The organism is Mordavella massiliensis (assembly GCF_016901695.1).
Lineage (GTDB): Bacteria > Bacillota > Clostridia > Lachnospirales > Lachnospiraceae > Claveliimonas > Claveliimonas massiliensis_A.
The window spans coordinates 1-57,097 of sequence record NZ_JACJKS010000002.1; the positions used below are offsets into that span (position 1 = coordinate 1).

Genomic DNA, 57,097 nt, shown 5'->3' on the forward strand with positions numbered 1-57,097 from the left:
TGGCGGGGGCGGTGATCCTTGCGGAGGGGGATCCCATCCTGTATGTCAATGACTCAAAGAAGCTCTCCGAGAAAAAGAGAGAGGCTCTCTATGAGGAGATCATGGGGCGGGCCCGGGCGGTCGGCGTAGGCATCGTCGGTCCGGAGCGGATCGACGAGATCAATATCCTGAACGCCACCTACGAGGCCATGCGCATGGCGGTGGAGCAGCTTGGGGTGCAGCCGGCGGTGCTTTTGAACGATGCGGTGACGATACCGGGGCTTTCCGTGCACCAGGTCCCCATCATCAAGGGAGACGCCAAAAGCGTGTCCATCGCGGCGGCCAGCATCATCGCCAAGGTGACGAGGGACAGGCTCATGCGGGAGTACGCGCAGATCTTTCCTGCCTATGACTTTGCCTCCAATAAAGGATACGGCACAAAGGCACATATAGAAGCGCTCAGGGAACTGGGACCGACGCCCATCCACAGGAGGAGTTTTATCGGCCATTTTGTCAGCCTGTGAGGAGGCTGGCGCCGGGAACGGCCTGCCGCGGGAAGAGACGGAAATGAATAAAAGGAGCACCGGTGCGGTCTATGAGAGAAAGGCGGGAGAGTACCTGCGCAGGCAGGGGTACACGATCCTGCAGTATAATTACAGATGCCGGGCGGGCGAGATCGATATCGTAGCCCGGGACGGGGAGATCATCGTCTTCTGCGAGGTGAAATACAGAGGGACCGTCTGCCGGGGCGGCGCCCTGGAGGCGGTGACGCCCGGAAAGCAGCGGACGCTGTCCCGGTGCGCCCTGTTCTATCTGGCGGAGCACCGCCTGACAGACGCGCCCTGCCGCTTCGACGTGGCGGGGATCGAGGGCGAAGCAGGGCGGGTCATCCATGTAAAAGACGCATTTGCGTACAGGGAGTGAAGGGATATGAGTATCGGACTGAAGTACAAGAGCAAGGCCCACATCTTTGACGAGAGGGAGAAGGACGGGGTGCCCTATCTGTCTTTTCCCATTCTTGAGGATACGGGGATCGTGGACCACGGGTTCTCCACCAGGCTTGGAGGCGTCAGCACAGGCGGCTGCGCTTCGATGAATATCAGCATCCACCGGGGGGACGACCCGGCCGCCGTGGAGGAGAACCGGCGCCGGATCGCAGCCGCCATTGGCGTGAAGCCGGAGAAGATGGTCTACAGTAATCAGACCCACACCGTCAATGTGGCCCGGGTCACAGCCGGTGACGTGGGGCAGAGCCTGCCGGAGACGGACGGCATGATCACCGACGAGCCGGGGCTGTGCCTCGTCACCTTCTATGCGGACTGCGTGCCCCTCTACTTTGTGGATCCGGTGCACAGGGCCATCGGCCTGTCCCACTCCGGATGGCGGGGGACCGTGAACAAGATGGCCAACGTGACCGTGCGGAAGATGCAGGAGGCCTTCGGCAGCCGGCCGGAGGACATCGTCGCCGCCGTGGGGCCTTCCATCTGCAGAGACTGCTACGAAGTGAGCGGGGACGTGGCCGCACAGTTTAAGGAGAACTATGATCCGTCCTGCTGGGACAGCCTGTTCAGCCAGAAGGAAGGACAGAAGGAGAGGGACAAGTACCAGCTCGACCTGTGGAAGGCCAATGAGATCAACCTGCTGGAGGCAGGGCTCCTCCCGGAGCATATCGCAGTGACGAACCTGTGCACCTGCTGCAATCCGGACCTTCTCTTTTCCCACAGGGTGCTGGGCTGGAACAGGGGAAACTTAAGCGCGTTTCTGGCGCTGAAGGAACAGATGGAATAAAGAGAGGAGGAGACGCGGTGGAGAGCGGAACATGGCTTCTTACTTTTGCCCGGGAGCGCATCCCGGATCTTATCAGCTTCGGACTGAAGATTCTGGCGGCTGTCGTTTTGGTGATCGCGGGGAAATATATCATACGGGGCGCGCGCAATCTGGCGGCCAAAGCGTTTGAGCGGGCCGGCGCGGACGCGGGGGTGAGCCAGTTTACGGACTCCCTCATCAAGTACGGCCTGTACACCGTGCTCTTCATTCTCGTGCTCACAGGATTCGGCGTCAACCTGACTTCCATCACCGCCATCCTGGCTGCTGCGGGCGTGGCTGTCAGCCTGGCGCTGCAGGATGTGATCGCCAACTTTGCAGGCGGGGTGCTGATCCTGACGCTGAAGCCCTTTGCGGTGGGCGACTACATCATAGAGGACAACAACAGGAACGAGGGGACGGTCAAGGAGATCCAGCTTTTCCACACCAAGCTGACGACCGTGGACAACAGGACCATCGTCATTCCCAACGGCATGCTGACCAACAACAGCCTGACCAATGTGACGGAGAAGGACGAGCGGCAGCTTGACCTGCGGATCGATATCGCCTATGAGTCAGACCTGCGGGAGGCGAAGCGGATCCTTACGGAGCTGCTTCAGGGGACGCCCGGCATCCTGAAAGAGAAGGAGATGTCCGTCTTTGTGGACAGCCTGGGGACGAGCAGCGTTGTCCTGGGCGTGCGCGCCTGGACCCGCATGGATGAGTACTGGAAGGTGCGCTGGCAGCTTCTGGAAGATATCAAGCTGACATTTGACAGGGAGGGGATCCGCATCCCCTACACCCAGATCACAGTGCACAGAGAGGAAACGTAAGATGCCCGGAAGAAAAGAGATGAAACGCAGAGCCAGGAGGGCTCTGAAACGACACTATATCCTGTATGTGGCCCTGTTCCTGATCGCCGCCTACATCGGCGCGGAGTTCAGCTCCTCGCTGGAAGTGCTGGATGTGACGCCCGCCCCTGGCTATGAGGCACAGGAGCGGCTGGAGCGGCCGTCGGATCTGAACGGCGGCATTACCGGCGTCATGCGGGACATTTTTGCGGGAGACGAGGAGGCGGCCGGCGAGCTGGCCTATGAGAATGAGGAGGCGCAGATCGCCAGGGCGGTGCAGGAAAGTCCGGCGCTTGGCCGGACCAGGGGCGTGCTTGCCCGGATGGTCAACAGCGTGTCGTCTGGGTCGTTTGTGGTGAGCCTGCTGGCGGCCCTCCATTCCCTGGTGGGGTCGGAGAACGCGGCGATCCTGCTCCTGATCCTTCTTGGCACCGCCGTCCTCTTTGCGGTCTGGTTCTTCTTTATCAATGTATTTACCGTGATCACGAGGCGGGTGCTGCTGGAGGGCCGCACCTATGAGAAGGTTCCCTTCCAGCGCATCCTCTTCCTCTTGCGGGTGCGGAAGTGGACGAAGGTGTGCTGCACCATGTTCCTTGTGTCCTTTTATCAGATGCTCTGGAACTTTACGATCATCGGCGGCATCATCAAACACTATTCCTATTACCTGGTCCCCTACATTGCGGCGGAGAATCCGGATATCGCGCCGGGCGAGGCGATCCGGCTGTCCCGGCGACTGATGAAGGGGCACAAGTGGGAGTGCTTTGTCTTCGGACTGTCCTTCCTGCCCTGGGCGCTGCTGGGGGGCCTGACGGCAGGGCTCTCGGAACTTCTGTACTCCAATGCCTACCGGGCCGCTGCCTTCACCGAGTACTACGCGGGGATCCGGGAGGCGGCCAAAAGGGAGCACGTGAAGGGAAGCGAGCTGATGAACGACACCTATCTCTTTGAGATGCCGGAGGACGAGCTGATCTACCTGGCCTATGAGGATGTGATCTCGGCCCTTGTGCGGCCATCCAGGGATGTGCTGCAGCTTAAGGGCGTCCGCAAGTTTTTTGCGGACTGGTTCGGCGTGCTGCTGACCAACACGAAGAAGGAGCGGGAGTATGAGAAGATGCAGGCCTGCCGGGTCAAGATGGAGCTTCTCAAGGGCGCCGTGGACAGGAAGACATATCCGAGCCGCCTGTCCGCCGTCCCGGAGGTGCAGAAGCGGAGCCGCATCGAGACGATCCACTACCTGCGGCACTACTCGGTGTGGTCTGTCATCCTTCTTTTCTTCATCTTTTCCTTCGCGGGATGGATGTGGGAGGTGAGCATCCATCTTGTGACAGACGGCGAGTTTGTGAACCGGGGCGTGCTCCACGGCCCCTGGCTTCCCATCTACGGGGGCGGAGGGGTGCTCATCCTCTTGCTCCTCAATAAACTGAGGAAGCGCCCGGTGCTGGAGTTTGTGGGCATTGTCATCCTGTGCGGGTGCGTGGAGTACACCACATCCGTCGTGCTGGAGATCCTGCACAACGGGGAGAGGTGGTGGGATTACAGCGGCTACTTCCTGAACCTGAACGGGCGGATCTGCGCGGAGGGCCTGTTTGTCTTCGGGATCGGCGGCATTGCCATCGTCTACATGCTGGCGCCCCTTCTGGACAACCAGATCCAGCGGCTTCACCCGGCTGTCCTGATCCCGCTGTGCCTGCTGCTTATCACGGGTTTTGCCGTGGACAACGTCTATTCCGCTGAACATCCGAACAGCGGCAGAGGAATTACGGATTACGAGGAGAGAACCGCATGCTTGCAGTCTACCTGTCCCCCTTATACATACTTGTAAATGTCTATATTGTCCGGAGGCTTCTTGGCTGGATGGGCGCCTGCTGCGGCGCCTCTCCCCGTTGCTTTCTCCGCCTTGCGGCCGCGCTTGCCTATACGTGCGTTGCCCTGACGCCCCTCATCGGCTTTCTTCTGCCGGCGGGGCAGGGGAAGCGGTTTTTCACATCCTTCGGCTACTACTGGATGGGCGTGCTCCTCTACGGGATCCTGTTTCTGGCAGCCCTGGAGCTCGTCCGCCTCATCCGGTATCTGGCCGGAAAAAGGCAGCCCCCCTGCCGGCGGCTGAAAGTCCTGGCCGGGGCGGCGGTGCTGTCCCTGACTGCCGCCGTGTCCCTGTGGGGCATTGTGAACGCCCGGATCATCCACACCACAGACTATGCGGTGACCGTGGACAAAGAGGCGGGAGCGCTGCAGGATCTGAAGATCGTGCTGACGGCGGACCTGCATCTGGGTTACAACATCGGCAGCAGCCAGATGGAGCAGATGGTGGAGAAGATCAACCGGGAGGAGCCGGACCTGGTGGTCATTGCCGGGGATATCTTTGACAATGAATATGAAGCCCTTAAGGACCCGGAGGAGCTGATCCGGATCCTTAAGGGAATCTCTTCCCGGTATGGTGTCTATGCCTGCTACGGGAACCATGACATCGATGAAAAGATCCTGTCCGGCTTCACCTTTGACCGCAGCGGGGACCGGAAGGAGAGCGACCCGCGGATGGACGCCTTCCTGGAAGAAGCCGGGATCATCCTCCTGCACGACGAGGGCGTGCTCATAGACGACAGCTTCTATCTCTTTGGCCGGGCGGATGCTGGCAAGCCGGGAAGGGGCATTGAGAAGCGCCTTTCGCCGGAGGAGATCACGGAGGGGCTGGATCCTGACAAACCGCTGATCGTGCTGGACCACGAGCCCTCCCAGCTCTCAGAGCTGGCGGCGGCAGGGGTGGATGTGGATCTGGGCGGACACACCCACGACGGCCAGGTGTTTCCGGTGGATATCGTGATGGAGTTTCTCTGGGAAAATCCGTGCGGGTACCTGAAGAAGGGACAGATGCACAGCATCGTCACCTCCGGCGCCGGTCTGTTCGGGCCCAACATGCGGGTGGGGACGAAGGCGGAGATCTGCGTGGTGGATGTGCAGTTCGCACCCTGACAAGACCGGGCGCACATTTATAGAAAAAACTTCTTGCATTTTCGGAAAAATACGGTATAATAATTGTTGTGGCTTTTGAAAAAAGCTGCTAAGCCGGAATAGCTCAGTCGGTAGAGCACTTCACTCGTAATGAAGGGGTCGTCAGTTCGAGTCTGATTTCCGGCTTTTTGAAGGCGCTTCACAGGAGATGGTGAAGCGCCTTTTATAAAAGACAGGAGATAAGAGAGATGAAACTTACGATATTGGGAACAGGAAACGCAGCGGTCACAGAAGTCTATAACACATGTTTCGCATTTTCAGACGGGGACAGGCACTTCCTGGTGGACGCAGGAGGCGGCAACCAGATCCTGAAGAGACTGAAGGATGCAGGCATCCCGCTTCAGGATATCCATGATATCTTTCTGACGCACGAGCACATCGACCACCTGCTGGGACTGATCTGGCTTGTGCGCATGATCGGTCAGAATATGAACAAGGGGAAATACGAGGGGGATCTGCGCATCTACTGTCACAGCGATCTGATCCCGGTCATCCGGACCATCACGGACCTCACCATCCAGAAGAAAGTGACGAAGCATATCGGGGAGCGGATCCTCCTGATCCCGGTGGGACACGGCGAGACAAAGGAGATCCTGGACTGTCCGGTGACCTTTTTTGATATTTTCTCTACAAAAGCGAAGCAGTATGGCTTTACCATGCGGCTGCCGGGCGGCGCGAAGTTCACCTGCGCGGGGGATGAGCCCTACAATGAGCAGGACCGTCCCTTTGTGGAGGGAAGCGACTGGCTCATGCACGAGGCGTTCTGCCTGTACGCGGAGGCGGATGTGTTCGGCCCCTACGAGAAGCACCACAGCACGGTGAAGGAGGCCTGCCAGACGGCGGAGGAGCTGGGGATCCCGAACCTGATCCTCTACCACACGGAGGATAAGAACATTGCCCGCCGCAAGGAACTCTACACCGGCGAGGGACAGGCGTTCTACCACGGGAACCTGTATGTGCCGGATGACATGGAGACATTTGAGATCTAGGGAGGAGTGGCCGGATGGCTGTTACGAGACAGATGATCTTTCCCCTGGCATTCTACAAAAAGTCCAAGTTCAACGGAAGCAAGGGGAAGCTGAATTACCGGATCGAGAAGGTGTCGGAAGGAGAGGGGGAAGAGAAGGAGGAATTCTTTCTCCTGTCCGTGTGGAAGGGTCCCTTCTGCTATGACGCCACGAAGGAGCAAAAGACCACGCGCCGCTATCCTTTCAGCGAGGAGGGGCTTGACGCGGTCGTGGAGGAACTGAACAGGATGTAAGACGGATATGTAGGGCAGCCTGCGCGTATGCGGGCTGCTCTTTTGCTATCTTCTGCGCAGGCAGATCCGCTCCGCCAGACCGATCACGGCGTACAGGAGAAGGGCCATGATGCACAGAAGGAGGATGGACATGATGAGCCAGTCGAGCTTGAACGTCTGACTGGCGTAGATGATGAGATATCCCAGTCCTTCCCGGGCTGCCAGGAACTCCCCGATGACCACGCCCACCAGGCAGAGGCCGATGTTGACCTTCATGGTGCTGACAAGGGCCGGGATGGAGCTGGGGATCACGGCCTTAGTCAGAGCCTGGATCCTTGTGCCCCGCAGGGTGCGGATGAGCTTCAGCTTCTCCGGGTCCACGCCGCAGAAGGCGGTGTAGAGGGTGAGGATGCTCCCGAAGACGGCCACGGACATGCCGGCCACGATGATGGTCCTTGTGCGGGCTCCCAGCCAGACGATGAGGAGAGGGGCCAGGGCGGATTTGGGCAGGCTGTTGAGGACCACCATGTAGGGGTCCAGCACCTCCGAGAGGCGCGGGCAAAGCCAGAGGATGACCGCCGCCAGCATGCTGACGGCGGTGACCAGGAGGAAGCTTGTGACTGTCTCCAGGAGCGTCACCCACATATGGCGGAAGATGCTGCCGTCCCGGGCCATACCGGCAAAGCAGAGGGCGATCTTCGAGGGGCTGCTGAAGATGAAGGAGTCGATGATCCCCCTGCCGGCGCAGTACTCCCACAGGGACAGGAAACCGGCCAGGAGGAGGATCCTGGCCGCCAGGACGGCGGCGCGGCGCGCCCTCTGCCGCCGCAGGTAGAGAAGCTGGGCTTTGGATATGCTGCTATTCATTGCTGTTCAGTTCCTTCCAGATGAGATTGAAATAGGTCTTGAATTCCGGCGCGTCCCGCCGCCCAAGAGGTGTGTCCGCCCCGGCGCCGAAGATGAGGGGCACTGTCTGGATGATGGAAGCGGGCCGCGGTCCCAGGATGATGACCCGGTCCGCCAGGGAGACGGCCTCTGAAAGGTCGTGGGTCACCAGGATGGCGGTCTTTTTCTCGCGGCGGATGATCTGCCCGATATCGTCCCCCACCCGCAGGCGGGTCTGGTAGTCCAGGGCGGAGAAGGGCTCGTCGAGGAGCAGAAGGTCCGGTTCCAGGACCAGGGTGCGCACGAGGGCGGCCCGCTGGCGCATGCCGCCGGAGAGCTGGGAGGGCCTGGCGTTCTCAAACTGGGCCAGGCCGTACGTGTCCAGCAGTTCATGGGCTTTCTGCCGGGCCTTCGCGGTGAGCATGTGCTGGACCTCAAGGCCCAGGATCACATTGTTGTAGATGGTGCGCCACTCGAAGAGCTGATCGTGCTGGAGCATGTAGCCGATATTGGTGGCGCTCTCCTTGCTGTCCCGCCCCCGGATCCGGATCTGTCCCGCCGCGGGCTCAAGGAGCCCGCTGATCAGTGACAGGAGCGTGGATTTGCCGCAGCCGGAAGGGCCGACGACAGCCACGAACTCGCCCTCCTTCATGGAAAACGAGATGTCGGCAAGGGCCGGCGTCTCCCCGTCCATTGTGTGATAAGAGTAGGAAATATGTCTCAGTTCTAGGATTTCTTCCATGGGAACCTCCCGGGCCTCGCCGCTGTATATAGGTAGTGTATGCCGGGCAGCGGGATGGCGTGCTTGCATCCGCCGGGGAAATGCCCTATACTAGGTAGCAGGTTGAACGCGGGAGGAGTCATGTCATGAACTACCAGAGAGAGCTGGACCAGCTGCTCGCCAGGCTGGAAGAGGAGGAAAAAGTTCCCAGGCTTCTGCTCCACAGCTGCTGCGCCCCCTGCAGCAGCTATGTGCTGGAGTACTTAAGCGCATATTTTGAGATCACGGTCTTTTACTACAATCCGAATATTTACCCTGAGAGCGAGTACACGAAGCGGATCCTGGAGCAGCAGACGCTGATCGGTGAGATGAAGACGAAGCATCCGGTGTCTTTTGTGGCGGGTGTGTACGAGAAAGAGAAGTTCTACGAGATGGCGGCGGGACTGGAGCATGTCCGGGAGGGGGGAGAGCGCTGCATGCGCTGCTATGAGCTGCGCCTGCGGGAGGCGGCGCGGCTGGCAGAGGAAGGCGGCTACGACTACTTTACCACGACCCTGAGCATCAGTCCCATGAAGAACGCGGCAAAGCTGGGGGAGATCGGGCAGAGGCTGGCGGGGGAATACGGGGTGAAGTACCTCCCCTCGGACTTCAAAAAGAAGAACGGCTACAAGCGGTCCATCGAGCTGTCCAGGATCTACGGCCTGTACAGGCAGGATTACTGCGGCTGCGAATTTTCCCTCCGGGACGCGCAGGCGCGCAGGAAAGATCCGGAAAAACAGGAAAATTAAGCTGTGCTTTTTGAAAAAAGTATGGTACACTATGAAAATGAATAATTATACAATGATACAAAAGAAAGGGGATGACGCGGGATGGCGCAGTTATGGGGCGGCCGTTTCACAAAAGAGACGGATCAGCTTGTATATAATTTCAATGCATCCATTTCCTTTGACAGGAGGCTGTACGCCCAGGATATCAGGGGAAGCATTGCCCATGTGATGATGCTGGCAAAGCAGGGCATCCTCACGGACGCGGATAAAGAGAAGATCATAGAGGGACTGGAGGGCATCCTGTCCGATCTTGAGAAGGGGAAGATTGAGATCCCGGATACTTATGAGGACATCCACAGTTTTGTGGAGGCGGTGCTCACCGAGCGGATCGGGGAGCCCGGCAAGAAACTTCACACGGGGCGCAGCCGGAACGACCAGGTGGCGCTGGATATGAAACTTTATACAAGGGATGAGGTGCACCTCATTGACAACCTTTTAAAGGAGCTGCTGTATGCGGTCCTGACCATCATGGAGGAGGGGCTTGACGTGATCATGCCGGGCTTCACGCACCTGCAGAAGGCCCAGCCCATCACCCTGGCTCACCACATGGGAGCCTACTTTGAGATGTTCAAAAGGGACCACGAGAGGATGCGGGACATTTACTGCAGGATGAACACCTGTCCTCTAGGATCCGGCGCCCTGGCCGGCACCACCTATCCCCTGGACCGGGACTACACGGCCAAGCTGCTCGGATTCGACGGACCGACGCTGAACAGTATGGACGGCGTGTCGGACCGGGATTACCTCATCGAGCTGCTGGCGGCCCTGTCCACGGTGATGATGCATCTGAGCCGGTTCAGTGAGGAGATCATCATCTGGAACTCCAACGAGTACCAGTTCGTGGAGATCGACGATGCCTACAGCACAGGCAGCAGCATCATGCCCCAGAAGAAGAACCCGGACATTGCGGAGCTTGTCCGGGGCAAGACAGGCCGGGTGTACGGCGCGCTCATGTCGCTCCTCACCACCATGAAGGGGATCCCCCTGGCCTACAACAAGGATATGCAGGAGGACAAGGAGCTGAGCTTTGACGCCATCGACACGGCGAAGGGGTGCATCGCCCTCTTTACCGGCATGCTGCGCACCATGCGGTTCAACCGGAAGCGGATGGAGGACAGCGCAAGGCACGGCTTCACCAACGCCACGGACGCGGCCGACTATCTGGTGGGAAAAGGAGTACCGTTCCGCGATGCCCACGGGATCGTGGGGAGACTGGTCCTTCACTGTATTGAAAAAGGGATCGCCCTGGACGATATGACGCTGGAGGAGTACCGGGAGATCTCGCCGGTGTTTGACGAGGACATCTACGACGCCATCGCAGTCGGCAACTGCGTCAACCGGCGTCTGACGACAGGGGCCCCGGGCAGGAAGGCCATGGAGGAAGCGGTCGGCATCTACAAAAAGTATCTGCGGGAATATGCATCTTAGACAGACAGGGAGGAGAAAAAAGACATGGAAAAGAAATTACGAGTTGGGATCTTAGGCGCGACAGGTATGGTGGGGCAGCGGTTCATCGCCCTTCTGGAGGACCATCCCTGGTTTGAGGTGGTGACGGTGGCTGCCAGCCCCCGGTCCGCCGGCAAGACATACGAGGAGGCCGTGGGCGGCCGCTGGAAGATGGATACGCCCATGCCGGAGGGTGTGAAGAACCTGATCGTCCACAATGTAAACGAGGTGGAGGACGTGGCCGCCACCGTAGATTTTGTGTTCAGCGCGGTGGATATGACCAAGGATGAGATCCGGGCCATCGAGGAGGCCTACGCGAAGACGGAGACGCCGGTCGTCTCCAACAACAGCGCCCACCGCTGGACGCCGGACGTTCCCATGGTGGTGCCGGAGATCAACGCGGACCACTTTGAGGTGATCAAAGACCAGAAGAAGCGGCTTGGCACAGAGCGCGGCTTCATCGCGGTCAAGCCGAACTGCTCGATCCAGAGCTACGCCCCCTGCCTGGCTGCGTGGAAGGAGTTTGAGCCTGTGCAGCTTGTGGTGACGACCTACCAGGCAATCTCCGGCGCGGGCAAGACATTTAAGGACTGGCCGGAGATGGTGGGCAATATCATCCCCTACATCGGCGGCGAGGAGGAGAAGAGTGAAAAGGAGCCCCTGCGCGTCCTGGGACATGTGGAGAACGGGCAGATCGTCATGGCGGACGCCCCGAAGATCACCTGCCAGTGCGTGCGCGTGCCGGTCCTCAACGGCCACACGGCTGCCGTGTTCATCAATTTCGCGAAAAAGCCTTCCAGGGAGGAGCTGATCGAGAAGCTGGTGACCTTCAAAGGCTTCCCCCAGGAGGCGGGTCTTCCCAGCGCGCCGAAGCAGTTCATCCAGTATCTGGAGGAGGACAACCGTCCCCAGGTGACGATGGATGTGGACTACGAGCGGGGGATGGGCGTGTCCATCGGACGTCTCCGGGAGGATACGGTCTACGACTACAAGTTCATCGGCCTGTCCCACAACACGGTCCGCGGCGCGGCCGGCGGCGCGGTGCTCTGTGCGGAGGCCCTGACGGCCAAGGGGTATATCCAGGCAAAATAGTGTACACAAAAAGAGCTTCCTTTTGGAAGCTCTTTTCCTGTTACTGGTCCAGGATCTTCCCGTCGATGGAGAGCGTCACCACCTGCCAGGGGATGAATCTGCCGCTGGCCTTAAGCGCCTCCCTTGCCGCGTGCTCGATGCCGCCGCAGCAGGGCACCTCCATGCGGACGATGGTAAGCTCCCGGATGTCGTTCCCGGAAAGGATCTGCGTCAGCTTTTCCGTGTAGTCCACACTGTCCAGCTTGGGGCAGCCGATGAGCGTCACCCTGCCCCGGATGAAATCCTCGTGGAAGCCGGCGTAGGCGTAGGCGGTGCAGTCGGCGGCGATGAGGAGCTTTGCCCCGTCAAAACAGGGCGCGTTCACAGGCGCCAGCTTGATCTGCACCGGCCACTGGCGCAGCTGGGAGGGCCGAAAGAGCGGCTCTGCCTTCTCTGCCGCGGCAGGTCCGGCTTCGGATATGTGCTTTTTAACTGCTTCCGCATCGTAGGCGGCAGCCTCCCGCTCCGTGAAGGAGATGGCGTCTGTGGGGCAGACGGGCAGGCAGTCCCCCAGGCCGTCGCAGTAGTCGTCGCGCAGCAGGCGGGCTTTGCCGTCCACCATGCCGATGGCTCCCTCGTGGCATGCGTCCGCGCACAGACCGCAGCCGATGCATTTTTCTTCGTCAATATGAATGATCTTCCGTATCATGGATGAATTCCTCCTTGCTGTTCTTTTTACAACCAGAGTATAGCACAGGAACAGACCTGTGTCTGTTGCTTTTGCAACGCAAAAGAGACTGGATATATTTCCGGTTTACATGTATAATCTTTAACAGATATATATGAAAGGAAGGGGCGGAAGATGAAGGAAGATATTTTGCAGTACACCCAGAACAGGGAACTGTCCTGGCTGAAGTTTAACCAGCGCGTGCTGGAGGAGGCGCAGGACCCGTCCGTGCCTCTTCTGGAGAGGATGAAGTTTGTCGCGATCTTCACCAGCAATCTGGATGAGTTCTTTATGATCCGGGTGGGAAGCCTTTTTGATATGGCGCAGACAGATCCGAAGGCAGTGGACGCCAGATCCGGCATGACGCCGTCCCAGCAGCTGGACAATATATATGAGGCGGTGGCGCCTCTGTACAAGGAGCGGGACAAGACCTACGCGGAGATCAAGAAGCAGCTCCACCCGTACGGTGTCTGCGGCCTGGATTACAAGGAGCTGGAGCAGAGCGAGAAAAAGTATGTGAAGAAGTATTTTAAGGAGCAGGTGCTCCCCATCCTGTCGCCGCAGATCGTGGATGCGGGCCATCCGTTTCCCCACCTGCTCAACAAGGAGCTGTATGTGACCGCCATGCTGAAGGCGGGCAGCAGGACGATGATGGGGATCGTGCCGGTGCCCAATTTCGTGTCGGACATCCTCTATCTGCCGGGGCATGACATCCGCTACATCCGGATGGAGAAGGTGATCATGGAGCATCTGGATCTGGTGTTCGGCCAGTACGAGGTGTCGGACCGGAACTACATCTGCGTCACCCGGAACGCGGACATCGCGCCGGATGATGAGCTCCTGGAAGTCAACGATGATTTCCGGTACCTGATGAAGCAGACGCTCCACAAGCGCCGCAGGATGGCGGTGGTGCGCCTGGAGATCGCGGAGAAGCTGAACCAGGATATGGAGAAGTATTTCTGCGAGAAATTCAACATCACAAAGAAGCAGATCTTCCGCACCAAGATGCCCATGAAGCTGGACTACATGTTTGCCATCAGCGGGAACCTGCCGGATCCCATGAAGCGCTCCCTGATCTATCCGCCGTTTACGCCCCAGCCGGGCAGGCAGGTGGAGGAGGGCAGCATGATGCGCCAGATCCGCAGGCACGACCTGCTTCTGTTCTACCCCTATGAGAGCATGGATCCCTTCCTGCAGCTGATCAGGGAGGCGGCCTATGATCCCTCTGTCATGACGATCAAGATCACCATCTACCGGCTGGCAAAGAAGGCAAGGCTGGTGGAATACCTGTGCGCCGCCGCGGAGAACGGCAAGGAAGTGACGGTTCTCATCGAGCTTAGGGCCCGGTTTGACGAGCAGAACAACATTGACTGGTCCGAGAGGCTGGAGGATGCCGGCTGCCGCGTCCTCTACGGGTTCGAGGGGTACAAGGTCCATTCCAAGATCTGCCTGATCACCTGCAGGAACCGGAACGAGATCCAGTATATCACGCAGATCGGGACCGGCAACTACAATGAGAAGACGGCCGCCCAGTACACGGATCTCTCGCTGATGACAGCGGACCGGGAGATCGGGGAGGACGCGGCCCTCTTTTTCCAGAATATGTCCATCGGCAATCTGGACGGCGTATACCGCCATCTCATCGTGTCCCCCACCTCCCTGAAGCAGACGGTGCTCCGGCTCATGGATGAGGAGATCCGGAAGGGGGAGAGGGGCCGCATTGTCATGAAGATGAACTCGGTGACGGATGTGGACTTTATCGCCAAAGTGGCGGAGGCGTCCCGGGCCGGCGTGAAGGTGGACCTCAATGTGCGGGGCATCTGCTGCATCCTGCCGGGCATCCCGGGCTATACGGACAATCTGACGGTCACCAGTATCGTGGGCAGATTCCTGGAGCATCCGAGGATCTTCTGCTTCGGCACGGGAGCGGACCAGAAGATCTATATCGGCTCCGCGGACATGATGACGCGCAACACGGAGAAGCGTGTGGAGGTGGCCTGTCCGGTTCTGGACGATGCCCTGAAGCGGCAGATCAGTTACTATATGAAGGTCATGCTGGAGGACAACGTGAAGGCGAGAGTCCTGCAGCCGGACGGCACATATAAGAAAAAGCCGATCACGGAGCACCGGGTCGACGCCCAGGACCGCTTTATGAAGGAGGCCGTCCATGCGGCCAGGAGTGCGGGGACGACCCCGAAGAAGGAGAGTCTGAAAGACAGGATCCTGCGTATGCTGAAGAAGTAGGAATACAAAAAGGACAGGAGAGTATGCAGCATCTATGGGAAAAGCATTATACATAGCAGAGAAGCCGAGCGTGGCCCAGGAGTTTGCGAAGGCGCTCCATCTGCGCGCGGGAAGGCATGACGGCTACCTGGAATCGGACGACGCGGTGGTGACCTGGTGCGTGGGGCACCTTGTCACCATGAGTTATCCGGAGGCCTACGACGAAAAGTACAAGCGGTGGAGTCTGGAGGCTCTGCCGTTTTTACCGGAGGAGTTCAGGTATGAGGTCATCCCGGCCGTGGCGAAGCAGTTTCGGATCGTCTCCTCCCTTCTTCACAGGGAGGACGTGGAGAGGATCTATGTCTGTACCGACTCCGGGCGGGAGGGGGAATATATCTACCGCCTCGTGGAGCAGATGGCGGGCGTGAAGGGCAAGGAGAGACGGCGGGTGTGGATCGATTCCCAGACGGAGGAGGAGATCCTGCGCGGCATCCGGGAGGCGAAGGATCTGTCGGCCTACGACAACCTGTCAGCCTCCGCCTATCTGCGGGCCAAGGAAGATTACCTGATGGGGATCAATTTCTCCCGCCTTCTCACGCTGAAGTACGGGAACAGCATCTCCGGATACCTGAAGACAAAGTACGCGGTCATTTCCGTGGGCCGGGTGATGACCTGCGTGCAGGGTATGGTGGTGCGCCGGGAGCGGGAGATCCGGGAGTTTGTGGAGACGCCGTTTTACCGGGTCGTCGCCTGCATACAGGCAGAAGCCCCGGAGGGGGCGGCCGCCTTCGAGGGGGAGTGGCGCGCGGCGCCGGAGTCCCGGTATTTCGCCTCCCCGCATTTATACAAGGAGAATGGGTTTAAAGAGGAGGAAAAGGCCCGGGAGCTGATCCGGTACCTGAAAGAGGAGACGCCGGAGCTGACCTGCCGGATCCTCTCCGTCGAGAAGAAGAAGGAGAAGAAGAACCCGCCCCTCCTCTATAATCTGGCGGAGCTGCAGAACGAGTGCTCCAGGAGGTTCAAGATCAGCCCGGATGAGACGCTGCGCATCGTGCAGGAGCTCTACGAGAAAAAGCTGGTCACCTACCCGAGGACTGACGCCAGGGTCCTCTCCACCGCGGTGGCAAAGGAGATCCACAAGAACTTAAACGGGCTGATGAAGTATGAGCCGGCCGTCCCGTACCTGCAGGAGATCGCGGCCATGGGAAGCCACAAGGGGCTGGCCAGGACGAGGTACGTCAATGACAAGCAGATCACGGACCACTATGCCATCATCCCGACCGGCCAGGGGCTTTTGGCATTAAATAGTGTGGCGCACACGGCGAAATCGGTGTATGATATAATCGTGCGCAGATTTCTGAGTATTTTTTACCCGGCAGCCGTATACCAGAAAGTGTCTGTCACCGCAGGCATGAAGACAGAGCAGTTTTTTGCGGGCCTGCGGGTGCTCGCCGAGGAGGGGTACCTGAAAGTGGCCGGCGTCCCGGAACAGAAGAAGGAGGAGCCGGCGGGGCTTATGGAGGCGGTCGCAGGGCTGAAGAAAGGGATGACGCTCCCTGTGTCCGCCCTGGAGATCCGGGAGGGGAAAACATCCCCGCCCAAGCGGTACAGTTCCGGCTCCCTCATCCTTGCCATGGAGAACGCGGGACAGCTCATCGAGGACGAGGAGCTGCGGGAGCAGATCAAGGGCTGCGGCATCGGCACCAGCGCCACCAGGGGCGAGATCCTGAAAAAGCTGTTCAACAACAAGTATCTAGCCCTCAACAAGAAGACTCAGATCGTCACGCCCACCCTGCAGGGGGAGATGATCTACGATGTGGTGGACCATTCCATCCGCTCCCTTTTGAACCCGGAGCTCACAGCAAGCTGGGAGAAGGGGCTTGGGTACGTGGCGGACGGGCAGATCACCTCAGATGAGTACATGGAGAAGCTGGAGCATTTCATACGGGCAAGGACCAGCGGCGTGCTGGGCCTCAACAACCAGTATCAGCTAAGGAGCTGCTATGATAAAGCGGCAGCTTTCTATAAAACCAAATCAAAAAATAAAAAGCCGGAAGGCGGAAATGGAGTGAAGAAAAAATGAAAGAACTGACGATCCGGGAACTCTACACACTGGATGAGACGATCGCAAAGGATCTCTTTGAGGGGCTGACCTACCCGTGGGAGGCGCTCCCGAAGATTAAGGATTTTATCCTGAAGCTGGGCGAGACGCTGCCGGAAGAGGAATATGAAAAGGTGGGGGAGGATGTGTGGATCGCCAGGTCTGCCACCGTATTCCCGTCCGCCTACATCCACGGGCCGGCTATCATCGGTAAAAATGCAGAGGTGCGCCACTGCGCCTTTATCCGCGGCAATGCCATCGTGGGGGAGGGAGCCGTGGTGGGCAATTCCACAGAGCTCAAAAACGTGGTCCTTTTTAACAAGGTGCAGGTGCCCCACTACAACTACGTGGGCGATTCCATCCTGGGATACAAGGCGCACATGGGCGCAGGTTCCATCACATCCAATGTGAAATCCGACAAAAAGCTGGTTGTTGTCAAGACGCTGGAGGAGAACATGGAGACAGGCCTTAAAAAGTTCGGCGCCATGCTGGGCGACGAGGTGGAAGTCGGATGCGGCACGGTGCTCAATCCGGGCAGCGTGGTGGGAAGCCACACGAACATTTACCCCCTTTCCTCTGTCAGAGGGTATGTGCCGGCGGACAGCATTTACAAGCGGCAGGGAGAGGTCGTAAAGAAGCAGTAAGCGCAGAGGGCGTATTGCAAACATCCCCGGAACTTGGTATGATTAGGGGGAAGCGGGCCAGGGCCTGTACGAAAGAATTTTGGAGGTACCAGAATGAGAGTTGCGATCATTACAGCCAATACGGCAGTTTACAGAGAAAAAGAGGAGGACGCTGCGGGAAAGGTGATCCGGAAGCTGATCGAGCAGGAGGGGCATACGATCGTCTTCCAGAAGGCGCTCCCCTGTGACAGGACCGTCCTTTCCACGGTGATGCAGCGGATGGCGGACGGGCATCTGACGGATCTGATCCTGACGACAGGAGGAGCCGGGTGCAATGCGGGAGACATCACGCCGGAGGCCACCATGGATGTGGTGGAGCGGCCGGTGCCCGGTATTCCCGAGGCGATGCGGGCGCACACGATGAAGCTGACAAAGCGGTCCATGCTTAACCGGAGCGCCGCCGGCATCCGGGGAGACGTCCTCATTGTCAACCTGCCGGGCAAAGCCGGTGCGGTGAAGCAGTGCCTGGAGTATCTGCTGCCTGAGATCACCCATGCAGTGGAAGTGATCCAGAAGGCGCCCAGACAGTAGGAGCGGTATCGCATCTGCTATGAAGATCACGTATATACAGCACAGCGGGTTTGCCGTGGAGCTGGATGACAGGGTGCTGATCTTTGATTATTACCGGGGAGCGCTCCCGGAATTTGACCGCGAAAAGGAGGTGTGGGTGTTCGCAAGCCACGCCCACTACGATCATTTTCAGCCGTGCATCTTTGCATGGGCGGAGCGTTTTCCCCGCATTTTCTATGTCCTTTCCAGTGATATCCGCATCCCGGAGCGGGATGTCTTCCGGATGCGGCCGGGGCAGCAGATCTGCGCCGGGACGGACGGGGGCCGGATCCGGGTGGAGGCGCTTCGCTCCACAGACGAGGGGGTGGCTTTCCTCGTGCGGACAAAGGAGCGGACCATATATCACGCAGGCGACCTGAACTGGTGGCACTGGGAGGAGGAGTCAGACCGGTACAACGCCCTGATGGAGAAGGCCTATAAGAAGGAGATCGGAAAGCTGGCCGGCGTGCATATAGACGCGGCTTTTGTCCCGGTGGATCCAAGACTTGGGGCGCAGTACCACTGGGGACTGGACTGGTTTATGCGTCAGACGGACACGGATCTTGTGTTCCCCATGCACATGCAGGGACGGTATGATCTCTATGACCGGCTGATGGAGGAGCCAGTGGCAGCCGGCTACCGCGGTAAGATAGCGCACATCACCGGGGAAGGGCAGGTGTTTGCGGTCTGAGCGCCGCAGCAGACAGGAGACAGTTTTTATGCAGGTAAAGATCTATACAGACGGGGCGGCGAGAGGCAATCCGGACGGGCCGGGCGGCTACGGGGCCGTCCTTGAATATGTGGACACAAAGGGGCAGCTCCACACAAAGGAGTTGTCCTGCGGATACAGGAAAACGACCAACAACCGGATGGAGCTGATGGCTGTCATCGCCGCGCTGGAGGCGCTGAACAGGCCGTGCAGCGTGGAAGTCTATTCCGATTCCAAATATGTGGTGGACGCCTTCAACCAGAACTGGATCGGAGGCTGGATCCGCAAGGGGTGGAAGAGAGGAAAGAACGAGCCGGTGAAGAATGTGGACCTCTGGCAGCGGCTCCTGCAGGCAAAGGAACCCCATCAGGTCCGGTTTATCTGGGTGAAGGGCCACGACGGGCATCCCCAGAACGAGCGGTGCGACGAGCTGGCAACATCAGCGGCCGACGGGGATGATCTCATCGAGGATGCAGGGCTTGCGCAGGGATAGAAAGTGTGGTACAATCAGTCACCGTGAGACCAGGTATGACAGGTGATCGCGGCTGCAGACGCCGAAAGGCAGCAGGTGAGGAAAGTCCGGGCTTCACAGGGCAGGATGCCGGATAACGTCCGGTGGAGGCGACTCCAAGGCCAGTGCAACAGAAATGTACCGCCGGGGATCTCCCCGGTAAGGGTGGAAAGGCAGTGTAAGAGACTACCGCCCTCCTGGTAACAGGAGGGGCACATGTAAACCCCATCCGAAGCAAGACCGGATAGAGACAATGCGGCGGCCCGCCGCGTCTCAGGTTGGTCGCTCGAGCCTGCCGGCGACGGCAGGCCTAGATAGATGATCACCCAACGACATAACCCGGCTTATCGTCATGCCTGGTTTTGTTTAATTCCGGACGTAACACTTTTAAAAAGTGTTACGTCCGGAATTAATATAACTGGTGTGTAATTGTGTATGTTTATGCGAAAAAAGACTGTATTTGCAGTCTTTTTTTTGTTAGGCCAAGGGCCTGTTTTCTGGCCTGGAGTTTTTCGGGTTCCGAAAAATGGAGGGGCAGAAAACCAAAAAACCACTTGCTATGCAAGTGGATAAGGATGCTTCAGCTTACAGAAAAACCTCCAATGTTATAATTAATGCAGGTTCGCCAACCGCATTAAAAACAAAGGAGGTATCCATATGGATAGTAATAGTTTATCACATACCCGATGGAATTGTAAGTATCATATAGTTTTTGCACCGAAGTATAGAAGAAAAGTAGCATATGGAAAAATAAAACAGGATATAGCCAATATCCTAAGTATGTTATGCAAGAGGAAAGGTGTAAAAATCATAGAAGCAGAGATATGTCCAGATCACGTTCATATGCTGATAGAAATTCCGCCAAGCATGAGTGTATCGTATTTTATAGGGTATCTGAAAGGGAAAAGTACACTAATGATATTCGAACGGCATGCCAATTTGAAATACAAATATGGGAACCGACATTTCTGGTGTAGAGGATACTACGTAGATACGGTAGGGAAAAATGCGAAGAAAATAGAGGAATATATAGCCAATCAGCTACAGGAAGATCTGGAATACGATCAAATGACACTGAAAGAGTATATAGACCCGTTCACGGGTGAGCCAGTAAAGCAAAACAGATAAGGAGAGCCCTTTAGGGCTCAAGTAAGGAAATGATGTTGCGATTGGCGAACCAAATCGATGAGTCTTTAGACTCCAGTGCCGGTAAAAGACCCTTATAGGGTCAAAGCAAGCCACCGGCTAAGCCGGTGGTCTTGACTTGCATAAAAGAACTGTCATGGTGCAGATTGCACAAAATCGGGGTGAGGAATATGGTAGAGGTGTCAATTGACAAAAAAATAACGATAAGATATATTAAAATCAATAGTTAGACTATAGTTCAAACGATAGTTTATAGTGCGCGTGTGGAAACAGCGGGGTGAGTGAATGTGATGAAGAATATAACAAACATACAGAAGTTTTCTGTTCATGATGGCGATGGGATACGTACAACCGTGTTTTTTAAAGGATGTCCCCTGAAGTGCGAGTGGTGTCATAATCCGGAGACTCAGAGATTTGAAAAAGAGATGCAGGTAGACCGTGAAAAATGTACCGGCTGCGGGACCTGTCAGGCGGTCTGCCCGTCAGGCGCGCTCCATATAGAGGACGGCCAGCCTGTTCTGGACACGGGCGCATGCGTGCTCTGCGGGAAATGCGTGAATTTCTGTCCGGCAGGGGTCCGGGAGATCGTGGGGCAGGAGTATTCAGTCAAAGAACTGAGCCGGGAACTGATGAAGGACCAGATGTTCTATGAGGAGTCCGGCGGCGGGGTGACTTTTTCCGGCGGCGAAGTGATGGCTATGGATATGGAATTTATCCTTGCTGCGGCCAGAGAACTGAAGAAGCAGGATGTGACACTCACGATAGACACATGCGGCTACGTGCCTTACGAGCGGTTTCAGGAGCTCCTCCCCTATGTGGACACCTTTCTCTATGATGTGAAGGTGATGGACCCGGAGCTTCACAAGAAATACATCGGGACAGACAACCGGCTGATCCTTGAGAATCTGGTCCGCCTTGCGCGGGACGGGGCAAGGATCTACATCCGGATCCCCACGGTGAAGGAAGTCAACGGAAACGCCGGGAATATGCGGGAAACCATCGCGTTTCTCCAGGAGCATGATATCCATCCGGCACAGATCAACCTGCTGCCCTACCACGATACAGGGAGCGGGAAGTATCGCAAGCTGGATATGGAATATAAAGGCACAGACCTGCACGCGCCGGACAGAGAAGAGATGGAGGCGCTTGCCGCTCTTTTCGTGGAGGCAGGTTTCAAAAACACCAAAATAGGAGGGTAAAAAGATGGCAAAACTGCGGGGCATGAATGAAAGGATCCAGAAGCTCAGAGAGATCAGCGTGAACACACCTGTTCATATTGATCTGGAGAGGGCGAAGATCGAGACAGACTTCTACAAAGCGAACGATGGGAAATATTCCATTCCGGTCATGAGGGCCATGACGCTGAAAGAATATTTTTCAAAAAAGACATTGTATCTCGGAGACGGGGAGCTGATCGTCGGTGAGAAGGGAAAAGATCCCCAGGCTTCCCCCACATTCCCGGAGCTGTGCTGCCACAGTGAGGAGGACATGATCGTCATGAGCGAGAGGGAACTGGTGTCTTTCAAGACGACAGAGGAGGACCGGAAGCTCCAGAGAGAAGAGATCATCCCCTACTGGACCGGGCGCAGCATGCGTGAAAAGCTTCTTTCCCGGATGACCCAGGAGTGGCATGACTGTTACGAGGCCGGCATGTTTACCGAGTTCATGGAACAGAGAGGACCGGGCCACACATGCGGCGGCGAGCAGGTGTTTACGACCGGATACATGGAGTACAAAGAGAAGATCAAAAAGACCATGGACGCCCTGGACTACATGAACGATCCGGACGCTGTCGATAAATGCGAGGAGCTCAAAGCCATGGATATCGCCTGCGATGCGGTGATCATCCTGGGCGAGCGCTATCACAAACTGGCCCTTGAGATGGCGGAAAAGGAGACAGATGAGACGAGGAAGGCCGAGCTTTTGCAGATTGCTGCGAACCTGGAAGTAGTTCCGGCCCACAAGCCTCAGACATACTGGCAGGCGATCCAGCTCTACTGGTTTACCCACCTTGCGGTCACCACAGAGCTCAATCCATGGGATGCTTTCAGTCCGGGCAGACTGGACCAGCATCTGTATCCGTACTATGAAAGAGATGTGGAGGCGGGCATCCTGGACGATGAGAAAGCCCTTGAGCTGCTGGAGTGCCTGTGGGTGAAATTCTACAACCAGCCGGCGCCCGTAAAGGTTGGCATCACGCTGAAGGAGAGCGCCACCTACACGGATTTTGCGAACATCAATACAGGCGGCGTGACGCCGGACGGGCGCAACGGAGTCAACAATGTCAGCTATCTGATCCTGGACTGCATGGATGAGATGAAGCTGGTACAGCCAAACTCAAACGTGACCATCAGCAAGAAGACGCCCGCCAAATTCCTGAAGAGAGCCTGTGAGATTTCAAGAAAAGGCTGGGGGCAGCCTGCATTTTACAATACAGAAGCCCAGATCATGGAGCTTGTCAATGCGGGGAAGAAGCTGGAGGACGCCCGCCGCGGCGGCTCATCCGGCTGTGTGGAGACAGGCGCATGGGGAAGCGAGGCCTATATCCTGACCGGCTACCTGAATATCCCAAAGGTATTCCAGCTCACACTGTTTAACGGATTCGACCAGTACAGCGGAAAGCAGATCGGCCTGAAACTTGGCTATGCGAAAGACTTTAAGACTTATGACGAGCTCTGGACAGCCTTTAAGAAGCAGCTGGAGCACATTGTGGACGTGAAGATCCGCGGCAACAATGTGATCGAGGAGCTGTACGCCCGGGAGATGCCGGCTCCCTGCCTGTCCGTCGTGACAAACGACTGTATCTCCAACGCAAAGGACTACAACGCGGGAGGCGCAAGATACAACACGAACTACATCCAGGGTGTGGGGATCGGCACCGTGACTGACTGTCTCGCAGCTGTGAAATACAATGTCTACGACAAGAAAAACTTTACCATGGAAGAGCTGATCGAGGCCATGGAGCATGACTATGAAGGATATGATTCCATTTACCGCATGGTACATGACAGAACGCCCAAATACGGCAATGACGACGACTATGCTGACAGCATCATGCAGGATGTGTTTGAACTTTACAGAAGCACCATCACGGGACGCCCGAACATGAAGGGCGGAAAGTATGGCGTGGATATGCTGCCTACCACATGTCATGTGTACTTCGGCGATGTGATCCTGGCCACACCGAACGGAAGAAAGGCTCACAAGCCGGTGTCAGAAGGTATTTCCCCGGAGAAATCCGCAGACACGAACGGCCCCACAGCCGTGATCAAGTCCTGTTCCAAGATGGATCACCTGGCAACTGCCGGCACACTCCTGAACCAGAAGTTTACGCCGGATGTGGTGGCAGGCGAGGAGGGGCTGAACAATATGTCCAGCCTGATCCGTTCCTACTTTGCCATGGACGGGCATCATATCCAGTTTAACGTTGTGGACCGCCAGACTTTGATCAATGCCCAGAAGCATCCGGACGACTACAAGGATCTGATCGTCCGCGTAGCAGGGTACAGTGACTTCTTCCGCAACCTGGACAAACCGCTTCAGGACGAGATCATCAACCGGACAGAGCAGTCTTTCAATTAAGGAGGAGAAGATGATGAAACTTGGATTTATCGGGACAGGGAACATGGCTGCAGCCATGATGGGCGGCATCATCAAAAACAGGATCGCCGCGCCGGAGGAGATCATCGGATCCGACCCCTTTGCGCCCGGCCGGGAGAGAGTAAAAGAAAAGTACGGTATCCGGGTGACCGGGGACAACAGGGAAGTTGTGAGAGATGCCGATGTTGTCATTCTCTCTGTGAAACCGCAGTTCTATGCGGATGTGATCGCCGGGATCCGGGACGATGTGACGGACAGCCATCTCATCATCACCATCGCGCCAGGCAAGACGCTGGCCTGGCTGGAGGAGCAGTTTGGGAAACCGGTGAAGATCGTGCGCACCATGCCGAATACGCCGGCCATGGTGGGAGAGGGCATGACCGGAGCCTGCAGAAATGCCTGTGTGACGGACGGGGAGATGGAGAAGGCGCTGGCCATCTTAAATGGATTTGGGAAGGCGGAAGTGATCCCGGAGCGCATGATGGATGCGGTTGTGGCTGTCAGCGGCAGTTCCCCGGCCTATGTCTTCATGCTGATCGAGGCCATGGCGGACGCGGCTGTATCCGGCGGCATGCCCCGCAGTCAGGCATATAAATTCGCCGCCCAGGCAGTGCTCGGGAGTGCGAAGATGGTGCTTGAGACCGGAAAACATCCGGGGGAGCTCAAAGACATGGTATGCTCCCCGGCCGGGACAACCATAGAGGCTGTCCGGGTACTGGAGGAAAGAGGCTTCCGAAGCGCCATTTTCGAGGCCATGAAAGCGTGCGAGGAGATATCAAAGAGCCTGTAAAAAGAAAACAGATGACATGCGGGACAGAGGTTTTCATTTTCCTCTGTCCCGTTTTGTGTTAAAATGGAGAAAGTATAGTAAGGAAAAAAGGTGGAAGGGACGGGACTATGGAGAAGACAGAGGAAAAGAGAAGCGTGAAGAGCAGGATCATCGCAGCTGCCTGGGAACTGTTCCGGGACAAGGGATTTGCAGGGACGACGGTGGATGATATCATAGAAAAGTCCGGCACGTCCAAGGGATCCTTTTACTACTACTTCAGCGCTAAAGACGAGCTTTTGAATACTTTGGCGGATATGCTGGACGACTACTACGGGGAGCTGGAGAAGAAACTGGACCCCGGCACGGACTGTTTTGAGAAGCTTCTTTACCTGAACCGGGAAATGCACGACATGATGGAGAAGAATGTCAGCATGGAACTTTTGGCCTCCCTCTACTCCACCCAGCTGGCAGCGCAGGGTGCGAGCCGGCTTCTCAACGAGAACCGCAAGTACTACAAGCTGCTGTCCGGGATCGTGGAGGAAGGGCAGAAGCGGGGGGAGATCCGCGCAGATGTGCCGATCCGCGCGGTTGTAAAGTATTACTCCATGTGCGAGAGGGCGCTCGTGACGGAATGGTGTCTCGGAAAAGGGAGCGATTCGCTGGGAGAGTACAGCAGGGAGTACTTTCCTGTGATGATGGAGCATTTCAGGGGCAGGAAATAAAAAGGGGACAGAAGCAGCTTTTGCCGCGTCTGTCCCTCTTTTGTCTGAAGGCCTCCTATCTTGGCCTTCTCTCGTACTTCTCCTCGCAGTACATGCAGCGGTACACCTCGTTCTCCGGGTCGGTGAGCACGAACACGTGGTCCAGCTCCTGTTCGACGGAGGTGATGCACCGGGGATTCTTGCATTTGATGACGTTCCTGATCTTCCTGGGAAGATGGAGCGTCTTTTTCTCGATGATCTCCTCATCCTTGATGATATTGATGGTGATGTTGTGATCGATAAAGCCGAGGATGTCGAGATCGATGAAATCGATGGGGCACTCGATCTTCATGATATCCTTCTTCCCCATCTTGTTGCTTCTTGCATTTTTGATGATGGCTACGCAGCAGTCAAGCTGATCCAGGTGAAGATATTTGTAGATATCCATGCTGCGGCCGGCCTGGATGTGATCCAGCACAAAGCCCTCGGCGATGCGCCCGACGTTCAGTCTGTTTTCAACCATGTCCTTCCCCTCCTATACTTCGATCTCAAGCAGTGTCAAAATGAGCGCCATGCGTACATAGACGCCGTACTGCATCTGTTTAAAGTAAGCTGCCCGCGGGTCGTCGTCCACCTCCGTGGAGATCTCGTTGACGCGCGGCAGGGGATGGAGCACATACATGTCATCCTTGGCCAGCTTCATCTTCTTTGCATCCAGGATATAGAAATCCTTCATCCGCACATAGTCTTCCTCATTGAAGAAACGCTCCTTCTGTACCCGTGTCATGTAGAGGAGGTCCAGATCCGGAAGCGCATCCTCCAGCCGCACCACTTCCTCGTAGGGCACGTGGTTCTTCTCCAGGACATCATGCCGGATGTAGCCGGGAAGCCGCAGCTCCTCCGGGGAGATGAGCACGAACTTCATGCCCGGATAGCGGACGAGCGCATTGATGAGGGAGTGGACCGTGCGCCCGAACTTCAGATCGCCGCACAGGCCGATGGTCATGTTGCCCAGATGCCCTTTCAGTGAGCGGATCGTCATCAGATCTGTCAGGGTCTGGGTCGGGTGCTGGTGTCCCCCGTCGCCGGCGTTGATGACCGGGATGGAAGAGTGCTGGCAGGCCACCATGGGGGCGCCTTCCTTTGGATGGCGCATGGCGCAGATGTCCGCGTAGCAGGAGATGGTGCGGATCGTATCTGATACGCTCTCCCCTTTTGCCGCGGAACTGGATTCTGCGGAAGAGAAGCCCATGATGCTGCCCCCGAGGTTCAGCATGGCTGCCTCGTGGCTGAGGCGCGTCCGGGTGCTGGGCTCATAGAAGAGGGTGGCCAGCTTCTTCCCGTCGCAGGCGTGGGCGTACTTCTTCGGGTTCGCCTCGATGTCTGACGCCAGGTCAAGGAGCTTGTCCAGCTCTTCCACGGAAAAATCAAGTGGACTCATTAAATGTCTCATAAAAACCTCCATAACAGCGTAAATGATGCATCCTGCCGGAAGCGTTTCAAAGATCGGTGCATTCCGGCGCTATGTACATCATATAATAAATATCCTTCTTTTTCAATGTCTGCCGTGGATTTTGAAGGGGAGATGTATTATAATACCTTTTGATATGTGCAAAAAGGAGAAAGAGCTAAATGGAAGAATTAGAGAGACTGCGGGAGGATCTGGCCGGGATAGACGACCAGATCGCCGAACTATATAAGAAGCGGGTCGGGATCTGCGAGAAGATCGGCGATGTGAAGATTGAAGCCGGAAGAAAAGTGTTTGACAAAAAGCGGGAGAAGGATCAGCTCGCGCGGGTGACAAGGAATGTGGATGACGCCTTCCTGAAGCTGGGGCTGACGGAGCTCTTTGAGCAGCTCATGTCGCAGAGCAGGAAGATGCAGTACCAGATGCTGACAAAGAGAGGCGCCCTGGGACGCCTGCCGTTCATCGGCGTGGACAGGCTTGACTACGAGCATTCCCGGATCGTGTTTCAGGGAACGGACGGGGCCTATTCCCAGGCGGCCATGCACGCGTATTTCGGGAAAGATGTAAACAGTTTCCACGTGCGGACATTCCGGGACGCCATGGAGGCCATCGAGGAGGGCTCGGCGGACTTCGCCGTCCTTCCTATTGAGAATTCATCGGCCGGCGTGGTGAGCGAGGTCTACGACCTGCTGGTGGAATTTGAAAACTACATCGTGGGCGAGATCATCCTGCCCATCGACCATGCCCTTGCCGGCGTGGAGGGTTCCTCGCTGGAGACGATCCGGACCGTCTACTCCCATCCCCAGGCGCTGATGCAGAGCGCGAAATACCTGGATGACCAGCCTGGCTGGCAGCGGATCAGTGTGACCAACACGGCAGTGGCGGCCAAGAAGGTGCTGGAGGACGGGGACATCACCCAGGCGGCCATCTGCAGCGAGCACGCGGCTGCCATCTACGGACTGAAAGTGCTGGACCGCAAGATCAACTACAACGACAACAATTCCACCCGGTTCATCATTGTGACGAACCAGAAGATCTTCCTGCGGGACGCAAAGAAGATCAGCATCTGCTTTGAGGTGGATCACTCCAGCGGATCTTTGTACCATCTGCTGGCGCATTTTACATACAACAACCTGAACATGACGAAGATCGAGTCCCGCCCCGTGGAGGGGAGGACGTGGGAGTACAGGTTCTTCGTCGACTTTGAGGGCAACATGGGCGAGGGCGCGGTTAAGAACGCCATCCGGGGTCTCAGGGAGGAGTCAAAGAGCCTCAAGATCCTCGGGAACTACTGACAGGAGGAATGACAGATGCGTATACATGAACTGATCATCTACAAACATATGGATGAAGAGCAGATCCTGCAGGATATGACATTCCTGATGGAAAACTACAACAGCGACTACTACAATGCACAGGACATGAAAAGCCTTCTGTTCGACTGCGTCAACGGGATCCTGGAGCTGTGCGTGGACCACGGGTTCGAGGGAAATCTCTGGCACGACTACCTGACCTTCCTGCTGGCGGAAAACGAGAATGCCTACAGCACGTCCTGCGAGATCATCGGCGAGATCGAAGGCGGGATCAACCGCATCGCCCTCCACGACTTTGAGATATTCAAGGAACTGTTTGACTATGATTTTACAGATATGGAGAGAACGCTCGGCGTGGACTGCGTCTCCATGATCCTTGACTATACCGGATCCGGCACCCACGGGTGCGTGTTCAACCGCCGCATCCGGGACCGGATCTGCGCGCTTGCGAAGGCGCTGGCAGCCACGGAGGACGGGGAGGCGTTTAAAAAGACGGTGACCCAGTTCTACAAGGAGTTCGGCGTAGGGAAATTCGGCCTTCACAAGGCCTTCCGCATCGCCCACGACGAGGCGGGCGTCCGCATCGAGCCCATCACGAAGATCGCGCACGTGCAGCTGGATGAACTGGTGGGATATGAGAGCGCGAAAAAGAAACTCATCGACAACACGGAGGCGTTTGTGAAGGGGCGCAGGGCCAACAACTGCCTGCTCTTCGGCGATGCGGGGACCGGGAAATCCTCCTCCATCAAGGCCATCCTCAACCGGTACTATGACCAGGGCCTTCGGATGATCGAAGTGTACAAGCATCAGTTCCAGGATCTCAACGACGTGATCGGGCAGATCAAGAACCGGAACTACAAGTTCATCATCTACATGGACGATCTCTCCTTTGAGGAGTTCGAGATCGAGTACAAGTACCTGAAGGCAGTGATCGAGGGCGGACTGGAGCGCAAGCCGGACAATGTGCTCATCTACGCCACCTCCAACCGGCGCCATCTCATCCGGGAGAGCTTCCGGGACAAAGAGGAGAGGGACGAGGAGCTGCACACCAACGACACGGTGCAGGAAAAACTCTCCCTGGTGGCCCGCTTCGGCGTGACGATCTACTTCGGGAAGCCGGCCAAGAAGGAGTTCCAGGAGATCGTCCGGCAGCTTGCAAAGAGAAACGGCATAGAGATGGACGAGGAGAGGCTCCTTCTGGAGGCAAATCGCTGGGAGCTGAGCCACGGCGGCATGTCCGGGCGGACGGCCCAGCAGTTTATCGACTACCTGCTTGGGATGGAATAAAAAAAGAGGGGACGGACCCCTCTTTTATTTTACCTCCCTGATCCCGCTGATATCCGGAACGATGACAAGGGAGTAATTGGTGTGATAGATGACAAAGCCGGGCCTGCCGCCGCTCGGCTTTTTTACATGCTTCTTTTCTATATAATCCACTTCCACCTTGTCGTTCCCCCTGCTCCTGGAGTAGTAGGCGGCCAGCCGGCCGGCCTCTTCAAAGGTGGTGTCCGGCAGTTCGTCCCCGCCGGATTTCACGATGACATGGGAGCCGGGCACCTTCTTTGCGTGGAACCACCAGTCGTTCCCGGAAGCGAAGCGGAACGTGAGCTCCTCGTTCTGCAGGTTGTTTTTGCCCACGTACATGTGGTAGCCGTCGCTGGAGATGTAGTGGAAGGGGCGGCTTGTGATGCGCACCTTCTGCTTTGTGTTCCTGCGGCGGATGTAGCCGGCCTGGGTCAGCTCCTCCTTGATCTCCAGCAGGTCGTCCTCGCCCTGCGCGATATCCAGCGCATTGCTGATGGACTCCAGGTAGGCGATGTCGTCCCGCGTCTCGCAGATGAGTTCGCTCAGGGCCTCGAAGGTCCGCTTCTGCTTGTTGTACTTTGCAAAATAGCGCTGGGCGTTCTCGGCCGGCGTCATGTGCTCGTCCAGGGGGATCGTCACCTCCCCGCCCGTGTAGTAGTTGAGGGCTGTGAGCTGCTTTGCGCCGGGCTCCAGACCGTACCCGTATGTGTGGATGAGCTCCCCGTACACCTTGTACTTGTCGCGCCCTTCCGTATCTTTAAGCTGCCGGGCCTGGAGGTCGTACTTTTTCCGGTTCCGCTCCAGGGCGGTCTGGACGACATGCCGCAGGTCTGCGGACTTCTGCCGGATGCGGGTCAGCGCCTCCCGGGAGGAGTAGTAGGTGCGGATCACCTGGGAGATGGAGGAAAACTCTTTCCTTGTGCAGTTGGAAAAGTGGCTCAGGGGCAGGGCGGAAAACTCCCGGGGCTTTTCCCCTTCATAGTAGATGGCGGGGGAGAAGCAGCCCACGCAGACAGGCTCCAGGTAGTAGCTGAACTGCCGGTACAGGTGGGTCAGCATATCGTCTGACAGGTCCCCCGCCGTCATGCGGGACTCAAGGCCCGCCAGATAGCAGATCTCCTCGGCCGCCACGGGACTGATGCCGGTGAAGCCGGTGTAGACCGCCTTGGAGAGGGGGCCGCCCCGCTGGCGCACTGCGCTGATAAACTCCTCCCGGGTCACGTGCAGGGGATCCAGTTTGTGCATGGTGTCCGGGATAAAATAGTCCCGCCCGGGAAGCACCTCCCGCACGGAGCTTGTCTGGGCGGAAATATGCTTGATGCTGTCGATGATCCGGCCACTGTCATCGCAGAAGATGATGTTGCTGTGCTTGCCCATGAGCTCCACCACAAGCGTCTTCCGGCACAGGTCGCCCATCTCGTCCAGGTGCTCGATGTCAAAGCGGATGATGCGCTCCAGCTTCGGCTGGGTGATGCGGGCGATCCGGCCGCTCCCGATGTGCTTGCGCAGCAGCATGCAGAAACCGGGCGCCTGCATGGGGCTGGGTTTGTTCTCTTCCGTCAGATAGAGAAGGGGGAGGGAGGCGCTGGCTGAGATGACAAGCCGCCTCTGCCCGGCCGGCGTCTTTACAGTCAGGAGAAGTTCGTCCGCCTCCGGCTGTGCGATCTTGCTGATCCTGCCGTCCTTTAATTCCTCTGTGAGCTCCCTTGCGAGGGCCGCTACAGTGATTCCGTCAAAAGCCATAATATACAGTCCTTTCTTCGTGCTCTGGGCCCTATTGTATCATAGAAAGAATACTTTGCAAAGTTGACGGTGGAAGGGAAATGAATTATAATAAGTCAGTATCAAAATTCGAAAAAGAGGTTGTCAGACATGATCAAGAGCATGACGGGCTTTGGAAGATGCGAACTCGCGGACGGGGAGCGGAAATTCACGGTGGAGATGAAGGGCGTGAACCACCGCTATCTGGATGTGAACATCCGCATGCCGAAGAAGCTCAATTTTTTTGAGACGTCCATCCGGGGACTGCTGAAGCAGTATGTCTCCAGGGGCAAGGTGGATATATTTATCAGCTATGAAGATCTGTCGGAGGGACAGGCGGTGCTCAAGTACAACGCGGCGCTGGCTGGGGAGTACATGGAGCGGCTCAGACAGATGGAAGAGCAGTTCGGGCTGGAGAACGACATCCGCGTCTCCACTCTGTCCAGATATCCGGAAGTCCTCACCATGGAGGAGCAGGCGATCGACGAGGAGGAGATCTGGAACGGGCTGAAGAAAGCGATGGAGGGCGCCCTCACACAGTTCGTGGAGACACGCACCCTGGAGGGGGAGAACTTAAGACGGGACATCATCGACAAGCTGGACGGCATGGCGCAGCTTGTATCCTACATAGAGGAGCGCGCGCCCCGGATCATTGCCGAGTACCGGCAGAAGCTGGAGGAGAAGGTGAAGGAGCTCCTTCAGGACGCGCAGATCGATGACAGCCGGATCGCCGCGGAGGTGGTTGTCTTCGCGGACAAGATCTGCACAGATGAGGAAGTGGTCCGCCTGAAGAGCCATATCGGCCACATGAAGGAGGTGCTCCTCTCGGACGAGGCGGGCATCGGAAGGAAGCTGGACTTCATCGCCCAGGAGATGAACCGGGAGGCCAACACCATCCTCTCCAAGGCAAACGACCTGGAGGTCTCCAACCGGGGCATTGACCTGAAGACGGAGATCGAGAAAGTGCGCGAGCAGATCCAGAACATAGAGTAACAGAAAGGACAGGAAAACAGGCATGAGCAGTCAGCAGGGAATACTTACCGTTATATCGGGTTTCTCAGGGGCAGGGAAGGGGACGGTCCTGAAGCGCCTCCTTGAAAAATATGACAATTACGCCCTCTCTATCTCGGCGACCACGAGAAAGCCGCGGGATGGCGAGGAGAACGGCAGGGAATATTTTTTCAAAACACGGGAAGAATTTGAAAAAATGATTGCGAAAGATGAACTGATAGAGTATGCTATGTACGTGAATAATTACTACGGCACGCCGAAGGCATACGTGCAGGAGCAGCTCTCCCTCGGCAGGGATGTGATCCTCGAGATCGAGGTGCAGGGCGCCCTGAAGGTGAAGGAGAAGTTCCCGGACACACCGCTCCTTTTTATCGCCCCGCCGAGCGCGTCTGAGCTCAGGCGCAGGCTGAGAGGCAGAGGGACGGAAGGAGCCGACGTCATCGAAGAGAGGATGCGCACGGCGGCGAGGGAAGCGCTCGTAATGGAGTCCTATGATTACATCATTGTGAACGACGACCTGGAGGAGTGCGTGGACAGAGTGCACGGAACGATCCTGGCGGAGCATGAGAAGAGCGCCCGCAGCCGTGGGTTTATCGAACATATGAGAGAAGAGCTGAACAGCGCGGATTTGAAAGGAGAATGAGAACATGCTGCATCCATCTTATACGGATCTGATGAAAGTAGTGAACAAAGACGTGGAGGAGGGCGAGACAAAGGTTGTCAACAGCCGCTATTCCATCGTGATGGCGACCGCGAAGCGGGCCAGACAACTGATCGACGGAGACGTGCCCCTTGTGAAGACAAAGGACGGCGAGAAACCTCTCTCCATCGCGATCGACGAGCTGAACAACGGACAGCTCAAGATCATTGCGGAGGACGCAGATAAATAACTGGCGGAAACGAAGGCAGATGCTTTTATAAGGTATCTGCCTTTCTGACTGGAAGGAGAACAGAGAATGAAGATACTTTTCATATCCCTCGGGTGCGACAAGAACCTGGTGGACTCCGAGGTGATGCTGGGCCTTATCAGGGACAGGGGCTGGCAGATGACAGACGACGAGACGCAGGCGGATGTCATTGTCATCAACACATGCTGCTTCATCCACGACGCCAAGGAGGAGAGCATCGGCACCATCCTGGAGATGGCGCAGTACAAGGAGAGGGGCCCCCTGAAGGCGCTGATCGTCACCGGCTGCCTGGCCCAGAGGTACCAGGAGGAGATCCTCCGGGAGATCCCGGAGGTGGACGAGGTGCTCGGCACTTCCTCCTACGACAGGATCGTGGAGGCCATCGAGGCGGCGCTGGATGGGAAGGGCGGCGTACACCTGGCGGATCTGGATGCCCTGCCGCTCCCGGAGACAAAGAGGATCGTCACGACAGGCGGCCATTTTGCCTACCTGAAGATCGCGGAGGGATGCGACAAGCACTGCACCTACTGCATCATCCCGAAGATCCGCGGCGATTACCGCAGCGTCCCCATGGAGCGGCTTGTGCAGGAGGCGCAGGATCTGGCGGCGGACGGCGTGAAGGAGCTGATCCTGGTAGCCCAGGAGACGACGGTCTACGGCGTGGACCTGTACGGAGAGAAATCCCTCCACCTGCTCCTGAAAAAGCTGTGCCGGATCGACGGACTGCGCTGGATCCGCCTCCTCTACTGCTATCCGGAGGAGATCTACGACGGGCTCATCCAGGTCATGAAGGAGGAGCCGAAGATCTGCCATTACGTGGATCTTCCCATCCAGCACGGCTGTACGGAGATCCTGAAGCGGATGGGGCGGCGCACGTCCCGGGAGCAGTTGGAGGAGATCATCGGAAGGCTCCGGAGCGAGATCCCGGATATCTGTATCCGCACGACACTGATCACCGGATTCCCGGGGGAGACGAAGGAGCAGCATGAGGAGCTCCTTGATTTTGTGGACCAGATGGAGTTCGACCGGCTGGGCGTCTTTACCTACTCCCCGGAGGAGGATACGCCGGCCGCCGGGATGCCGGACCAGATCCCCGAGGAAGTAAAGGAGGACCGGCAGGCGCAGTTGATGGAACTCCAGCAGGAGATCGCCTTCGATCAGGCTGAGGACATGGTGGGCCGGGAAGTGCTCGTCATGATCGAGGGAAAAGTGGCGGACGAGAACGCCTACGTGGGAAGGACCTACCGGGACGCCCCGAATGTGGACGGCCTTATATTCGTCAATACGGACGAGGAACTGATGTCCGGCGACTTTGCGCGTGTGCGGGTCACCGGGGCAGCAGAATACGATTTGATAGGAGAGTTGATATAAGATGAATCTGCCAAACAAACTGACTGTACTTCGCGTGATCATGGTGCCGTTTTTCGTGTTCTTCATGCTCACGGACTTTGCGGGTGAGGCGGGCAAATGGATCGCCCTCATCCTGTTCTGCCTTGCCAGCCTGACGGACATGCTGGACGGCAAGATCGCCAGGGCCAGGAACCTGGTGACAAACTTTGGGAAATTTATGGATCCGCTGGCGGACAAGCTGCTTGTCTGCTCCGCCATGATCTGCCTCATCCCGCTTGGCAAACTTCCGGCCTGGGTGGTCATCGTCATCATCGCCAGGGAGTTCATCATCAGCGGTTTCCGCCTTGTGGCCGCGGACAGCGGCATCGTCATCGCTGCCAGCTACTGGGGGAAATTCAAGACGGTGTCCCAGATGCTCATGGTGATCGTGCTGATCGCGGATCTGGGCGGCGTGTTTGACACGATCGGCACAGCGCTCATCTGGATCTCCCTGATCCTCACTGTTGTGTCGCTGATCGATTATATCGCCAAGAATGTGCAGGTGCTGACAAAGGGAGGAATGTAGGATGACAGTGGAGCTGATTTCCGTCGGCACGGAGATCCTTCTCGGGAATATCGTGAATACAAATGCCGCTTACCTGGCTGAGAAGATCGCGCTTCTCGGACTGTCCTGCTACCACCAGAGCGCGGTGGGGGACAACGAGGAGAGGCTGGAGGACGCCATACGCCTTGCCCTTTCCAGGTCTGACATCGTGATCTTAAGCGGCGGGCTGGGCCCCACGAAAGACGACCTCACAAAGGAAGTGACGGCGAAGGTGTTCGGCCGGCAGCTTCGCGAGGATGCACGCTCCAGGGAGAGGATCCAGGCCTACTTTGACAGGAGGCGGGCCCAGGGCGCGCAGATCACGGCCAACAACTGGAAGCAGGCCCTGGTGCCGGAGGGGGCCATCGTGGTGGACAACCACAACGGCACGGCCCCGGGCATCATCCTGGAGGACCGGGAGAGCAGGAAGACGGCGATCCTCCTGCCGGGGCCGCCCAATGAGATAAAGCCCATGTTTGAGCGGGATATCGCGCCCTACCTGAACCGGCTGCAGCCGGAGGGGATCTACTCCCGGATGGTGAAAGTCTGCACCATCGGGGAGAGCCAGGCGGAGACCATGGTGGCGGATCTGATGGACGCCCAGACGAACCCGACCCTTGCTCCCTACGCAAAGACGGGCGAGGTGCACTTCCGTGTGACGGCCAAGGCGGCGGATGAGGAGACGGCGCAGCGGCTCATGCAGCCTATGCTGGACGAACTGAAGGACCGCTTCGGCGACTATATCTACACGATGGAAGAGGACGTGACCCTGGAGGAGGCGGTGGTGGGGCTCCTGAAAGAGAGGCACATGACCGTGACCACGGCTGAGTCCTGCACAGGCGGCCTGCTGGCCGGCCGGATCATGAACGTGCCCGGCGCATCCGCCGTGTACCGGGAAGGCTACATCACCTATGCCAACGAGGCGAAGGAGAAGCTTCTCGGCGTCAGCCACGAGACGCTGCGCACCGTGGGGGCGGTGAGCCCTGAGACCGCAGAGCAGATGGCGGCAGGCGCAGCCAGACAGGCGGGCGCGGACGCGGCCCTCGCCGTGACAGGCATCGCAGGGCCGGACGGGGGGACAAAGGAGAAGCCGGTGGGGCTTGTGTACATCGGCTGCTGCGTCAATGGAAAGATGCGCGTGGAGGAGTTCCGCTTTACAGGCAACCGCAGCAAGAACAGGGATTACGCGGTCGTGCGGGCCCTGACCCTCCTGCGGGAGGAACTGCTCCGCGCCGGAGATAAACAGTAGAAGGAGGAAAAGCCTATGATCATCCGCAGGCTTGACAGACAGGAGATACTGGATGCCCTGCATCTTGTGTGGGAAGTGTTCGCCCAGGATGTGGCGCCTTTTTACACGCCCCAGGGCGTGGCCTCGTTCCAGGATTTTATCCGGTATCCCAGTATAGAACAGAAGATACAGACAGAGGGGCTTGCCATGTTCGGCGCTTACGAGGGGATGGAGCTGCGCGGCGCGGGCGCCGTTCTTCCCACAGGGCATATCGCCCTCCTCTTTGTGAGAAGACAGTACCAGCACCAGGGCATCGGAAAAGCGCTTTTTACAGAGATGTGCGGGTTTGCCGGCCAGGTGTTCCGGGTGCAGCAGGTGACAGTGAACGCGGCCCCGGGCGCTGTGAACGCATTCCGGCATATGGGGATGTATGACGCGGCTCCCGAGCAGAGCAGCGGCGGCATGCGCTACACGCCCATGGGGATGTGGGTGAGCGCCGCCCCGGCCCGGAGAAAGAAGAAGGGACTCTTCCTTGCAGCCGGGATTGGCGCGGCCTGCATTGCCCTTCTCATTGTGGCCTCCGCCGCCCTCATGCGGGAGACGAAGTACGCAGCCGAGAACGGCAGCGGTTCCGGCTCCTTCTCTGTGCCGGGGGAGGACGGTCCTTCCGCCTGGGACTGGTATGATGAGTATTACGATGATTTCTACGGGGACACGGATCCCGGGGAGGACGGCTTAACGGACAGCCAGGAGAGCGGCATAGACGCCATCGACGCGCATGTGGATCCGGACTGCGGCTACCAGGTCACGGAGAGCGATTACACGTATACAGCCGAGAACACCACGAGCGCGGCGATCCAGTTTGAAGTGTACTACCCGCAGGTGGAGGGCCTCGATGAAAAGGTGCAGGAGAAAGTGAACACGGCGCTCCAGGACTGCGCCCTCGCCACAGTGGACAAGCTCTATCTGGAGCCCTCCGACGAGATGAAGGAGAAGGTGCTCGGGGAGGAGAACCCGGTGCTGGCCAGCTTTGTGGAGTACAAAGTGACGTACCAGAGCCCCTCCCTCTTAAGCGTGGTGTTCCAGGATTACAGCTATGAGGGGAGCGCCGGAGATGTCTATACGTCACTCAGGTGCTGCAACGTCAACCTGGAGGACGGCACCGTCTATCAGGTGAAGGATATCGCCTCCCTGGACGATGCGTTCATCAGCCTCTGGGCGCAGGAGATGCGGGATGAGGCGGAGGACAGCGCCCTTCTCGCGGAGCTTGGCGAGGAGGATATGAAGGCTGTGCTCGGCGGGGATACAAAGGACGGCGTCTACGACGCGCAGTTCTTTGCAGATGCGGACGGAGTGGAGATCGGCCTCTCCTTCCGGTATCCGGCTGACAGCCCGGACAACCGGGGATACGCCTGGGTGACAGCGCCCTTTGACTATGACGAGACGGGTTCCTTCTCCACGGACAGTACGTTCTGGTCCGCCCTCGGGCGCTAGGGGACGGACTGTTAAAACATCCGTAAAATTGGCGAAAGCCAATTGACGAATGTCAAAAATTGTGCGAAAATATTTTCAGGTATGGGTTAAATATATAACGACCCCTGCAAAAAAAGCCACGCATGCAGCCAAGGGCGTGCGCGTATATCGAAAGGAGTTTTAAAATGATTTATTCACATGAAGTAGAAATGATGTGTCCGGTAGCTCAGGGTGCAAATCACGGACCGGCTCCGATCCCGGAGGAGGCGAAATGGGTACAGGCAAAAGAGATCAAGGACATCTCCGGATTCACACACGGCGTAGGCTGGTGCGCACCGCAGCAGGGCGCCTGCAAGCTGACGCTGAACGTCAAGGACGGTGTGATCCAGGAAGCGCTCGTTGAGACGCTCGGATGTTCCGGCATGACCCACTCTGCAGCCATGGCTTCCGAGATCCTTCCCGGCAAGACGATCCTTGAGGCCCTGAACACAGACCTTGTCTGTGACGCCATCAACACAGCCATGAGAGAGCTGTTCCTCCAGATCGTCTACGGAAGAACACAGAGCGCGTTCTCTGAGGACGGACTTGCTGTCGGAGCAGGACTGGAAGACCTCGGAAAAGGACTCCGTTCCCAGGTCGGCACCATGTATGGTACATTAGCCAAAGGCCCCCGTTACCTTGAGATGGCCGAGGGTTATGTGACAGGTATCGCGCTGGATGACAAGGATGAGATCATCGGATACCAGTTCGTAAACCTTGGAAAGATGACAGACTTCATCAAAAACGGCGACACACCGAACGACGCGTGGGAGAAGGCGAAAGGACAGTACGGCCGTGTGGCTGACGCTGCCAAGATCATTGATCCCCGCAAGGAGTAAACCGCAGGTTATCAGAGAGAATAAGGTAATAATTCAGGAGGATACATAAATGGCTTTATTTGAATCATATGAAAGAAGAATTGATAAAATCAATGAAGTGTTAAACAGCTACGGCATCGCTTCCCTGGAAGAGGCGGAGAAGATCACAAAGGACGCCGGACTGGACGTGTACAACCAGATCAAGGGCATCCAGCCGATCTGCTTTGAGAACGCATGCTGGGCCTACATCACAGGCGCAGCCATCGCCATCAAGAAGGGATGCGAGACAGCTGCCGACGCAGCGGCCGCTATCGGCGAGGGCCTGCAGGCTTTCTGTATTCCGGGATCCGTCGCAGACCAGAGAAAGGTAGGCCTCGGACACGGCAACCTTGGCAAGATGCTCCTGGAGGAGACGACAGACTGCTTCTGCTTCCTGGCCGGACACGAGTCCTTCGCAGCGGCAGAGGGCGCCATCGGTATCGCTGAGAAGGCGAACAAAGTCCGCAAGAAACCTCTCCGTGTCATCCTGAACGGACTTGGAAAAGACGCTGCCAAGATCATCTCCAGGATCAACGGATTCACATACGTGCAGACAGAGTACGACTACTTCACAGGCGAGCTGAAGGAAGTGCAGAGGATCGCTTACTCTGACGGACTGCGCTCCAAGGTAAACTGCTACGGCGCCAACGATGTGCGCGAGGGCGTTGCCATCATGTGGAAAGAGGGCGTGGATGTGTCCATCACAGGTAACTCCACGAACCCGACCCGCTTCCAGCACCCGGTTGCAGGCACATACAAGAAGGAGTGCGTAGAGGCAGGGAAGAAGTACTTCTCCGTGGCATCCGGCGGCGGTACGGGACGTACGCTTCACCCGGACAACATGGCTGCAGGACCGGCTTCCTACGGCATGACAGACACCATGGGACGCATGCATTCTGACGCACAGTTTGCAGGATCCTCCTCCGTGCCGGCTCATGTAGAGATGATGGGCCTGATCGGCGCAGGAAACAACCCGATGGTCGGCATGACAGTTGCTGTTGCCGTTTCCATCGAGGAGGCAAAGAAAGCTGGAAAATTCTAAGAGATCACAGAATAAAAAAGGGGCTGAAAACAGCCCCTTTTTCTGTTATAGTATTGGTAAGGCAGTATAGTCCTGAAACTAAAGGAGGGGTAAAGATGGCAAAATTCTGTACAAAATGTGGAAGAAGACTTGAGGAAGGGGAAGTGTGCAACTGCCAGGGCCAGGCGCAGGGTGCGGGCCAGGCGCAGAACACGGCACAGGCGCAGCCGCAGTACCAGTATCAGTACCAGGGACAGCAGGCAGCGAAGGTGCAGATCGATACGGAGCAGATGAAGCAGATGGGTGCGCAGGCTGTGGCGGGGGCCCAGAACATGTTCCTCCGGATCGTGCCGGTCCTGAAGCGCCCGGTCACGGAGACGCGTAAGATCGCGTCGGAGCATTCGCCGCTTGTCGGTCTGGAGTTCATGGGACTCAAGGCGCTGGTGGTCCTGATCATCGTTCTTGTGGCAGCTGCCAGGCTGTCCGACGCCATGGGCGGGCTGATCGAGATGCCCTATTTCAAACTGATCCTTCTGGCGCTGCTCCTCACGCTGGCAATGGATGTGCTGGAGGCATTCCTTCTGAAGTCCTTTGCGGGCATGTTCGGCGGGAGCACCGATATAAACGCCATGTTTTCCGTGGTGGGAAGCCGCGCGCTGTATGACGGGATCATCGCGGCGGCAGCCGGGATCCTGGCGCTCATATTCCCCAAAGGGATGGTGTTCGTTGTGCTGATCGGCGGCGTGATCCTGCCGTATGTGGAGTATGGCGCTTTCCGCGCGGTCGTACCCGGGGATGAGGACAGGAGGGTGTATGCCTTTTTCCTTGTCAAGGCGATCGTGACGGTCGTGATGTATCTGATCTTCTACGCGCTCGGCCAGAGTGTGCTTTCGGTGCTGACCGGAAGCCTGATGAGTTCGTTTGGTTCGCTGATGTAGAGGGAGGAAGATACGATGGAGAAAGAAAAGAGCAAAAACGGGAACAAAAAGACAGCGCTCATCCTTGCCGGAGTTGTGGATGTCCTGATCTTTGCAGCGCTTCTTCTTGTGCTTCTGATGCCGCAGACATCCGCAAAGTCAGTCAGCCCGGATCTGGATCCGGATTTCCAGGCCAATGCGGACAGTTACGGCATGGAGGAGTACGGCATCGAGTATGTATCGGATGCCACGATCAGCTACAGCGGCGGGAGCGTGACGGCAGATAAGGCGCAGGGGGACGAGGCGGCTTCCCAGACAGGCGCGGACAGCGACGGGATGATCTTCCCGGACAGCGATACGCAGAAGATCACAGAGGCGCAGATGAAAGAGACGCTCACGGACAGTGAGACGACCCGTCTGGCCATCAATGAGATTTATGCCCGCCACGGGTACGAATTTACGGATCCGGAGTACAGCGATTACTACAACCAGTTTGACTGGTACAAAAATACAGAAAAAGAGTCGGATATGGACAAGGTGAATGCGATGTTCTCCGCTGTGGAGCAGGAGAACGTGGATGCGCTGCAGGCGTACGCGGATGCCAACGGCTGGTCTTAGGGAGGTGGAGTTATGTTTTGCCCGAATTGCGGATCAAAAGTAAATGATGACGACCTGTTCTGCGGTGAGTGCGGTACGCCCCTTGCAGAGTACAGAGAAGATGTGGATGTAAAGACGGACGGCCCGGAGACAGAGCAGGGGACAGAGCCGGAGACAGAGCCGGACCAGATGCAGGCGGAAGAAACCTCTGCCGGGGACATTCCGGCCGGGGAACCGGCGGCGCAGGGAGCCCCGGCAGGGGAACCACTGATGCAGGGCGCCCCGGCGGAGGGATCGTATGTACGGCAGAAAAAGCCGCTCTCCAGACAGGCCACGGCCCTGCTCATAGAGGCACTGGCAGGGGCAGCGCTTCTGGCGGGCCTTGTGTTTGCCCTGAACGCGAAGTTCTCGCCGGAGAAGGTGGCGCTTCGCTACTGGGAGGCTGTGATGGACTGCGAATGGGGCGAGGCGGCGTCCTACTGCTCCTTCCCGGATGATGCGATGCTCACGGATCAGACCTACGCAGACGCCCACGCGCTGCAGACGGAGAAGACAGACTACCATGCCGCCGGGATCACAGAGCAGATGATGCAGCAGGAGGGCGATATGCGCACATACACGGTAGAGTACCTGCTGCCCGGAAGCACGGATAAAAGTTATGACCAGATCCAGCTTGTAAAGGACGGAAATAAATTCCTGTTCTGGTCAGACTGGAAGGTGGTTCCCGGAGACAGCCTGGCCCAGAATTATGTGATCACCGCGCCCACCGGAGCGACGGTGACACTGAACGGCAAAGAAGCTGCTAAAGAGAACGTGACAGAGGACGAGTATGGCCAGACGATCACATTTCCCTATCTGTTCGCCGGAACCTACCAGCTGGAAGTGACAGCCGAGGGGATGGATCCCTACAGGGAGCTTCTGAATGTCATGTCCGGGAGCGGATCCACGACAAGCGTCACCCTTGTGCCGTCAAAAGAGGCCAGGGAGGAAGTGGCACAGCAGTATGCGGATGATCTGAAGACAGTCCTCGACAAAGCCGCGGCCGGCGCGCCTTTCAGCGAGGTGGAGGACGTGTTCAGCAGCCAGGCAGTCTCGGACAACTACACAGAGAATGCCTATGAAAAACTGTGCGACGTGTTCGCAGAAGGCGAGATCGTCAGCTATACCATCTCAGATATCGAAGTGACTGTGCAGGACGGGCTCGTCTACACAGACACGGTCAGCCTGGATGTGGAGATGCAGTACGAGAAGACGTATCAGTCATTCTGGACCAACAGGCAGGAAACGTCAGACTGGACACTCTACGAGTATGTCTCCTACATAAATGAGGACGGCGAGTGGAAGCTGAACGATATTCCCATCTATTCCTATGAACTCTGATTTTTATACTTCTCCGGCGGGGGTCAGCACTTGCCTTGCGCGGAAACCAATGTTACAATAAAGACTGCGGGAAAGACAGAGCGCGATGCAGCGCGTCTTTCCCGGCGGAGGAGTTATGGAAAAGAAAAGAGCATTTTTGATCAATATCGGATATTACGGCTTTTTTGTCGTGATCCTTTTTCTTGCAGGGAAGTACCTGCTGCCGGTGCTGATGCCGTTTATCATGGCATTCATCATCGCTTTCGTGATCCGGCGTCCCGCAGGGGGGCTGGCCAGGGCGTTCAGTCTGCCGAGGAAGCCTTTCACGCTGATACTGCTGATCCTTTTTTACCTGCTTTTTGCGGGCGTGATCTTCATGGGGGGCGGCAAGGCGTTTTCCGTGATCCGGAATTTTGTGATCGGACTGCCGCGGATGTACCAGACGGACATCCTGCCGCTTCTGAATGATATCCTGGACTGGGTCAGCGGCAAGCTTGCCAATGCGGACCCCTTCGTTTCTTCGCAGATCGAGCAGAGCCTGCAGGAGTTCGTACAGAATATCGGACAGATGGTGTCCACCCTGTCTGTGAACCTTTTGCGGGCTGTATCCGAATACATTGCAGGGATCCCGTCCGTGCTGATCCGGGTGGTGATCACCATCGTCACATCCTTTTACATCTGTGCGGACTATGACCGGATCATGAAGACCATGTGGCGCTACCTGCCGGAATCCGGCAGGCGGATCTGTGTGGACATCCGGAAATACGGACTGAATATGATCAAGGTCTACATCAAGTCCTATTCCCTGCTGTTCCTGATGACGTTCGCCGAGCTAGCCCTTGGCTTTGTGCTCCTCGGGATCCCGTATCCCATGGGCTTTGCCGCAGCGATCGCAGTCTTTGACATCCTGCCCGTGCTGGGAACGGGAGGCGTGCTCCTTCCGTGGGCTGCCGTGCTGGCGATCATGGGGAATTACTCCCTGGCAGCGGGGATCCTGATCCTCTACATCGTGATCACAGTCATCCGGAACTCTGTGGAGCCGCGCATCGTCGGAAAGCAGATCGGTCTGCACCCGCTGCTCACCCTGATCGCGCTGTTTACAGGCGTGAGCCTTGCAGGGCTGCCGGGCCTGATCCTGTTCCCCATGGCGCTGATGATCTTTGTGAATATGGAGAAGAACGGTGCGATACAGATCCGGAAGAAAAAGGGGGTTGAGACGCATGATACGGCTAAATGACGCGGCAAAAGACTATCTGAAAAAGCTGGGATGGAGCGATGTGGTTCTCGGCGTGGAGGAATACACGAGCTGATGTGCGCCTCCGTATAGGGAGATCGTGGTAAGTTTTACCCGGGAAGAGAAGGAGGACATGGAGGCGAAAGGCTACGTCGCCGGTGAGAGCGAAGTCGGGAAGGTATATTACCCGGCTCAAGGCGTGGAGATCACGGGCGATATCGAGGTGAACTACGTTGACTATCCATGGCTTACAAGATTTGAAGTAGAAGGAATCCGGCCCCTGTAGAGAGGCCGGATTTTTACGTGGATACAATGGTAAAGTAGTATTTGCCGTCCCCGACGCTCACGCGGAAGGCGCTGTCGTTCAGGGTGCGCTCCCAGCTGTAGAGGAAGGGGAGGATCTGCGTCACCTCGACCGGGCGCCCTTCAAACATTTCTTCGCTCTCCACAGTCACCGCATCCGGGGAGAGGCAGAAGAGATAGACCCTGTCCACATCGCTGTCATGGCGGCGCGTAGCCCCCAGATCATACTGGGTCTGATATCCGTCCACCTTCATGCGCGTCAGCAGCCCGTCCCTGGCGAAGGCCGTGGGGTTGAACCAGACGATGAGAAGCAGAAGAAGAACGAGAAGCACGCCTGCCAGGAGCAGGCCTTTCTTTTTCGCCATAAAACGCACCTCCCTGTGCTCAAAGGATAAAATAAATTTCCCAGTATGTCAAGAAGATGCTATACTTAAGAAAAGAGGAGGCGAGGGCCATGATCAATTATTCGGAAAACGCAGCGAAGCAGTATCACACCCAGGTGGGGGAAGGAGACGTGGGAAGATACGTGCTCCTTCCGGGGGACCCGAAGCGGTGCGCAAAGATCGCGCAGTACTTTGACGACCCCGTGCTGATCGCGGACAGCAGGGAGTATGTCACGTATACCGGTTATCTGGACGGGGTGAAGGTGAGTGTCACCTCCACCGGCATCGGCGGCCCGTCAGCCTCCATCGCCATGGAGGAGCTGGTCATGGCCGGCGCGGACACTTTTGTGCGGGTCGGCACCTGCGGCGGCATGCAGCTGCAGGTGAAGAGCGGAGACCTCGTGATCGCCACCGGCGCCATCCGCATGGAGGGGACGAGCCGGGAGTACGCGCCCATCGAATTCCCGGCGGTTCCGGATCTGGGTGTCACGAACGCGCTGGTGGAGGCGGCGGATGCGATTGGATATCCCTGCCATGCGGGCGTGGTCCAGTGCAAGGACGCCTTCTTCGGCCAGCATGCGCCGGAGACAAAGCCGGTCAGCTATGAACTTTTGCATAAATGGGAGGCCTGGAAGCGGCTGGGGTGCCTGGCTTCAGAGATGGAGTCGGCGGCGCTCTTTGTGGTGGCCAGCTCCCTTGGCGTGCGCGTGGGTTCCTGCTTCCTTGTCATGGCAAACCAGGAGCGGGCCCGGGAAGGCCTTGAGAACCCGGTGGTGCACGATACGGACAGCGCGGTGCGCACCGGTGTGGAGGCCGTCCGCAGGCTGATCCGGGCGGACCGGGAGAAGGGGGTGTAGCCGGATGGAAGAGGCGAAGATACAGGAGCTGATCCGGGCAGCCATCCGGCAGAGGGAGGCGGCCTATACGCCTTACTCCCACTTCAGAGTGGGAGCGGCCCTGCTTGCAGAGGACGGCCGGATCTATACCGGCTGCAACATCGAGAACGCTGCTTACACACCCACGAACTGCGCGGAGCGGACGGCCTTCTTCAAAGCGGTCAGCGAGGGGGAGCGGACGTTTTGCGCCATCTGCATCGTGGGCGGCCCGGAGGGCGGGCCGGCAGACTACACGCCGCCCTGCGGGGTGTGCCGGCAGGTGATGATGGAGTTCTGTGATCCGGAGAAGTTTCAGATCATCCTGGCCCGGAGCACGGACGAGTACCGCACATACAGGCTGAAGGATCTTCTGCCCCAGGGCTTTGGCCCGGGCAATCTGGAACAACAGTAAGAAAAGAACAGGAGAAGAAAAAGATGGATAAACGAGAGATACTGCGGCATGTTGACCACACCCTTCTTTCTCAGGACGCTTCCTGGGAGGATATACGGCAGATCCTGGACGACGGCATCCGCTTCGGAACGGCCTCCGTGTGCATCCCACCCTCCTATGTCAGGCAGGCGGCGGACTATGCGGCGGGGCGGATCCCCATCTGCACAGTGATCGGTTTTCCAAACGGCTACAGCACCACGGCGGTGAAGGCCTTTGAGGCGGCGGACGCGGTGGAAAACGGAGCATCGGAGATCGACATGGTCATCAACGTGGGCTGGCTGAAGGACGGGAAATACGACGCCCTGACAGAGGAGATCCGGAAGGTGAACGAAGCGTGCCGGGGAAGGATCCTCAAGGTCATTATCGAGACCTGCCTCCTCACCGAGGAGGAGAAGACGGCCATGTGCAGGATCGTCACAGAAGCGGGGGCCGGGTATATCAAGACCTCCACCGGCTTTGCCGCGGAGGGCGCCACCTTCGAGGATGTGGAGCTGATGCGGGCCTGTGTGGGGGAGCATGTGAAGGTGAAGGCGGCGGGCGGGATCCGCTCCTTTGAAGACGCGGAGAAGTTCCTCGCACTTGGCGCTGACCGGCTGGGCACGAGCCGGCTGGTGAAGCTGATGAAGCAGGAAGAGACATCTGTATAAGGATAAATTAAAAAAATATTGCATTTTACGGCGAACCATGTATAATTAATCTTGGTTCGCTTATTTTTAACAAAAAGTATAGTATTAGAAAACGGGAGGTGCGGCAATTGGATATTGGAAAGAAGCTGAAGGAGCTCCGGCTACAGAACGACCTGACGCTGGGAGACCTGGCATCCAGAAGTGAGCTGACCAAGGGATTTCTCTCCCAGGTGGAGCGCAACCTGACGACGCCGAGCATCGCCACGCTGGAGGATATCCTGGAGGCGCTCGGGAGCAATCTGTCCGATTTCTTCCACGAGGAGGAAGAGCGGCAGATCGTATTCCCGGTGCAGGACTTCTTTGTGGACGAGCAGGAGGACTACACCATCGAGTGGATCGTGCCGAACGCGCAGAAGAACGAGATGGAACCCATTATCCTGACGCTGCACCCCCATAAGAAGAGCTATGTCCTGTCGGCCTATCAGGGACAGGAGTTCGGCTATGTACTGAAGGGAAGCGTGACCATCGTACAGGGGGGAAAGAAGTACCGGGTGAAGGCGCACGAGACGTTCTACATGGACGGATCCAGGAGCCACTACCTGTACAATCACGGCGGCACGGATGCGAAGATCCTTTGGATCACCACGCCGCCCATGTTTTAGGAGGAGAGAGAGGATGGAAGAGAAGAAGCTGATCGAGTTTCGGAATATTGTGAAGAACTTTGACGGGCAGATTGTCCTGAAAGGGATCAATCTGGATATATATGAGAATGAGTTTGTGACCCTGCTGGGCCCCAGCGGATGCGGGAAGACGACGCTTCTGCGCATTCTGGGCGGGTTCCTGGACGCGGACGAAGGGTCTGTGATCTTTGACGGGGAGGAGATCAGCAAGAAGCCTCCCTACGAGCGGGAGCTGAACACGGTGTTCCAGAAGTACGCCCTGTTCCCTCATCTGAGCGTGTATGAGAACATTGCCTTCGGGCTGAAGATCAAGAAGATGAGCAAGGACGTCATCGACCAGAAGGTGATGAAGATGTTAAAGCTCATCGGCCTGGAGGGATTTGAGGATAAGAACACCACCCTTTTGTCCGGCGGGCAGCAGCAGCGGGTGGCCATCGCCCGCGCCCTTGTCAACGAGCCGAAGGTGCTCCTTCTGGACGAGCCCCTGGCGGCCCTGGATCTGAAGCTCCGCAAAGAGATGCAGTACGAGCTGAAGCGGATCCAGCAGGAGGTAGGCATCACCTTTATCTTTGTCACCCACGATCAGGAGGAGGCCCTGACCATGTCCGACAAGATCGTGGTCATGAAGAACGGGGAGATCCAGCAGGTGGGGACGCCCCAGGACATCTACAACGAGCCCGCCAACCGGTACGTGGCAAACTTCATCGGCGAGAGCAACATCATTCCGGCCGTCATGCTGGAAGACTACAAGGTGCGCTTTGACGACATTACCTTTGACTGCGTGGATTTCGGCTTCAAGGAGAAAGAGCCGGTAGATGTGGTGATCCGGCCGGAGGACATCGACATTGTGGATGTGAAGGACGGCAAGATGACAGGGGAAGTCTTAAGCGTACTCTTCAAGGGTGTCCACTATGAGATCATGGTGGAGACGGTGCCCGGGACGAGTGTGACCGTGAATATGCGGGTGATCCGGAATCAGGATGTGAAGAGCGAAGACGGAAAAGAAATGATCAGCGCCAGCAATTTCTATGTGGATATCGACGATGTGGAGGCGCTGGACGACAAGGAGATCATCGCTCTCTCCAACGCCCAGGCATGGGATCCCGAGACGGATGAGTACATCTCCATCGCGAAGGTGGAGTACAGTCTGTCGCGGGAGGAGGGGCGGTACCCGGTGACCTTCTCCACATCCGGCGGGACAAGCATTGAGAGGACCATCTACGTGGTGGATCAGCCCTATGTCAGGAACGAGCGGGCAAATGAGGGCGTCATGGCCTTCAATTTCTTCAAGACGGTGGATGAGATCACAGAGTCCCAGGCTCTGGACACTGACCTGAAGACGTGGGCGGGCGCCCAGGGCTGGAAGCTGAGCAACGAGGATGAGTCCGTGGACCTGAGCGTGGACTATGATTTTGACCCGGAGAATGTGGCGGAGGGCGTGTACCAGATCACCTTCTCGACCACGGGCCGGGAGTTCAAGATCCATACAACCGATTACACGCAGGAGGGACAGGAAGTGGGACTTACCTTCTTCCCGGAGGATATCCATGTCATGTCCAGGGAGGTATTTTAGATGAGAAGATTTTCAAGGCTGGCAGTGCCTTATATTGTGTGGGCGGCATTGATGCTGGTGCTCCCCATGGCGCTGATCGCCCTGTACTCCTTTATGGAGCATGGGAACAGCATCATCTCCTTTTCCTTCACGCTGGACCACTACATCAAGTTCTTCACAGACCCGGACTTTCTCCTGATCCTGTGGAGATCCCTGGTGATCGCGGTGAAGACGACCATCATCTGCCTTATCCTCGGGTATCCGGCGGCCTACTTTATCGCCCGGAGCCGGGAAAAAGTGCAGAACATCCTGATCCTGTGCATCACGATCCCCATGTGGATCAACATGCTCGTGCGCACCTACGCCTGGATCGGGCTTTTAAGCGAGGGCGGCATCATCCAGCGGCTCCTGGGCCTTTTCGGCCTGGGGGACGTGGAGCTCCTCTACACGGAAGGATCCTTGCTTCTGGGCATGGTCTATAACTTCCTTCCCTTTATGATCCTGCAGATCCAGACCTCCCTGTCCAAGATGGACAATTCCCTTCTGGAAGCCAGCGCCGATCTGGGCGCAGGGCCGGTGCAGACATTCGGGAAGGTAACACTGCCGCTGTCGCTGCCGGGTGTGATCAACGGGATCACACTTGTATTCCTGCCGGCAGTCAGCTCCTTCTTCATTCCGAAACTGCTGGGCGGCGGCCAGTATTTCCTCATCGGAAATATGATCGAGAACCAGTTTATCACAGTGGGAGAGTGGAACTTTGGAAGCGCCATCTCCATGATCATGGCGGTCATCATGATGCTGCTTATGATGCTGGTCCGCCGGATTGAGATCCGCAACCAGGGAGGAAAGGGGGAGAGAGCATGAAAAAGAACAGACGGCCATTCGGGAAGTTCCTGCTGATCGTGCTGATCGCTTTCTTCTATCTTCCCATCCTTTATATGGTAGTATTTTCCTTCAATGACGGGAAATCGCTGACAAGCTTTACCGGTTTCTCCCTGCGCTGGTACCAGCACATGCTGGAGTCCCAGGACATGATGGCGGCCCTCTACACGACATTCAGCGTGGCGATCCTGGCGACGCTGATCTCCACGGTAGTGGGGACGGTGGCGGCCATCGGCCTGTCCAGTTCCAGAAAGATCATCCGCAACATTATGGAGCAGGTGAACAATCTTCCCATGATGAACCCGGAGATCGTGACAGCCATCGGTTTTATGTTGCTCTTCATCACCTTCAAGGTGGAGAAAGGCTATATGACCATGCTGCTGGCGCACATCGCCTTCTGCATCCCCTATGTGATGCTCTCCGTCATGCCAAAGATCCGGTCCCTGGATCCAAACCTGGCGGACGCGGCCATGGATCTGGGCGCCACGCCCTTCCGGGCCCTTACAAAGGTGATCGTGCCTCAGATCACACCGGGCATCGTGTCCGGCGCCCTCATTGCCTTTACTATGTCCGTAGATGACTTCATCATCTCCTACTTTGTGACCGGGCGGGGCGTAAAGAACTTAAGTATCGTGGTCTATACCATGAGCAAGCGGGTCAACCCGAGCATCAACGCCATCTCCACCCTGGTGGTGGTGATCATCACCGTTGTCCTTGTGCTCATCAACGTGGCGCCTGCTCTGGCGGCAAAGCAAAGCAGGACGGCGGAGATCCGCAGGAAACGGCGCATGATACCGGCCCTGGCCGTGTGCGCAGCCCTTGTGGCCGGGATCGCGTTTGTACAGGCAGGCAGGGGCACAGGCGCCCAGAGACCCTTCGAGGGGCAGACGCTCCACATCTACAACTGGGGCGAGTACACAGGCGAGAATATCATCCCGGATTTTGAGGAGGAGACGGGCGCCACGGTAGTGATGGAGAACTTTGATTCCAACGAGCAGATGTACATCAAGGTGGCGAACGGGGAGTCCTTCGACCTGCTTGTGCCGAGCGACTATATGATCCAGCGCCTGATCGAGGAGGATTACCTGCAGAAGCTGGACAAATCAAAGCTGGACTGCTTTGACAAGCTGAATGACGCGGTGCTGGGCCTTCCCTACGACCCGGAAAACGACTACTCCGTCCCCTATTTCTGGGGCACGGTGGGCATCGTGTACGACAAGACAAAGGTAGATCCGGAGGATCTGGAAAAAGAAGGCTACAATATCTTCCTGAATGAAACGTACAAAGGAGATGTCTACCTCTATGACTCTGAGCGGGATTCCTTCATGATGGCCTTAAAGGCTCTCGGCTATTCCATGAACACGGAGAATGAAGCCGAGCTTCAGGAGGCCTACGACTGGCTTGTGCAGTGCGTGGAGACGATGGATACGGAGATCGTCACGGACGAGATCATCGACAATATGGCGCAGGGAAGGAAAGCCCTGGGGCTCATCTATTCAGGAGACGCCACCTATGTGATGGCGGAGAATGAGGACATGGGCTACTACATGCCGGAAACCGGGACAAACCTCTGGTCCGATGCCATGGTCATTCCGAAGAACGCAAAGAACCCGGAGCTGGCCCACGCCTTCATCAACTTTGCCAGCGACTATGACGGGGCGTATGATAACTCCAGCTATGTCGGCTACACTTCCTCCAATGTGGAGGTCATGGAGGACCTCTCCGGCGAGGGAGGCGATTACGAGGGCATCAACGCCTACATTCCAAGAACGGACAATGAAAACGACGAAGTATTCGTGTATAATGAGGATACAAAGAAGATCATCAGCGACCTGTGGAGCCGTGTGAAGATCGCGGCGAGCAACGCTGGGTAAAAGGAGTGGTTTTAGATGAAAGTACTGATGCTGAACGGAAGCCCCCATGCCAATGGCAACACAGCGCTTGCCCTGGTAGAGATGGAGAAGATCTTTCGTGCGGAGGGGATCGAAACGCAGATCCTGCAGGTCGGGAATCAGGATATCCGGGGCTGCATGGCATGCTACGCCTGCCTGCAGACAGGGAAATGTGTGTTTGACGACCTGGTGAATGAGGCGGCGTCTGCCTTTGCATCCTGCGATGGTCTGGTGGCGGCCAGCCCCGTCTACTACGCGTCGGCCAACGCGACCCTCATTGCCTTTCTGGACCGGCTGTTCTACAGTACCCGGTTTGACAAGACCATGAAGGTGGGAGCCGCCGTGGCTGTGGCGAGAAGGGGAGGCCTGTCCGCAACCTTTGACGAGCTGAACAAGTATTTTACCATATCCGGCATGCCGGTGGCCTCCAGCCAGTACTGGAACAGTGTCCACGGCATGAACCCGGGCGAGGCGGCGGGCGACGCGGAGGGGCTGCAGACCATGCGGGTCCTGGCACGGAACATGTCCTTCCTCATGAAGAGCATCGCGCTTGGAAAAGAGGCCTACGGCCTCCCGGAGAAGGAGCAGAAGACAGGGACGAACTTTATACGGTAGCGTCCCGGTTCAAAGGAGAGGTGGCGAAGATAAGATGGAGCAGATGTCGCTATTTGACCAGAGGCAGGAGATGACGCCTCTTGCCAGCCGGCTGCGGCCGGAGACGCTGGATGGTTTCGTCGGGCAGGAGCACCTGCTGGGGCCGGGGAAGATGCTGCGGCAGATCATAGAGAGGGACCAGATCTCCTCCATGATCTTCTGGGGCCCGCCGGGGGTGGGGAAGACGACCCTGGCCAGCATCATCGCCGGGCACACCCATGCGGAATTCATCAATTTCAGCGCTGTCACCAGCGGGATCAAAGAGATACGGGCCGTGATGGAGGCGGCGGAGACGAGCCGACGGATGGGCCGGAAGACGGTGCTCTTTGTAGATGAGATCCACCGGTTCAACAAGGCCCAGCAGGACGCCTTCCTCCCCTATGTGGAGCGGGGCAGCATCATCCTGATCGGAGCGACCACGGAGAACCCGTCCTTTGAGATCAACGCGGCCCTTCTGTCCCGGTGCCGGGTGTTCGTGTTAAAGGCGCTGACCGGGGAGAACCTGGTGCAGCTCCTTCAGAACGCGCTGAAGAGCCCGAAGGGCTTCGGCGGGCAGAACGTGCGGATCAGCGAAGACCAGCTTCGCGCCATCGCTGCCTTTGCCAACGGGGATGCCAGGACGGCTCTCAACACGCTGGAGATGGCGGTCCTGAACGGGGAGATCACCGGGGACGGCGTGCTTGTCACACAGGAGGGGATGGAGCAGTGCATCAGCCGCAAATCCCTCCTCTACGACAAGACCGGGGAGGAGCACTACAATCTCATCTCCGCCCTCCACAAATCCATGCGCAACAGCGACCCGGACGCGGCCATCTACTGGATGTGCCGGATGCTGGAGGGCGGGGAGAACCCGCTGTATATCGCCCGGCGCCTCATCCGGTTCGCCAGCGAGGACGTGGGGATGGCGGACAGCCAGGCCCTGCAGGTGGCGGTGGCCGCCTACCAGGCCTGCCATTTCCTCGGGATGCCGGAATGCGACGTACACCTGACCCACGCGGTGGTCTACCTGGCCATGGCGCCCAAGTCAAATGCCCTCTACACGGCCTGCGAGGCCTGCAAGAGGGATGTGCGCACCGGGCAGGCAGAGCCTGTGCCCCTGCATCTTCGCAATGCGCCCACCCGGCTTATGAAGGAACTGGAGTACGGGAAGGGGTACGAGTACGCCCACGACACGGAAGAGAAGCTGACCCACATGGAATGCCTTCCGGAATCCATGCGGGGAACGACGTACTATCACCCCACCCGGGAGGGGCGTGAGAGCGAAGTGAGGGAGCGGCTGGACGCGATCCGCAGGTGGAAAAAGGAACAATAACAGAGGCGGAAAATGGGCTGCGGGCATATTGCACGGCAGCGTAAGATCCGCTATACTAAAAGAAGAATTACGTATGCATGAGGAGGAAGGCGGGGCGGGGAACCCTGCGAAGACACCATGAAAAAGTCACCGGTTTTTACAGCATTTCTTCTGGTTCTTGGCTGCATGTGCTGCAGTATCGCGACCAACTGGATCATGATCCCCAACGGCCTGGCGGCGCCGGGCATCACGGGTATCTCCATGACAGTGGAACATTTTACAGGCATCAATTACGCGCTCATCTACTATGCGATCACGATCCTGATCCTTGTCGTCACTTACCTGACGCTGGGGAAGCGGGACGCGTCCAACATCATCATCCTGTCGCTTCTGTACCCCATGGTGCTGTGGGTATTGAGCTTTATTGACGTGCAGATCATCTTCGAGGAGAAGCTGATCGCACTGGGTGCGTTCGGCGTCCTCTACGGCGTGGGGATCGGCATTCCCTACCGGATCGGGTTCTCCTACGGCGGCGACGACACAGTGGCCAAGATCCTGAAAAAGACGATCCTGCGCGCCACGGAGTTCAAGAAGATCTACTACTTTGAGGAGGCCCTCATCCTCCTGTTCATGACGCTGGCTTTCAGTCTGGACCAGCTTGCCTACGCCTTTGCGGGGCAGCTCATCTATGTGAACAGCATGAACTATGTGGTGTTCAATCTGGGGCCGAAGCTTTACGATGTGCAGATGATCGGCAAGGATATGGAGAAGATCGAGGACTTTGTCATCAATACGATCCACAAGAGCGTGACCATTTATCACGACGCTGTGGGCGGCTATTCGGGCGAACCGAAGATCCAGATGAGCTGCGTGTGCAACTCCAGGGAGTATGTCAGGCTCCGTGAGTTTATCAGGAACGGCAGCTTCGACTGCTTCATCAAGGTCATTCCCCTGGTCCATGTGTTCGGGCAGAACAAGGACTTCCACAGGCTGGACGATGAGAATATTGAATGATCTGCAGGGAACTGTGATAGCTGCGCAGATGTTACAAAAACTTAATAATTCTGTTATGGAAACTGTCGGGAACATGTGATAAAATAAACATAAAGCATGATGTTTCTGGCAGTTTTTTCTGTGCGGCATGCGCCGCGTCTGATATCTTCAAAAATCTAAAAGAAATCTCCGTGCTTTCATTTCCATTTTTAAAGCAGAGAGGTTTCTCGAACACGGCAGATCTGTTTTTCCGGGATGCCTCCTGCGGGTTATACTGTAAAGGAGGTACATATGAGCAAGCGAAACGCGGTAAACCGGAATTACAAGTCATCCATTTTTACGATGCTGTTCAGTGACAGGAAGGAGCTGCTGGGACTTTACAATGCGGTAAGCGGAAAACAGTATAAGGATCCTTCGCTTCTGGAGATCAATACGCTGGAGAACGCCATTTATATGGCAGTTCGGAACGATCTTTCCTTTGTGATCGACTCCAGGCTCTCTTTGTATGAGCATCAGTCAACCTACAGTCCGAATCTGCCGCTGCGGATGCTGATGTATCTGGCGGATCTGTATGCAGAGATGACCAGAGACGAAAAACTGTACGGCAGGAAAAAGGTGCTGATCCCGCCGCCTCAGTTCATTATTTTCTATAACGGGCAGGAGGAGCAGCCGGACAGGCAGATCCTGCGGCTGTCAGACCTGTACGGAGTGGAAGAGGAGAGGCATCAGTTGGAGTTGGAGGCAGTGATGATCAATGTGAATGCAGGCCACAGCCCGGAACTCCTTACAGCCTGCAAGACTATGGCGGATTATGCAGAATACACGGCCCGCGTGAGGAGATATGCCGCGCAGATGTCCACCGACGACGCCGTGGAACTTGCGATCACGGAATGTATACGGGAGGGGATCCTTGAAGATTTTTTGAGTAAGAATCGGGCGGAGGCAAAGAGAATGAGTATTTATGAATATGATCAGGCAAAGCACATTCAACAGGAGCGGGAGGATGCGTGGGAAGATGGAATGCGCGAAGGACGGCAGGAAGAAAAACGGACGGTAGCCGTCAATTTGGCTAAAATGAGCATGCCGGCAGATAAGATTGCACAGGCAGTGGAGGAGGATGTGTCTGTAGTGCAGCAATGGGTTGCTGAGTTAGCAGATGAAAAGTAATATTGAGCATAAAGAAGACCACGCGTATTGCGTGGTTTTCTTTAATCCGGTATCGCGGGCGTTGCGCCCTCCGGGATGGGGCATACATACCCGGATGCAGCGGCCTTTTCAAATTCCCTGCGGGCGGCGGCTAGAAGAGAGGGATCCTCCATGAGATCCACAGCCGTGGCGGCCAGAACCTTGGCGGCACACACCGCGGCCTTTCGCCCGATGGAAGTGCCGTCGCAGGAGACGTTCTGCCAACTGTGTCCGGGACAGCCGTTGGGCCACGCCGCCACATGGATCTGGGCGGTGGGCGTCTGCCAGCTCACATCACCCACGTCTGTGGAACCTGGCGTGAAAGCGGGACCCTGGTAGAGGGGGCAGAGGAAATCGTTCATGGCATGTCCGGCTTTCTGCTGGAGGGCACGTACCTCCTCGCGGATCGCGTCATCGCCGGCAGCGCCAAATCCCGGTACGTGGTCTGCTCCCGGATAGGTCTGCGCCAGCTTGTCTGCAAAGGACAGTTCCTCCTCTGTGTGTGCCGGGACGCCGATCTCGCGGAAATTCCCGTACAGGGCCGTCTCGATCGTGTGATTGCTGACCGTGTCCGCTGTGCCGTCTATGAATTTGCGCTCTACCTGCGTGTCTGTCATGAGTGCGGCCCCGTCGGCGATCCGGTCTACCCTGGCCTGGAGTTCCACAGCCTCCGCCACATGGTTGGAGCGGATCATGTACAGGACGCTTGCCCGCGGCTGCACAACGTTGGGGCTGACGCCGCCGGCGTCAGTGATGGCATAGTGGATCCGCGCCCGGTCGCTCATGTGCTCCCGCAGGAACTGAACGCCGATGTTCATCAGTTCCACAGCGTCCAGGGCGCTCCGGCCCATCTCAGGCGCGCCTGCCGCGTGGGAGGCGGTGCCGGTAAATTTATACTGGATCTGTATGCAGGAGTTGGAGGAACCGGTGCGCACCTCATTCACATCCTCCGGATGCCAGGTGAGGGCCGCGTCCAGGGATTCCCAGAGGCGCTCCCGCGCCATGAAGGCCTTGGCAGCGCCGCCCTCCTCGCCCGGGCAGCCGTAGAGGATGACAGTTCCCGCGTGCCCGGTCTTTTCCAGGTAAGCCTTGACGCCCAGGGCAGCGCCGAAAGCGCCGGCGCCCAGCAGGTTGTGCCCGCAGCCGTGCCCGCAGCCGCCGGGGATGAGTTCCTTCTGCTCCAGGCTTCCGGCCTCCTGGGAGAGGCCGGAGAGGGCGTCGTACTCAGCCAGGATGCCGATCCTCGGGCTGCCGCTTCCGAAGCTTGCCGCGAATGCAGTGCGGATGCCGCAGATCCCTTTCTCCACACGGAATCCTTCTTCCTCCAGCAGCTCACAGTAGTAGGCTGCGGAGGC

The 57,097-nt window shown here is 57.3% G+C and carries 56 protein-coding genes, 1 tRNA gene, 1 other RNA gene and 1 pseudogene (1 of these 59 cut by a window edge); 51 read left to right on the forward strand and 8 right to left on the reverse strand.

Going from position 1 to position 57,097, the window contains the following annotated elements:
• The 9 genes from H6A20_RS01330 to H6A20_RS01370 form a co-directional block, all read left to right on the forward strand.
• Positions 1 to 503, forward strand: a 503-nt coding sequence (locus tag H6A20_RS01330; RefSeq protein WP_204905367.1) for a ribonuclease HII, incomplete at its 5' end; no start/stop codon positions are given.
• 43 nt (positions 504 to 546) lie between these two features.
• Positions 547 to 903, forward strand: coding sequence for a YraN family protein (locus tag H6A20_RS01335; RefSeq protein ID WP_204905368.1), 357 nt, complete (start codon positions 547 to 549; stop codon positions 901 to 903).
• A 6-nt stretch (positions 904 to 909) separates the two neighbouring features.
• Positions 910 to 1,767, forward strand: a complete 858-nt coding sequence (gene pgeF, locus H6A20_RS01340) for a peptidoglycan editing factor PgeF (protein ID WP_204905369.1) — start codon at positions 910 to 912, stop codon at positions 1,765 to 1,767.
• 17 nt (positions 1,768 to 1,784) lie between these two features.
• Positions 1,785 to 2,615 (forward strand): mechanosensitive ion channel family protein, encoded by an 831-nt coding sequence (locus H6A20_RS01345; RefSeq protein WP_338106540.1) that lies wholly within the window; start codon positions 1,785 to 1,787, stop codon positions 2,613 to 2,615.
• Positions 2,616 to 2,634: 19 nt separating this feature from the next.
• Entirely contained in the window at positions 2,635 to 4,455 is a 1,821-nt protein-coding gene (locus tag H6A20_RS01350) for a DUF975 family protein (RefSeq protein ID WP_243426089.1), read from the forward strand.
• On the forward strand, positions 4,416 to 5,603 hold the full coding sequence (locus H6A20_RS01355; protein ID WP_204905371.1) for a metallophosphoesterase: 1,188 nt from the start codon (positions 4,416 to 4,418) through the stop codon (positions 5,601 to 5,603). The genes H6A20_RS01350 and H6A20_RS01355 overlap by 40 nt, the downstream gene beginning before the upstream one ends.
• A gap of 92 nt (positions 5,604 to 5,695) precedes the next feature.
• Positions 5,696 to 5,768: transfer RNA gene (locus H6A20_RS01360), tRNA-Thr, on the forward strand.
• 62 nt (positions 5,769 to 5,830) lie between these two features.
• Positions 5,831 to 6,631, forward strand: a complete 801-nt coding sequence (locus tag H6A20_RS01365) for an MBL fold metallo-hydrolase (RefSeq protein ID WP_204905372.1) — start codon at positions 5,831 to 5,833, stop codon at positions 6,629 to 6,631.
• A 14-nt stretch (positions 6,632 to 6,645) separates the two neighbouring features.
• Positions 6,646 to 6,903 carry a hypothetical protein gene (locus tag H6A20_RS01370; protein WP_204905373.1) on the forward strand — a complete coding sequence of 86 codons (258 nt, stop codon included), beginning with the start codon at positions 6,646 to 6,648 and terminating at the stop codon, positions 6,901 to 6,903.
• 45 nt (positions 6,904 to 6,948) lie between these two features.
• On the opposite strand, the gene H6A20_RS01375 is transcribed toward H6A20_RS01370, so the two are convergent.
• Both H6A20_RS01375 and H6A20_RS01380 read right to left on the reverse strand, forming a co-directional pair.
• On the reverse strand, positions 6,949 to 7,749 hold the full coding sequence (locus H6A20_RS01375) for an ABC transporter permease (protein WP_204905374.1): 801 nt from the start codon (positions 7,747 to 7,749) through the stop codon (positions 6,949 to 6,951).
• A complete protein-coding gene (locus tag H6A20_RS01380) occupies positions 7,742 to 8,509 on the reverse strand; it encodes an ABC transporter ATP-binding protein (RefSeq protein WP_204905375.1) in 768 nt (255 codons plus the stop codon). The genes H6A20_RS01375 and H6A20_RS01380 overlap by 8 nt, the downstream gene beginning before the upstream one ends.
• A 125-nt stretch (positions 8,510 to 8,634) precedes the next feature.
• Here H6A20_RS01380 and H6A20_RS01385 point away from each other — a divergent pair, with 125 nt between their 5' ends.
• The 3 genes from H6A20_RS01385 to asd all read left to right on the forward strand — a co-directional run bounded on the left by H6A20_RS01385 (position 8,635) and on the right by asd (position 11,853).
• On the forward strand, positions 8,635 to 9,276 hold the full coding sequence (locus H6A20_RS01385) for an epoxyqueuosine reductase QueH (RefSeq protein WP_204905376.1): 642 nt from the start codon (positions 8,635 to 8,637) through the stop codon (positions 9,274 to 9,276).
• Between the two features lie 81 nt (positions 9,277 to 9,357).
• Positions 9,358 to 10,743 carry an argininosuccinate lyase gene (gene argH / locus H6A20_RS01390; RefSeq protein WP_204905377.1) on the forward strand — a complete coding sequence of 462 codons (1,386 nt, stop codon included), beginning with the start codon at positions 9,358 to 9,360 and terminating at the stop codon, positions 10,741 to 10,743.
• A 24-nt stretch (positions 10,744 to 10,767) separates the two neighbouring features.
• Entirely contained in the window at positions 10,768 to 11,853 is a 1,086-nt protein-coding gene (asd, locus tag H6A20_RS01395) for an aspartate-semialdehyde dehydrogenase (protein ID WP_204905378.1), read from the forward strand.
• 40 nt (positions 11,854 to 11,893) lie between these two features.
• On the opposite strand, the gene H6A20_RS01400 is transcribed toward asd, so the two are convergent.
• Positions 11,894 to 12,541, reverse strand: coding sequence for an ATP-binding protein (locus tag H6A20_RS01400; protein WP_204905379.1), 648 nt, complete (start codon positions 12,539 to 12,541; stop codon positions 11,894 to 11,896).
• A gap of 153 nt (positions 12,542 to 12,694) precedes the next feature.
• Between H6A20_RS01400 and ppk1 the strand changes: the two genes are divergently transcribed.
• From ppk1 to H6A20_RS01460, 12 genes are all read left to right on the forward strand, one after another.
• Positions 12,695 to 14,803: a polyphosphate kinase 1 gene (ppk1, locus tag H6A20_RS01405; RefSeq protein WP_204905380.1), complete on the forward strand. Its 2,109-nt coding sequence runs from the start codon at positions 12,695 to 12,697 to the stop codon at positions 14,801 to 14,803.
• Positions 14,804 to 14,837: 34 nt separating this feature from the next.
• The gene (locus tag H6A20_RS01410) at positions 14,838 to 16,865 is read left to right on the forward strand and encodes a DNA topoisomerase (protein ID WP_204905381.1); all 2,028 of its coding nucleotides are present in this window, start codon (positions 14,838 to 14,840) and stop codon (positions 16,863 to 16,865) included.
• Positions 16,862 to 17,527: an acyltransferase gene (locus H6A20_RS01415; protein ID WP_204905382.1), complete on the forward strand. Its 666-nt coding sequence runs from the start codon at positions 16,862 to 16,864 to the stop codon at positions 17,525 to 17,527. The genes H6A20_RS01410 and H6A20_RS01415 overlap by 4 nt, the downstream gene beginning before the upstream one ends.
• Before the next feature lie 93 nt (positions 17,528 to 17,620).
• Complete coding sequence (locus H6A20_RS01420; protein ID WP_204905383.1) at positions 17,621 to 18,097, forward strand: MogA/MoaB family molybdenum cofactor biosynthesis protein; 477 nt, start codon at positions 17,621 to 17,623, stop codon at positions 18,095 to 18,097.
• A 19-nt stretch (positions 18,098 to 18,116) separates the two neighbouring features.
• Positions 18,117 to 18,806, forward strand: a complete 690-nt coding sequence (locus tag H6A20_RS01425) for an MBL fold metallo-hydrolase (protein WP_204905384.1) — start codon at positions 18,117 to 18,119, stop codon at positions 18,804 to 18,806.
• Positions 18,807 to 18,834: 28 nt separating this feature from the next.
• Positions 18,835 to 19,317 (forward strand): ribonuclease HI, encoded by a 483-nt coding sequence (rnhA, locus tag H6A20_RS01430; protein WP_204905385.1) that lies wholly within the window; start codon positions 18,835 to 18,837, stop codon positions 19,315 to 19,317.
• A 30-nt stretch (positions 19,318 to 19,347) separates the two neighbouring features.
• An RNA gene (gene rnpB / locus H6A20_RS01435) (RNase P RNA component class A) lies at positions 19,348 to 19,698 on the forward strand.
• 294 nt (positions 19,699 to 19,992) lie between these two features.
• Positions 19,993 to 20,463 carry an IS200/IS605-like element ISEnfa200 family transposase gene (gene tnpA, locus H6A20_RS01440; RefSeq protein ID WP_204905386.1) on the forward strand — a complete coding sequence of 157 codons (471 nt, stop codon included), beginning with the start codon at positions 19,993 to 19,995 and terminating at the stop codon, positions 20,461 to 20,463.
• Between the two features lie 308 nt (positions 20,464 to 20,771).
• Positions 20,772 to 21,680 (forward strand): trans-4-hydroxy-L-proline dehydratase activase, encoded by a 909-nt coding sequence (locus H6A20_RS01445; RefSeq protein ID WP_204905387.1) that lies wholly within the window; start codon positions 20,772 to 20,774, stop codon positions 21,678 to 21,680.
• Positions 21,681 to 21,684: 4 nt separating this feature from the next.
• Positions 21,685 to 24,063 carry a trans-4-hydroxy-L-proline dehydratase gene (gene hypD, locus H6A20_RS01450; RefSeq protein ID WP_204905388.1) on the forward strand — a complete coding sequence of 793 codons (2,379 nt, stop codon included), beginning with the start codon at positions 21,685 to 21,687 and terminating at the stop codon, positions 24,061 to 24,063.
• 13 nt (positions 24,064 to 24,076) lie between these two features.
• Positions 24,077 to 24,871 carry a pyrroline-5-carboxylate reductase gene (gene proC, locus H6A20_RS01455; protein ID WP_204905389.1) on the forward strand — a complete coding sequence of 265 codons (795 nt, stop codon included), beginning with the start codon at positions 24,077 to 24,079 and terminating at the stop codon, positions 24,869 to 24,871.
• Between the two features lie 107 nt (positions 24,872 to 24,978).
• Positions 24,979 to 25,572, forward strand: coding sequence for a TetR/AcrR family transcriptional regulator (locus H6A20_RS01460; protein ID WP_204905390.1), 594 nt, complete (start codon positions 24,979 to 24,981; stop codon positions 25,570 to 25,572).
• Between the two features lie 55 nt (positions 25,573 to 25,627).
• Here the strand turns inward: H6A20_RS01460 and H6A20_RS01465 are convergent, their stop codons facing one another.
• Both H6A20_RS01465 and pyrB read right to left on the reverse strand, forming a co-directional pair.
• Complete coding sequence (locus H6A20_RS01465; RefSeq protein ID WP_204905391.1) at positions 25,628 to 26,074, reverse strand: aspartate carbamoyltransferase regulatory subunit; 447 nt, start codon at positions 26,072 to 26,074, stop codon at positions 25,628 to 25,630.
• Positions 26,075 to 26,086: 12 nt separating this feature from the next.
• Complete coding sequence (pyrB, locus tag H6A20_RS01470; protein WP_204905392.1) at positions 26,087 to 27,004, reverse strand: aspartate carbamoyltransferase; 918 nt, start codon at positions 27,002 to 27,004, stop codon at positions 26,087 to 26,089.
• A 179-nt stretch (positions 27,005 to 27,183) separates the two neighbouring features.
• Between pyrB and pheA the strand changes: the two genes are divergently transcribed.
• Positions 27,184 to 28,314, forward strand: coding sequence for a prephenate dehydratase (gene pheA / locus H6A20_RS01475; RefSeq protein WP_204905393.1), 1,131 nt, complete (start codon positions 27,184 to 27,186; stop codon positions 28,312 to 28,314).
• 15 nt (positions 28,315 to 28,329) lie between these two features.
• Positions 28,330 to 29,619, forward strand: a complete 1,290-nt coding sequence (locus tag H6A20_RS01480; protein WP_204905394.1) for an ATP-binding protein — start codon at positions 28,330 to 28,332, stop codon at positions 29,617 to 29,619.
• Between the two features lie 24 nt (positions 29,620 to 29,643).
• Here the strand turns inward: H6A20_RS01480 and H6A20_RS01485 are convergent, their stop codons facing one another.
• The gene (locus H6A20_RS01485; protein ID WP_204905395.1) at positions 29,644 to 31,380 is read right to left on the reverse strand and encodes an Rqc2 family fibronectin-binding protein; all 1,737 of its coding nucleotides are present in this window, start codon (positions 31,378 to 31,380) and stop codon (positions 29,644 to 29,646) included.
• A 129-nt stretch (positions 31,381 to 31,509) separates the two neighbouring features.
• On the opposite strand from H6A20_RS01485, the gene H6A20_RS01490 reads away from it, so the two are divergent.
• The 14 genes from H6A20_RS01490 to H6A20_RS01555 all read left to right on the forward strand — a co-directional run bounded on the left by H6A20_RS01490 (position 31,510) and on the right by H6A20_RS01555 (position 44,261).
• A complete protein-coding gene (locus tag H6A20_RS01490) occupies positions 31,510 to 32,391 on the forward strand; it encodes a YicC/YloC family endoribonuclease (protein ID WP_204905396.1) in 882 nt (293 codons plus the stop codon).
• 22 nt (positions 32,392 to 32,413) lie between these two features.
• Positions 32,414 to 33,052, forward strand: a complete 639-nt coding sequence (gene gmk / locus H6A20_RS01495; protein ID WP_204905397.1) for a guanylate kinase — start codon at positions 32,414 to 32,416, stop codon at positions 33,050 to 33,052.
• Positions 33,053 to 33,056: 4 nt separating this feature from the next.
• Positions 33,057 to 33,299, forward strand: coding sequence for a DNA-directed RNA polymerase subunit omega (gene rpoZ / locus H6A20_RS01500; protein ID WP_204905398.1), 243 nt, complete (start codon positions 33,057 to 33,059; stop codon positions 33,297 to 33,299).
• A 66-nt stretch (positions 33,300 to 33,365) separates the two neighbouring features.
• A complete protein-coding gene (rimO, locus tag H6A20_RS01505; RefSeq protein ID WP_204905399.1) occupies positions 33,366 to 34,688 on the forward strand; it encodes a 30S ribosomal protein S12 methylthiotransferase RimO in 1,323 nt (440 codons plus the stop codon).
• 1 nt (position 34,689) lies between these two features.
• Positions 34,690 to 35,232, forward strand: coding sequence for a CDP-diacylglycerol--glycerol-3-phosphate 3-phosphatidyltransferase (gene pgsA, locus H6A20_RS01510; RefSeq protein WP_204905400.1), 543 nt, complete (start codon positions 34,690 to 34,692; stop codon positions 35,230 to 35,232).
• A gap of 1 nt (position 35,233) precedes the next feature.
• Positions 35,234 to 36,499 (forward strand): competence/damage-inducible protein A, encoded by a 1,266-nt coding sequence (locus H6A20_RS01515; protein ID WP_204905401.1) that lies wholly within the window; start codon positions 35,234 to 35,236, stop codon positions 36,497 to 36,499.
• A gap of 15 nt (positions 36,500 to 36,514) precedes the next feature.
• A complete protein-coding gene (locus H6A20_RS01520; RefSeq protein ID WP_204905402.1) occupies positions 36,515 to 37,972 on the forward strand; it encodes a GNAT family N-acetyltransferase in 1,458 nt (485 codons plus the stop codon).
• 164 nt (positions 37,973 to 38,136) lie between these two features.
• Positions 38,137 to 38,829 (forward strand): iron-sulfur cluster assembly scaffold protein, encoded by a 693-nt coding sequence (locus tag H6A20_RS01525; RefSeq protein ID WP_204905403.1) that lies wholly within the window; start codon positions 38,137 to 38,139, stop codon positions 38,827 to 38,829.
• Positions 38,830 to 38,878: 49 nt separating this feature from the next.
• A complete protein-coding gene (locus tag H6A20_RS01530; RefSeq protein ID WP_033125473.1) occupies positions 38,879 to 39,889 on the forward strand; it encodes a GGGtGRT protein in 1,011 nt (336 codons plus the stop codon).
• A gap of 95 nt (positions 39,890 to 39,984) precedes the next feature.
• On the forward strand, positions 39,985 to 40,806 hold the full coding sequence (locus tag H6A20_RS01535) for a hypothetical protein (protein WP_204905404.1): 822 nt from the start codon (positions 39,985 to 39,987) through the stop codon (positions 40,804 to 40,806).
• A 15-nt stretch (positions 40,807 to 40,821) separates the two neighbouring features.
• Entirely contained in the window at positions 40,822 to 41,403 is a 582-nt protein-coding gene (locus H6A20_RS01540) for a YARHG domain-containing protein (protein ID WP_204905405.1), read from the forward strand.
• A 12-nt stretch (positions 41,404 to 41,415) separates the two neighbouring features.
• Positions 41,416 to 42,762: a zinc-ribbon domain-containing protein gene (locus tag H6A20_RS01545; protein WP_204905406.1), complete on the forward strand. Its 1,347-nt coding sequence runs from the start codon at positions 41,416 to 41,418 to the stop codon at positions 42,760 to 42,762.
• 115 nt (positions 42,763 to 42,877) lie between these two features.
• On the forward strand, positions 42,878 to 43,978 hold the full coding sequence (gene ytvI, locus H6A20_RS01550) for a sporulation integral membrane protein YtvI (protein WP_204905407.1): 1,101 nt from the start codon (positions 42,878 to 42,880) through the stop codon (positions 43,976 to 43,978).
• Positions 43,979 to 44,075: 97 nt separating this feature from the next.
• The gene (locus H6A20_RS01555) at positions 44,076 to 44,261 is read left to right on the forward strand and encodes a hypothetical protein (RefSeq protein WP_204905590.1); all 186 of its coding nucleotides are present in this window, start codon (positions 44,076 to 44,078) and stop codon (positions 44,259 to 44,261) included.
• 13 nt (positions 44,262 to 44,274) lie between these two features.
• On the opposite strand, the gene H6A20_RS01560 is transcribed toward H6A20_RS01555, so the two are convergent.
• Positions 44,275 to 44,643, reverse strand: coding sequence for a hypothetical protein (locus tag H6A20_RS01560; RefSeq protein ID WP_204905408.1), 369 nt, complete (start codon positions 44,641 to 44,643; stop codon positions 44,275 to 44,277).
• An 89-nt stretch (positions 44,644 to 44,732) separates the two neighbouring features.
• On the opposite strand from H6A20_RS01560, the gene udp reads away from it, so the two are divergent.
• The 11 genes and pseudogenes from udp to H6A20_RS01615 all read left to right on the forward strand — a co-directional run bounded on the left by udp (position 44,733) and on the right by H6A20_RS01615 (position 55,724).
• Positions 44,733 to 45,518, forward strand: a complete 786-nt coding sequence (gene udp, locus H6A20_RS01565; protein ID WP_204905409.1) for a uridine phosphorylase — start codon at positions 44,733 to 44,735, stop codon at positions 45,516 to 45,518.
• A 4-nt stretch (positions 45,519 to 45,522) separates the two neighbouring features.
• Positions 45,523 to 45,948 carry a cytidine deaminase gene (locus H6A20_RS01570; protein WP_204905410.1) on the forward strand — a complete coding sequence of 142 codons (426 nt, stop codon included), beginning with the start codon at positions 45,523 to 45,525 and terminating at the stop codon, positions 45,946 to 45,948.
• 23 nt (positions 45,949 to 45,971) lie between these two features.
• Positions 45,972 to 46,634, forward strand: a complete 663-nt coding sequence (gene deoC / locus H6A20_RS01575; RefSeq protein WP_204905411.1) for a deoxyribose-phosphate aldolase — start codon at positions 45,972 to 45,974, stop codon at positions 46,632 to 46,634.
• A gap of 107 nt (positions 46,635 to 46,741) precedes the next feature.
• Complete coding sequence (locus tag H6A20_RS01580) at positions 46,742 to 47,275, forward strand: helix-turn-helix domain-containing protein (protein WP_204905412.1); 534 nt, start codon at positions 46,742 to 46,744, stop codon at positions 47,273 to 47,275.
• A 13-nt stretch (positions 47,276 to 47,288) separates the two neighbouring features.
• Positions 47,289 to 48,275 (forward strand): annotated as a pseudogene (locus tag H6A20_RS13975) (ABC transporter ATP-binding protein); the annotation flags it as partial.
• Positions 48,276 to 48,866: 591 nt separating this feature from the next.
• Positions 48,867 to 49,709: an ABC transporter permease gene (locus H6A20_RS01590; RefSeq protein WP_204905414.1), complete on the forward strand. Its 843-nt coding sequence runs from the start codon at positions 48,867 to 48,869 to the stop codon at positions 49,707 to 49,709.
• Entirely contained in the window at positions 49,706 to 51,601 is a 1,896-nt protein-coding gene (locus H6A20_RS01595) for an extracellular solute-binding protein (protein ID WP_204905415.1), read from the forward strand. The genes H6A20_RS01590 and H6A20_RS01595 overlap by 4 nt, the downstream gene beginning before the upstream one ends.
• A gap of 15 nt (positions 51,602 to 51,616) precedes the next feature.
• Entirely contained in the window at positions 51,617 to 52,234 is a 618-nt protein-coding gene (locus H6A20_RS01600; RefSeq protein ID WP_204905416.1) for a flavodoxin family protein, read from the forward strand.
• A gap of 34 nt (positions 52,235 to 52,268) precedes the next feature.
• A complete protein-coding gene (locus tag H6A20_RS01605) occupies positions 52,269 to 53,585 on the forward strand; it encodes a replication-associated recombination protein A (protein WP_204905417.1) in 1,317 nt (438 codons plus the stop codon).
• Between the two features lie 117 nt (positions 53,586 to 53,702).
• Positions 53,703 to 54,578 (forward strand): YitT family protein, encoded by an 876-nt coding sequence (locus tag H6A20_RS01610; RefSeq protein ID WP_204905418.1) that lies wholly within the window; start codon positions 53,703 to 53,705, stop codon positions 54,576 to 54,578.
• A gap of 270 nt (positions 54,579 to 54,848) precedes the next feature.
• Positions 54,849 to 55,724, forward strand: coding sequence for an RpnC/YadD family protein (locus tag H6A20_RS01615; RefSeq protein ID WP_204905419.1), 876 nt, complete (start codon positions 54,849 to 54,851; stop codon positions 55,722 to 55,724).
• A 41-nt stretch (positions 55,725 to 55,765) separates the two neighbouring features.
• On the opposite strand, the gene H6A20_RS01620 is transcribed toward H6A20_RS01615, so the two are convergent.
• Positions 55,766 to 57,097 carry the 3' portion of an amidohydrolase gene (locus H6A20_RS01620; RefSeq protein ID WP_204905420.1) on the reverse strand. 111 nt of this gene lie beyond the right edge of the window, so 1,332 of the gene's 1,443 nt are visible here — the last part of the coding sequence; its start codon lies beyond the right edge, outside the window; its stop codon occupies positions 55,766 to 55,768.

Coding starts and splice junctions, on each gene's coding strand:
- gmk (WP_204905397.1), top strand. CDS start 32,414: ATGAGCAGTCAGCAGGGAATACTTACCGTTATATCGGGTTTCTCAGGG.
- H6A20_RS01400 (WP_204905379.1), bottom strand. CDS start 12,541: ATGATACGGAAGATCATTCATATTGACGAAGAAAAATGCATCGGCTGC.
- udp (WP_204905409.1), top strand. CDS start 44,733: ATGATCAATTATTCGGAAAACGCAGCGAAGCAGTATCACACCCAGGTG.
- H6A20_RS01520 (WP_204905402.1), top strand. CDS start 36,515: ATGATCATCCGCAGGCTTGACAGACAGGAGATACTGGATGCCCTGCAT.
- H6A20_RS01365 (WP_204905372.1), top strand. CDS start 5,831: ATGAAACTTACGATATTGGGAACAGGAAACGCAGCGGTCACAGAAGTC.
- H6A20_RS01525 (WP_204905403.1), top strand. CDS start 38,137: ATGATTTATTCACATGAAGTAGAAATGATGTGTCCGGTAGCTCAGGGT.
- rimO (WP_204905399.1), top strand. CDS start 33,366: ATGAAGATACTTTTCATATCCCTCGGGTGCGACAAGAACCTGGTGGAC.
- H6A20_RS01350 (WP_243426089.1), top strand. CDS start 2,635: ATGAAACGCAGAGCCAGGAGGGCTCTGAAACGACACTATATCCTGTAT.
- proC (WP_204905389.1), top strand. CDS start 24,077: ATGAAACTTGGATTTATCGGGACAGGGAACATGGCTGCAGCCATGATG.
- H6A20_RS01445 (WP_204905387.1), top strand. CDS start 20,772: ATGAAGAATATAACAAACATACAGAAGTTTTCTGTTCATGATGGCGAT.
- tnpA (WP_204905386.1), top strand. CDS start 19,993: ATGGATAGTAATAGTTTATCACATACCCGATGGAATTGTAAGTATCAT.
- pgsA (WP_204905400.1), top strand. CDS start 34,690: ATGAATCTGCCAAACAAACTGACTGTACTTCGCGTGATCATGGTGCCG.
- H6A20_RS01570 (WP_204905410.1), top strand. CDS start 45,523: ATGGAAGAGGCGAAGATACAGGAGCTGATCCGGGCAGCCATCCGGCAG.
- H6A20_RS01375 (WP_204905374.1), bottom strand. CDS start 7,749: ATGAATAGCAGCATATCCAAAGCCCAGCTTCTCTACCTGCGGCGGCAG.
- H6A20_RS01610 (WP_204905418.1), top strand. CDS start 53,703: ATGAAAAAGTCACCGGTTTTTACAGCATTTCTTCTGGTTCTTGGCTGC.
- pyrB (WP_204905392.1), bottom strand. CDS start 27,004: ATGAGACATTTAATGAGTCCACTTGATTTTTCCGTGGAAGAGCTGGAC.
- H6A20_RS01590 (WP_204905414.1), top strand. CDS start 48,867: ATGAGAAGATTTTCAAGGCTGGCAGTGCCTTATATTGTGTGGGCGGCA.
- H6A20_RS01600 (WP_204905416.1), top strand. CDS start 51,617: ATGAAAGTACTGATGCTGAACGGAAGCCCCCATGCCAATGGCAACACA.
- pheA (WP_204905393.1), top strand. CDS start 27,184: ATGGAAGAATTAGAGAGACTGCGGGAGGATCTGGCCGGGATAGACGAC.
- rpoZ (WP_204905398.1), top strand. CDS start 33,057: ATGCTGCATCCATCTTATACGGATCTGATGAAAGTAGTGAACAAAGAC.
- asd (WP_204905378.1), top strand. CDS start 10,768: ATGGAAAAGAAATTACGAGTTGGGATCTTAGGCGCGACAGGTATGGTG.
- H6A20_RS01385 (WP_204905376.1), top strand. CDS start 8,635: ATGAACTACCAGAGAGAGCTGGACCAGCTGCTCGCCAGGCTGGAAGAG.
- H6A20_RS01485 (WP_204905395.1), bottom strand. CDS start 31,380: ATGGCTTTTGACGGAATCACTGTAGCGGCCCTCGCAAGGGAGCTCACA.
- hypD (WP_204905388.1), top strand. CDS start 21,685: ATGGCAAAACTGCGGGGCATGAATGAAAGGATCCAGAAGCTCAGAGAG.
- H6A20_RS01410 (WP_204905381.1), top strand. CDS start 14,838: ATGGGAAAAGCATTATACATAGCAGAGAAGCCGAGCGTGGCCCAGGAG.
- H6A20_RS01490 (WP_204905396.1), top strand. CDS start 31,510: ATGATCAAGAGCATGACGGGCTTTGGAAGATGCGAACTCGCGGACGGG.
- H6A20_RS01465 (WP_204905391.1), bottom strand. CDS start 26,074: ATGGTTGAAAACAGACTGAACGTCGGGCGCATCGCCGAGGGCTTTGTG.
- H6A20_RS01540 (WP_204905405.1), top strand. CDS start 40,822: ATGGAGAAAGAAAAGAGCAAAAACGGGAACAAAAAGACAGCGCTCATC.
- ytvI (WP_204905407.1), top strand. CDS start 42,878: ATGGAAAAGAAAAGAGCATTTTTGATCAATATCGGATATTACGGCTTT.
- ppk1 (WP_204905380.1), top strand. CDS start 12,695: ATGAAGGAAGATATTTTGCAGTACACCCAGAACAGGGAACTGTCCTGG.
- H6A20_RS01380 (WP_204905375.1), bottom strand. CDS start 8,509: ATGGAAGAAATCCTAGAACTGAGACATATTTCCTACTCTTATCACACA.
- pgeF (WP_204905369.1), top strand. CDS start 910: ATGAGTATCGGACTGAAGTACAAGAGCAAGGCCCACATCTTTGACGAG.
- H6A20_RS01515 (WP_204905401.1), top strand. CDS start 35,234: ATGACAGTGGAGCTGATTTCCGTCGGCACGGAGATCCTTCTCGGGAAT.
- H6A20_RS01425 (WP_204905384.1), top strand. CDS start 18,117: ATGAAGATCACGTATATACAGCACAGCGGGTTTGCCGTGGAGCTGGAT.
- H6A20_RS01545 (WP_204905406.1), top strand. CDS start 41,416: ATGTTTTGCCCGAATTGCGGATCAAAAGTAAATGATGACGACCTGTTC.
- H6A20_RS01420 (WP_204905383.1), top strand. CDS start 17,621: ATGAGAGTTGCGATCATTACAGCCAATACGGCAGTTTACAGAGAAAAA.
- H6A20_RS01530 (WP_033125473.1), top strand. CDS start 38,879: ATGGCTTTATTTGAATCATATGAAAGAAGAATTGATAAAATCAATGAA.
- H6A20_RS01480 (WP_204905394.1), top strand. CDS start 28,330: ATGCGTATACATGAACTGATCATCTACAAACATATGGATGAAGAGCAG.
- H6A20_RS01595 (WP_204905415.1), top strand. CDS start 49,706: ATGAAAAAGAACAGACGGCCATTCGGGAAGTTCCTGCTGATCGTGCTG.
- H6A20_RS01535 (WP_204905404.1), top strand. CDS start 39,985: ATGGCAAAATTCTGTACAAAATGTGGAAGAAGACTTGAGGAAGGGGAA.
- H6A20_RS01370 (WP_204905373.1), top strand. CDS start 6,646: ATGGCTGTTACGAGACAGATGATCTTTCCCCTGGCATTCTACAAAAAG.
- H6A20_RS01335 (WP_204905368.1), top strand. CDS start 547: ATGAATAAAAGGAGCACCGGTGCGGTCTATGAGAGAAAGGCGGGAGAG.
- argH (WP_204905377.1), top strand. CDS start 9,358: ATGGCGCAGTTATGGGGCGGCCGTTTCACAAAAGAGACGGATCAGCTT.
- H6A20_RS01560 (WP_204905408.1), bottom strand. CDS start 44,643: ATGGCGAAAAAGAAAGGCCTGCTCCTGGCAGGCGTGCTTCTCGTTCTT.
- rnhA (WP_204905385.1), top strand. CDS start 18,835: ATGCAGGTAAAGATCTATACAGACGGGGCGGCGAGAGGCAATCCGGAC.
- deoC (WP_204905411.1), top strand. CDS start 45,972: ATGGATAAACGAGAGATACTGCGGCATGTTGACCACACCCTTCTTTCT.
- H6A20_RS01355 (WP_204905371.1), top strand. CDS start 4,416: ATGCTTGCAGTCTACCTGTCCCCCTTATACATACTTGTAAATGTCTAT.
- H6A20_RS01605 (WP_204905417.1), top strand. CDS start 52,269: ATGGAGCAGATGTCGCTATTTGACCAGAGGCAGGAGATGACGCCTCTT.
- H6A20_RS01615 (WP_204905419.1), top strand. CDS start 54,849: ATGAGCAAGCGAAACGCGGTAAACCGGAATTACAAGTCATCCATTTTT.
- H6A20_RS01460 (WP_204905390.1), top strand. CDS start 24,979: ATGGAGAAGACAGAGGAAAAGAGAAGCGTGAAGAGCAGGATCATCGCA.
- H6A20_RS01415 (WP_204905382.1), top strand. CDS start 16,862: ATGAAAGAACTGACGATCCGGGAACTCTACACACTGGATGAGACGATC.